At 73.3% G+C, this 57,246-nt stretch carries 46 protein-coding genes and 1 pseudogene (2 of these 47 only partly in view); 20 read left to right on the plus strand and 27 right to left on the minus strand.

Annotation, left to right across the window (positions count from 1 at the left end):
- The 8 genes from ACIBNE_RS19985 to iolC all read right to left on the minus strand — a co-directional run.
- Positions 1-636 carry the 5' portion of a helix-turn-helix domain-containing protein gene (locus ACIBNE_RS19985; protein WP_399274230.1) on the minus strand. The gene continues 222 nt to the left of window position 1, outside the view, so only the first 636 of its 858 coding nucleotides appear in the window; the start codon lies at positions 634-636; the stop codon falls past the left edge of the window.
- Positions 620-1,156: a DUF6879 family protein gene (locus ACIBNE_RS19990; RefSeq protein ID WP_399273296.1), complete on the minus strand. Its 537-nt coding sequence runs from the start codon at positions 1,154-1,156 to the stop codon at positions 620-622. Before ACIBNE_RS19990 ends, ACIBNE_RS19985 begins: the two co-directional genes overlap by 17 nt.
- Positions 1,137-1,358 carry a hypothetical protein gene (locus tag ACIBNE_RS19995; protein ID WP_399273298.1) on the minus strand — a complete coding sequence of 74 codons (222 nt, stop codon included), beginning with the start codon at positions 1,356-1,358 and terminating at the stop codon, positions 1,137-1,139. The genes ACIBNE_RS19990 and ACIBNE_RS19995 overlap by 20 nt, the downstream gene beginning before the upstream one ends.
- 154 nt (positions 1,359-1,512) lie before the next feature.
- Positions 1,513-3,015 carry a CoA-acylating methylmalonate-semialdehyde dehydrogenase gene (locus ACIBNE_RS20000; protein ID WP_399273300.1) on the minus strand — a complete coding sequence of 501 codons (1,503 nt, stop codon included), beginning with the start codon at positions 3,013-3,015 and terminating at the stop codon, positions 1,513-1,515.
- Between the two features lie 15 nt (positions 3,016-3,030).
- Complete coding sequence (iolD, locus tag ACIBNE_RS20005; protein ID WP_399273301.1) at positions 3,031-4,896, minus strand: 3D-(3,5/4)-trihydroxycyclohexane-1,2-dione acylhydrolase (decyclizing); 1,866 nt, start codon at positions 4,894-4,896, stop codon at positions 3,031-3,033.
- Complete coding sequence (iolB, locus tag ACIBNE_RS20010; protein ID WP_399273303.1) at positions 4,893-5,762, minus strand: 5-deoxy-glucuronate isomerase; 870 nt, start codon at positions 5,760-5,762, stop codon at positions 4,893-4,895. Before iolB ends, iolD begins: the two co-directional genes overlap by 4 nt.
- A 23-nt stretch (positions 5,763-5,785) precedes the next feature.
- Positions 5,786-6,679 (minus strand): deoxyribose-phosphate aldolase, encoded by an 894-nt coding sequence (locus ACIBNE_RS20015; RefSeq protein ID WP_399273304.1) that lies wholly within the window; start codon positions 6,677-6,679, stop codon positions 5,786-5,788.
- A 229-nt stretch (positions 6,680-6,908) separates the two neighbouring features.
- Entirely contained in the window at positions 6,909-7,952 is a 1,044-nt protein-coding gene (gene iolC, locus ACIBNE_RS20020; protein ID WP_399273306.1) for a 5-dehydro-2-deoxygluconokinase, read from the minus strand.
- Positions 7,953-8,052: 100 nt separating this feature from the next.
- Between iolC and ACIBNE_RS20025 the strand changes: the two genes are divergently transcribed.
- The 7 genes from ACIBNE_RS20025 to ACIBNE_RS20055 all read left to right on the plus strand — a co-directional run bounded on the left by ACIBNE_RS20025 (position 8,053) and on the right by ACIBNE_RS20055 (position 14,962).
- Complete coding sequence (locus ACIBNE_RS20025; RefSeq protein WP_399273308.1) at positions 8,053-8,955, plus strand: sugar phosphate isomerase/epimerase family protein; 903 nt, start codon at positions 8,053-8,055, stop codon at positions 8,953-8,955.
- A gap of 4 nt (positions 8,956-8,959) precedes the next feature.
- On the plus strand, positions 8,960-9,982 hold the full coding sequence (locus ACIBNE_RS20030; RefSeq protein WP_399273311.1) for a Gfo/Idh/MocA family protein: 1,023 nt from the start codon (positions 8,960-8,962) through the stop codon (positions 9,980-9,982).
- Positions 9,983-10,247: 265 nt separating this feature from the next.
- Positions 10,248-10,445: a helix-turn-helix transcriptional regulator gene (locus tag ACIBNE_RS20035; protein ID WP_399273313.1), complete on the plus strand. Its 198-nt coding sequence runs from the start codon at positions 10,248-10,250 to the stop codon at positions 10,443-10,445.
- A gap of 96 nt (positions 10,446-10,541) precedes the next feature.
- A complete protein-coding gene (locus ACIBNE_RS20040; protein ID WP_399273314.1) occupies positions 10,542-11,120 on the plus strand; it encodes a GNAT family N-acetyltransferase in 579 nt (192 codons plus the stop codon).
- A gap of 92 nt (positions 11,121-11,212) precedes the next feature.
- On the plus strand, positions 11,213-12,139 hold the full coding sequence (locus ACIBNE_RS20045) for a PrsW family intramembrane metalloprotease (protein WP_399273316.1): 927 nt from the start codon (positions 11,213-11,215) through the stop codon (positions 12,137-12,139).
- A 133-nt stretch (positions 12,140-12,272) separates the two neighbouring features.
- On the plus strand, positions 12,273-12,590 hold the full coding sequence (locus ACIBNE_RS20050) for a heavy-metal-associated domain-containing protein (RefSeq protein WP_399273317.1): 318 nt from the start codon (positions 12,273-12,275) through the stop codon (positions 12,588-12,590).
- Positions 12,591-12,754: 164 nt separating this feature from the next.
- Positions 12,755-14,962 carry a heavy metal translocating P-type ATPase gene (locus ACIBNE_RS20055; RefSeq protein ID WP_399274231.1) on the plus strand — a complete coding sequence of 736 codons (2,208 nt, stop codon included), beginning with the start codon at positions 12,755-12,757 and terminating at the stop codon, positions 14,960-14,962.
- 565 nt (positions 14,963-15,527) lie between these two features.
- On the opposite strand, the gene ACIBNE_RS20060 is transcribed toward ACIBNE_RS20055, so the two are convergent.
- Positions 15,528-16,826, minus strand: coding sequence for a citrate synthase (locus ACIBNE_RS20060; RefSeq protein ID WP_399273318.1), 1,299 nt, complete (start codon positions 16,824-16,826; stop codon positions 15,528-15,530).
- Positions 16,827-16,993: 167 nt separating this feature from the next.
- Entirely contained in the window at positions 16,994-19,282 is a 2,289-nt protein-coding gene (locus ACIBNE_RS20065) for an ATP-dependent RecD-like DNA helicase (RefSeq protein ID WP_399273319.1), read from the minus strand.
- A gap of 335 nt (positions 19,283-19,617) precedes the next feature.
- Between ACIBNE_RS20065 and ACIBNE_RS20070 the strand changes: the two genes are divergently transcribed.
- Entirely contained in the window at positions 19,618-20,130 is a 513-nt protein-coding gene (locus ACIBNE_RS20070; protein WP_399273321.1) for a DUF937 domain-containing protein, read from the plus strand.
- Between the two features lie 134 nt (positions 20,131-20,264).
- Here ACIBNE_RS20070 and ACIBNE_RS20075 read toward each other — a convergent pair whose 3' ends face one another.
- Genes ACIBNE_RS20075 through ACIBNE_RS20085 form a run of 3 tightly spaced genes read right to left on the minus strand, consistent with a single transcriptional unit; the run spans position 20,265 to position 23,367 of the window.
- Complete coding sequence (locus ACIBNE_RS20075) at positions 20,265-21,080, minus strand: sugar phosphate isomerase/epimerase family protein (RefSeq protein WP_399273322.1); 816 nt, start codon at positions 21,078-21,080, stop codon at positions 20,265-20,267.
- Positions 21,077-22,219 (minus strand): dihydrodipicolinate synthase family protein, encoded by a 1,143-nt coding sequence (locus tag ACIBNE_RS20080; RefSeq protein ID WP_399273324.1) that lies wholly within the window; start codon positions 22,217-22,219, stop codon positions 21,077-21,079. Before ACIBNE_RS20080 ends, ACIBNE_RS20075 begins: the two co-directional genes overlap by 4 nt.
- Positions 22,216-23,367, minus strand: coding sequence for a Gfo/Idh/MocA family protein (locus tag ACIBNE_RS20085; RefSeq protein WP_399273326.1), 1,152 nt, complete (start codon positions 23,365-23,367; stop codon positions 22,216-22,218). The genes ACIBNE_RS20080 and ACIBNE_RS20085 overlap by 4 nt, the downstream gene beginning before the upstream one ends.
- A gap of 120 nt (positions 23,368-23,487) precedes the next feature.
- Here ACIBNE_RS20085 and ACIBNE_RS20090 point away from each other — a divergent pair, with 120 nt between their 5' ends.
- Positions 23,488-24,627, plus strand: coding sequence for a LacI family DNA-binding transcriptional regulator (locus tag ACIBNE_RS20090; RefSeq protein ID WP_399273327.1), 1,140 nt, complete (start codon positions 23,488-23,490; stop codon positions 24,625-24,627).
- 141 nt (positions 24,628-24,768) lie between these two features.
- Here the strand turns inward: ACIBNE_RS20090 and ACIBNE_RS20095 are convergent, their stop codons facing one another.
- On the minus strand, positions 24,769-25,224 hold the full coding sequence (locus tag ACIBNE_RS20095; RefSeq protein ID WP_399273329.1) for a nuclear transport factor 2 family protein: 456 nt from the start codon (positions 25,222-25,224) through the stop codon (positions 24,769-24,771).
- A 425-nt stretch (positions 25,225-25,649) separates the two neighbouring features.
- The gene (locus ACIBNE_RS20100) at positions 25,650-26,195 is read right to left on the minus strand and encodes a MarR family transcriptional regulator (protein WP_399273331.1); all 546 of its coding nucleotides are present in this window, start codon (positions 26,193-26,195) and stop codon (positions 25,650-25,652) included.
- Positions 26,196-26,302: 107 nt separating this feature from the next.
- On the opposite strand from ACIBNE_RS20100, the pseudogene ACIBNE_RS20105 reads away from it, so the two are divergent.
- Together ACIBNE_RS20105 and ACIBNE_RS20110 are read left to right on the plus strand one after the other, a co-directional pair.
- Positions 26,303-26,515: pseudogene (locus tag ACIBNE_RS20105) on the plus strand (GNAT family N-acetyltransferase); the annotation flags it as partial.
- Positions 26,516-26,587: 72 nt separating this feature from the next.
- On the plus strand, positions 26,588-27,382 hold the full coding sequence (locus ACIBNE_RS20110; RefSeq protein WP_399274233.1) for a sugar phosphate isomerase/epimerase family protein: 795 nt from the start codon (positions 26,588-26,590) through the stop codon (positions 27,380-27,382).
- 121 nt (positions 27,383-27,503) lie between these two features.
- On the opposite strand, the gene ACIBNE_RS20115 is transcribed toward ACIBNE_RS20110, so the two are convergent.
- On the minus strand, positions 27,504-28,445 hold the full coding sequence (locus ACIBNE_RS20115) for an EamA family transporter (protein WP_399273333.1): 942 nt from the start codon (positions 28,443-28,445) through the stop codon (positions 27,504-27,506).
- Between the two features lie 89 nt (positions 28,446-28,534).
- Here ACIBNE_RS20115 and ACIBNE_RS20120 point away from each other — a divergent pair, with 89 nt between their 5' ends.
- The 3 genes from ACIBNE_RS20120 to ACIBNE_RS20130 all read left to right on the plus strand — a co-directional run bounded on the left by ACIBNE_RS20120 (position 28,535) and on the right by ACIBNE_RS20130 (position 32,615).
- Positions 28,535-29,449 (plus strand): LysR substrate-binding domain-containing protein, encoded by a 915-nt coding sequence (locus ACIBNE_RS20120; protein WP_399274234.1) that lies wholly within the window; start codon positions 28,535-28,537, stop codon positions 29,447-29,449.
- 599 nt (positions 29,450-30,048) lie between these two features.
- Positions 30,049-31,887, plus strand: a complete 1,839-nt coding sequence (locus ACIBNE_RS20125; RefSeq protein ID WP_399273335.1) for a glycoside hydrolase family 3 protein — start codon at positions 30,049-30,051, stop codon at positions 31,885-31,887.
- 134 nt (positions 31,888-32,021) lie between these two features.
- On the plus strand, positions 32,022-32,615 hold the full coding sequence (locus tag ACIBNE_RS20130; RefSeq protein ID WP_399273337.1) for a hypothetical protein: 594 nt from the start codon (positions 32,022-32,024) through the stop codon (positions 32,613-32,615).
- 39 nt (positions 32,616-32,654) lie between these two features.
- On the opposite strand, the gene ACIBNE_RS20135 is transcribed toward ACIBNE_RS20130, so the two are convergent.
- The 5 genes from ACIBNE_RS20135 to ACIBNE_RS20155 all read right to left on the minus strand — a co-directional run bounded on the left by ACIBNE_RS20135 (position 32,655) and on the right by ACIBNE_RS20155 (position 40,748).
- Positions 32,655-34,112: an aminopeptidase gene (locus ACIBNE_RS20135; protein ID WP_399273339.1), complete on the minus strand. Its 1,458-nt coding sequence runs from the start codon at positions 34,110-34,112 to the stop codon at positions 32,655-32,657.
- A gap of 101 nt (positions 34,113-34,213) precedes the next feature.
- On the minus strand, positions 34,214-34,597 hold the full coding sequence (locus ACIBNE_RS20140; protein ID WP_399273341.1) for a hypothetical protein: 384 nt from the start codon (positions 34,595-34,597) through the stop codon (positions 34,214-34,216).
- 133 nt (positions 34,598-34,730) lie between these two features.
- On the minus strand, positions 34,731-38,519 hold the full coding sequence (locus tag ACIBNE_RS20145; RefSeq protein ID WP_399273343.1) for an ABC transporter ATP-binding protein: 3,789 nt from the start codon (positions 38,517-38,519) through the stop codon (positions 34,731-34,733).
- 103 nt (positions 38,520-38,622) lie between these two features.
- Complete coding sequence (locus ACIBNE_RS20150) at positions 38,623-39,588, minus strand: serine hydrolase (protein WP_399273345.1); 966 nt, start codon at positions 39,586-39,588, stop codon at positions 38,623-38,625.
- Positions 39,589-39,677: 89 nt separating this feature from the next.
- The gene (locus tag ACIBNE_RS20155; RefSeq protein ID WP_399273347.1) at positions 39,678-40,748 is read right to left on the minus strand and encodes an esterase-like activity of phytase family protein; all 1,071 of its coding nucleotides are present in this window, start codon (positions 40,746-40,748) and stop codon (positions 39,678-39,680) included.
- A 336-nt stretch (positions 40,749-41,084) separates the two neighbouring features.
- Between ACIBNE_RS20155 and ACIBNE_RS20160 the strand changes: the two genes are divergently transcribed.
- Positions 41,085-41,561: a MarR family transcriptional regulator gene (locus ACIBNE_RS20160; RefSeq protein WP_399273349.1), complete on the plus strand. Its 477-nt coding sequence runs from the start codon at positions 41,085-41,087 to the stop codon at positions 41,559-41,561.
- Positions 41,562-41,577: 16 nt separating this feature from the next.
- Here the strand turns inward: ACIBNE_RS20160 and ACIBNE_RS20165 are convergent, their stop codons facing one another.
- The 3 genes from ACIBNE_RS20165 to speB form a co-directional block, all read right to left on the minus strand.
- On the minus strand, positions 41,578-45,159 hold the full coding sequence (locus ACIBNE_RS20165; protein WP_399273351.1) for an NB-ARC domain-containing protein: 3,582 nt from the start codon (positions 45,157-45,159) through the stop codon (positions 41,578-41,580).
- A gap of 137 nt (positions 45,160-45,296) precedes the next feature.
- On the minus strand, positions 45,297-46,982 hold the full coding sequence (locus ACIBNE_RS20170; RefSeq protein WP_399273353.1) for a thiamine pyrophosphate-binding protein: 1,686 nt from the start codon (positions 46,980-46,982) through the stop codon (positions 45,297-45,299).
- 70 nt (positions 46,983-47,052) lie between these two features.
- Positions 47,053-48,024, minus strand: a complete 972-nt coding sequence (speB, locus tag ACIBNE_RS20175) for an agmatinase (protein ID WP_399273355.1) — start codon at positions 48,022-48,024, stop codon at positions 47,053-47,055.
- Between the two features lie 107 nt (positions 48,025-48,131).
- Between speB and ACIBNE_RS20180 the strand changes: the two genes are divergently transcribed.
- The 3 genes from ACIBNE_RS20180 to ACIBNE_RS20190 all read left to right on the plus strand — a co-directional run bounded on the left by ACIBNE_RS20180 (position 48,132) and on the right by ACIBNE_RS20190 (position 51,923).
- Positions 48,132-49,766 carry a PucR family transcriptional regulator ligand-binding domain-containing protein gene (locus ACIBNE_RS20180; RefSeq protein ID WP_399273357.1) on the plus strand — a complete coding sequence of 545 codons (1,635 nt, stop codon included), beginning with the start codon at positions 48,132-48,134 and terminating at the stop codon, positions 49,764-49,766.
- 122 nt (positions 49,767-49,888) lie between these two features.
- Complete coding sequence (locus ACIBNE_RS20185; RefSeq protein ID WP_399273359.1) at positions 49,889-51,046, plus strand: acyl-CoA dehydrogenase family protein; 1,158 nt, start codon at positions 49,889-49,891, stop codon at positions 51,044-51,046.
- 10 nt (positions 51,047-51,056) lie between these two features.
- On the plus strand, positions 51,057-51,923 hold the full coding sequence (locus ACIBNE_RS20190; protein ID WP_399273361.1) for an acyl-CoA thioesterase: 867 nt from the start codon (positions 51,057-51,059) through the stop codon (positions 51,921-51,923).
- 207 nt (positions 51,924-52,130) lie between these two features.
- On the opposite strand, the gene ACIBNE_RS20195 is transcribed toward ACIBNE_RS20190, so the two are convergent.
- The 3 genes from ACIBNE_RS20195 to ACIBNE_RS20205 form a co-directional block, all read right to left on the minus strand.
- Positions 52,131-52,916: a phosphatase gene (locus ACIBNE_RS20195; RefSeq protein WP_399273363.1), complete on the minus strand. Its 786-nt coding sequence runs from the start codon at positions 52,914-52,916 to the stop codon at positions 52,131-52,133.
- Between the two features lie 90 nt (positions 52,917-53,006).
- The gene (locus tag ACIBNE_RS20200; RefSeq protein ID WP_399273365.1) at positions 53,007-53,594 is read right to left on the minus strand and encodes a TetR/AcrR family transcriptional regulator; all 588 of its coding nucleotides are present in this window, start codon (positions 53,592-53,594) and stop codon (positions 53,007-53,009) included.
- Positions 53,595-53,616: 22 nt separating this feature from the next.
- The gene (locus ACIBNE_RS20205; protein WP_399273367.1) at positions 53,617-54,852 is read right to left on the minus strand and encodes a DUF418 domain-containing protein; all 1,236 of its coding nucleotides are present in this window, start codon (positions 54,850-54,852) and stop codon (positions 53,617-53,619) included.
- A gap of 201 nt (positions 54,853-55,053) precedes the next feature.
- Here ACIBNE_RS20205 and ACIBNE_RS20210 point away from each other — a divergent pair, with 201 nt between their 5' ends.
- Together ACIBNE_RS20210 and ACIBNE_RS20215 are read left to right on the plus strand one after the other, a co-directional pair.
- The gene (locus ACIBNE_RS20210) at positions 55,054-56,670 is read left to right on the plus strand and encodes a carboxyl transferase domain-containing protein (RefSeq protein WP_399273369.1); all 1,617 of its coding nucleotides are present in this window, start codon (positions 55,054-55,056) and stop codon (positions 56,668-56,670) included.
- Positions 56,671-56,678: 8 nt separating this feature from the next.
- Positions 56,679-57,246: the start of an acetyl-CoA carboxylase biotin carboxylase subunit gene (locus tag ACIBNE_RS20215; RefSeq protein ID WP_399273371.1), read on the plus strand. Its footprint extends 1,397 nt past the window's final position; 568 of the gene's 1,965 nt are visible here — the first part of the coding sequence; the start codon lies at positions 56,679-56,681; the stop codon falls past the right edge of the window.

Here is a 57,246-nt window from a genome sequence, read left to right on the forward strand (position 1 = left end):
CTGCGGAATGATGCCGAGCTGAACATTCGCCTTCTCGTTCACCTCGGCCATATGCGCGCACTGCGCGGCCATGACCTCAGGTGCCGCACGCTGCCACCTGACAGCCTGCTCGGTCATCAGGAAGAAGAACGAGCGGGACGCGTCATCCAAGAGCCTCTGCCGCTCCATGCGTGCGTTGACGGCCCTAATCACGTCACGTGCGGGGTCGCCGTCGACGGTGGGCGACAGGGTGGCTACCGCATAGTCCCAAACGTGCAGCAGGCCAGTAGGGATCGCAGGCAGGAAGTACCGCATCACCCGCGACGAGGATTCGAGAGCCTTCAGCTCGGCTTGTTTGTGATGGAGCCCGAACCGCGCGTACGCGCGCCAAGAGGCGTAGTCGACATTAGCTCTGCGGGCGAGCCGAAGCATCTCTTCCGAAACTTCGACCGGCACATCTAGGGCTTTGAGGATGCGTTCAACATCGAGGACGGTCGGCAACGCCCGTCCGGTCTCAATGCGGCTGATCTTTGTCTGACTCATGTTGCAGCGAAGCGCGAGGCGTTCGCCGCTCAAACCAGCAGCGCGGCGGAGGCTTCGAAGAGCCCCCGCCAAATCTCTACGCTCCTGCGCTTGTGTCTCAGGTTCGATAGGCACCGAATGGGACTGCGCTTTCAAGTGCCAGGTCCCGCCAGGCAAGATATTTGCCGATGTCGGGGTTCTGGATCAGTTCGCGGTTTATCTGCGTCCCGTCGGAACGGTAGTTCAGGTGGACCACAGTGGTCTCGTCGAAGAGCCAGAAATCCTGCTCAGGGATTCCTGAATTCGGCCTCTCGGTCACATCCACTATCTGGTAGCCCTCTCCGGCCGAGACGTTGCCGGGGATGCACCACTCGAAGAGGTAGCGGCTGTAGTCCGTGAGCGGACGACGCACGATCTTGGCCCGCGTCATCCTGCGCCCGGCCGTGGCGTGGTCGCGGATCAGGTCGTGCCACTGGACGTTGAAGCCCTCCGGCATCTGCTCACCCGCGAGGAACCCGCGAACCGTCTCAGCCTCGGCAGGCATGGTGTAGGTCTGGTGGACCTCCAGACGGAAAGCGGAGCGCTTGAAGTCCCGGAAGTACGACTGCCACTCGTCGCCGTCCAGGTAGATCGGGCTAGAGCCAGCCTCGGGCACGCGCGGCCTCCTTCAGGATCTCTTCGGGGATGAGTACGACCGACTCGCCCTCGGGCGTCTGGTGCACCACGTCGTAGCCCTGAATCGCCAACATCGCGGGGTCCGGCGTCTCGTACACGGTCGGGCAATCACCATTCCCGCACCGATCGTCTTCGTCGCCGCTCCTGCACGGCCCGCCAGCGATCACGCGCAGTTCGTCCACTGAGACCCCCTCCGGTCCGTGTGAGCAGCAAGCTACGGAGCGTCCTGCCCTCGCCACAAGAGCGGCGAGCGTCTAGTCACGTACTCGCATAGACCGGCTGGTGCGAGTAAGGCCCCGCCGGCCGAAGCCAGCGGGGCCCCTTCGCCGTTGCGCGTCAGTGGTTGCGCGGGAAGCCCAGGTCCACGCCTGCGGGGGCGTCGGCCGGGTCGGGCCAGCGGGTCGTGGTGACCTTGCCGCGCGTGTAGAAGTGGATGCCGTCGTTGCCGTAGATGTGGTGGTCGCCGAAGAGCGAGTCCTTCCAGCCACCGAAGGAGTGGTAGCCCACCGGCACCGGGATCGGCACGTTGATGCCGACCATGCCCGCCTCGACCTCCAGGTTGAAGCGGCGCGCCGCGCCGCCGTCCCGGGTGAAGATCGCGGTGCCGTTGCCGAACGGCGAGGCGTTGATGAGGGCCAGGCCCTCCTCGTACGACTCCACGCGCAGCACGCACAGCACCGGGCCGAAGATCTCGTCGCGGTACGCGTCGGAGTCCGTGGAGACCTCGTCCAGCAGCGAGAGGCCGATCCAGTGGCCGTTCTCGTGGCCCTCGACGGTGTAGCCGGTGCCGTCGAGCACGACCTTCGCGCCCTGGGCGGCGGCGCCCGTGACGTAGGAGGCGACCTTGTCGCGGTGGGCGGCGGTGATCAGCGGGCCCATCTCGGACGCCGGGTCGTTGCCGGGGCCGATCTTGATGGCCCGCGCGCGCTCGGCGATCTTCTCGACCAGCGCGTCGCCGGCCGAACCGACCGCCACGACGGCCGAGATGGCCATGCAGCGCTCGCCCGCGGAGCCGTACGCCGCCGAGACCGCCGCGTCGGCCGCCGCGTCCAGGTCGGCGTCCGGCAGGACCAGCATGTGGTTCTTGGCGCCGCCCAGCGCCTGCACGCGCTTGCCGTTGGCGGAGGCGGTGGTGTGGATGTAGCGGGCGATGGGGGTGGAGCCCACGAAGGAGACCGCCGCCACGTCCGGGTGCGCCAGGAGCGCGTCGACCGCGACCTTGTCGCCGTGCACGACGTTCAGCACGCCGTCCGGCAGACCGGCCTCCGCGGCCAGCTCCGCCAGCCGCACGGCCGCCGACGGGTCCTTCTCGCTGGGCTTGAGCACGAAGGTGTTGCCGCAGGCGACGGCCAGCGGGAACATCCACATCGGCACCATCGCGGGGAAGTTGAACGGCGTGATGCCCGCGACGACGCCCAGCGGCTGCCGGATCGAGGAGACGTCCACGCGGTTGGAGACCTGCGTGGACAGCTCGCCCTTGAGCTGCGTGGTGATCCCGCAGGCCAGCTCGACGATCTCCAGGCCGCGGGCGACCTCGCCCAGCGCGTCGGAGTGCACCTTGCCGTGCTCGGCGGTGATCAGCTCGGCGATCTCGTCGCGGTGGGCGTCCAGCAGCGCGCGGTACTTGAACAGCACGGCGGTGCGGGCGGCCAGCGAGGAGGTGCCCCAGGTCGCGTACGCGGCCCTGGCGGCGGCGACGGCGGCGCCGACCTCCTCGGTGGAGGCGAGCGCGACGCGCGTGGTGACCTCGCCCGTCGCCGGGTCCGTCACCGGGCCCCAGTTGCCGGACGCGCCCTCGACGGTCTTCCCGCCGATCCAGTGGTTGACGGTCTTCGTCATGACGTACGTGCTCCTCTACAGGTGGCGGCGCCGGGCAGTGACGTGCCGGTCGTACTCTGCGCGGGCCTCGACCGCAGGCGAGCGGGTCGCGGTCTCGGCCACCGGAACATCCCACCACGCCTGCGCGGGGGGCGCGCCCGACACTGTGTCTGCCGTTTCGGTCTCCGTGTAGACACCTGTGGGAACGGTCGACTCACGTGCGACGGCCAACGCTTCCCGCAGGTCACGCACGGTTTTCGCGCGCAGCATCCGCATCCCGAGCGAGGCCGCGTTGGCGGCCAGGTCGACGGGCAGCGGGTCCCCGCCGTGCGTCCGGTAGGCGGTGCCCAGCCGCTCGGCGCCGACCGACTCGGAGAGCCCGCCGATGGACGCGTACCCGTGGTTCTGGACGATCACCACCTTGATGGGGATCCCCTCGCGGACGGCGGTGACGATCTCGGTGGGGTTCATCAGGTACGTCCCGTCGCCGACGAGCGCCCAGACGGGGCGGCCGGGGGCGGCGAGCGCCACGCCGATGGCGGCGGGGATCTCGTAGCCCATGCAGGAGTACCCGTACTCGACGTGGTACTGGTCGCGGGAGCGCGGGCGCCACAGTTTGTGCAGGTCGCCGGGGAGCGAACCGGCCGCGTTGATCAGGATGTCGTCCCCGGTGACCAAGGTGTCGAGTGCGCCGAGCACCTGGGCCTGGGTGGGGCGCGCGGAGTCGTCGGCCGGGGTGAAGGCGGCACTCACCCGGTGCTCCCAGGCCTCCTTGCCGTCGGTGTACTCCGTCGCGTACGAGGCCTCGACGCGCACCCCTTCGAGGGCGTCGGCGAGCGCTTCGAGGCCGGTCCTGGCGTCGGCGACGAGCGGCAGTCCCGCGAGCTTGGCGGCGTCGGCGGGGGCGACGTTGAGGTTGACGAAGCGGACGCCGGGGTGCTGGAAGAGGGTGGCGGACGCGGTGGTGAAGTCGGTCCAGCGGGTGCCGACGCCGAGCACCACGTCGGCGGTGCGGGCCAGTGCGTCGGCGGTCGCGGTGCCGGTGTGGCCGATGCCGCCGACGTCGGCCGGGTGGCCGTGGGGCAGCGCGCCCTTGCCCGCCTGGGTGGCGGCGACCGGGATGCCGCTCGCGTCGGCCAGCGCCCGCAGCGCGTTCTCCGCGCCGCTGTAGCGCACCCCGCCGCCCGCCACGATCAGCGGGCGCCGCGCGGTGCGCAGCGCGGCGGCCGCGTCCGCGAGTTCGGCCGGGTCGGGCGCGGGGCGGCGCACCCGCCAGACGCGCTCCCTGAAGAACTCCTCGGGCCAGTCGTACGCCTCCGCCTGCACGTCCTGCGGCAGCGCGAGGGTCACCGCGCCGGTGTCGACGGGGTCGGTGAGCACGCGCAGCGCGGCGAGCGCGGCGGGGATCAGCTGCTCGGGGCGGGTGATCCGGTCGAAGTACTTCGACACGGGGCGCAGTGCGTCGTTGACCGACACGTCGCCCGCGCCGGGCACTTCGAGCTGCTGGAGCACCGGGTCGGCGGGCCTGCCCGCGAAGACGTCGCCGGGCAGCAGCAGGACGGGGAGGCGGTTGACGGTGGCGAGCGCGGCGCCGGTGACGAGGTTGGTGGCGCCGGGCCCGATGGAGGTGGTGACGGCGTGCGCGGACAGCCGCTCGCTCTGCCGGGCGTAGCCGACGGCGGCGTGCACCATGGCCTGTTCGTTGCGGCCCTGGAGGTAGGGCATCTCGTCGGCGTGCTCGACGAGGGCCTGGCCGATCCCGGCGACGTTGCCGTGCCCGAAGATGCCCCAGGTCGCGGTGATCAGGCGGCGGCGCTCGCCGTCGCGCTCGGTGAACTGCCGGGCGAGGAAGGCGATCAGGGCCTGCGCGGTGGTGAGGCGCCGGGCCTTGCCCGTGCTCACCGCGCCTCCCCCGCCCCGTACAGCGGAAGGCGCGGATCGACGTCCTGTCCGGCCCACGCCTCCCGGATCCAGCCGTGCTCGGGGTGGTCGCGGATCAGCCACTCGCGCTCGGCGCCCGGCCCGGCCATGACGTTGAGGTAGTACATGGCGCGGCCGGGCGGGGCGATGGAGGGTCCGTGCCAGCCGTCGGGCACGAGCACCGCGTCGCCCGTGGTGACCTCGGCGACGACGTCCGTGCCGCCGTCGCGGGACGGCGAGACGCGGTGGTAGCCGAGCCCGTCGCCCTCGACCTCGAAGTAGTAGATCTCCTCCAGCTCGGACTCGGCGCCCGGCTCGTGCTCGTCGTGCTTGTGCGGCGGGTAGGAGGACCAGTTGCCGCCCGGGGTCAGCACCTCGACCGCGATGAGGCGGTCGCACGCGAAGGAGTCGGCCGCGGCGAAGTTGTTGACCTGGCGCGAGCAGGTGCCCGCGCCGCGCAGCTCGACGGGTACCTCCGGCGCGGGGCCGTAGCGAGCGGGGAGTCGTCGCTCGCACTTCGCTCCTGCCAAAGCGAAGCGGCCTCCCGCGCCGGAGGCGATCTGGGCGTGGGCGTCCCGGGGGAGGTAGACGAAGTCGGTGACGTCCGTGAAGGGGCTCGGCCTGCCCTGGAGTTCGAAGAACTCCCCCTCTACGTGCACCGTACAACCACCTCCCAGGGGCAACACGATCCACTCGCTGTCGCCCGTGGCGAACGAGTGGGACTCGCCGGGGGCGAGGTCGAGCACGCGCAGGGCGCAGTGCGTCCAGCCCGCGCGCTTGGGGTCGACGTCCAGGGCGTACGGTCCGCTGCGGGCGGTGCCCGCGGGCAGATGGCGCTGCTGTTCCATGCCTGATCCTCCTGCTGCTTCCACTAGAGCAGCCCGACGGCGGTGTCGACGGCGGCCACGACGTCGCCGTCGGGCGGGTAGAGCAACGAGCGCCCCACCACTAGACCCTGAACCGTCGGCAGCCGCAGGGACTTCCGCCACTTCTCGTACACCGCGTCCTGGTCGGCCCCCACCTCGCCGCCGAGCAGCACGGCGGGCAGCGTCGAGGCTTCCAGGGCCCGCGCCATGTCGTCGGGGTCCTCGGTGACGGGGACCTTGAGCCAGGTGTACGCGGAGGTGCCGGCGAGCCCGGACGCGATGCCGATCGAGCGGGCGACGGCGTCGGCCGACAGGTCGGTGCGCAGCCGCCCGCCCCCGTCCCTGCGGCAGACGAACGGCTCGACGAGGACCGGGAGGCGGGCGGCGGCCATCGCGTCGATGACGCGCGCGGCGGAGTGCAGGGTCTCCAGGGAGCCCGGGTCGTCGTAGTCGATGCGCAGCAGGAGCTTGCCCGCGTCGAAGCCGAGGCGCGCGAGGTCCTGGGCGCGGTACCCGGTGAACCGGTCGTCCAGCTCGAAGGCGGCCCCGGCGAGGCCGCCGCGGTTCATCGACCCGAGGGCGAGGCGCCCTTCGAGCGCGCCGAGGAGGAGCAGGTCCTCCAGGATGTCGGCGGTGGCGAGGACGCCGTCCACGCCTGGGCGCTCCAGCGCGAGGCAGAGCCGCTCCAGGAGGTCGGCCCGGTTGGCCATGGCGAGCCGCCGGTCCCCCACGGCGAGGGCGCCGCGGCCCGGGTGGTCGGCGGCGAGCACGAGGAGGCGGCCCCGGTCGCCGAGGAAGGGGCGCCGCGCGCGCCGGGCGGCGGCGTCGGCGATGGCCTCGGGCTGCCGGGCCCGGATCCCCACGAGGTCGCTGACGCTCCGGGCGAGGGCGGCGCTCACGGGGCGCCCCGCAGAGGGGAAGGTGCGGTGCCGTGCGGGTGCGGCCCGGTGGCCGGTCGCCCGCGCAGTTCCCCGCGCCCCTGACGGGGCGCCTGTGGCTGACGGGGACGGTACGGCGGACCACCTGGGGGCGCGGGGAACCGCGCGAGGGTGGGGCGGATGCCGCACGTACCCACGCACCCCGAGCGGGCTCGCCACCCGCGTACCCACCCACCCCGAGCGGGCGCGCTCACCGCCCCGCCCCCCGCTCCGCGGGCACCCGCCCGGTCTCCAGAAGCTCCGCGACCTCGGAAGCGCAAGGCATCGCCGAGGAACACGCCAACCGCGAAGCGACGATCGCCCCCGCCGCGTTCGCGTACCGCATCACCCGCTCCAGCCCCCACCCCGCCACCAGCCCCCTGCACAGCGCCCCGCCGAACGCGTCCCCCGCGCCGAGCCCGTTGACCACCGGCACCTCGAGCGGCGGCACCTCCACCACCGTGCCGTCCCGGTGCGCGGCGAGCACCCCGCGCGGCCCCTGCTTGACGACGGCCAGCTCCACGCCCGCCGCGAGCAACGCCCGCGCCGCGGCGCGCGGTTCGCGCTCCCCGGTGGCCACCTCGCACTCGTCGAGGTTCCCGACGGCGACGCTCGCGTGGGCCAGGGCCTCCCGGTAGAAGGGCGCCGCGGCCCCGGCGGCCGTCTCCCCCGAACCTTCCGCCCCCCAGAACATCGGCCGCCAGTCCAGGTCGAAGACCGTGTGCCGCGCCCGCCCCCGCGCCGCGAGCGCCGCCAGCGTCGCCGTGCGGCTCGGTTCGACGCACAGCCCCGTCCCCGTCATCCAGAAGACCCGCGCAGCCCGGACCTCCGCGAGGTCCAACTCCTCGGCGCGGATCTCCAGATCCGGCGCCCCGGCGTGCCGGTAGAAGTAGAGCGGGAAGTCGTCGGGCGGGAAGATCTCGCAGAACGTCACGGGCGTCGGCAGCGCGGCCACCTCGCCGACCCACCGCGCGTCCACCCCGAACTCCCCGAGCGCGCCGCGCAGGTACGCCCCGAAGGGGTCCGCCCCGGTCCGCGTGATGACCGCGCTGCGCAGTCCGAGCCGCGCCGCGCCGACCGCGACGTTCGACGGCGAACCCCCCAGGAATTTCCCGAACGTTTCCACGCGCGCGAGCGGGACGCCGACTTGCCGCGGGTAAATGTCCACACCGATCCGGCCCATCGTGATGACGTCGTACGGCTGGTCGTACGGCCGTGTGGTCACCTCGGGCGACTGCGGCTCCGGCTGCGGCATGCCCCAGGTCTAACCCCCTCCTCCCCCTCTGTCAACATTTTGTCCTTACATTCGGACCTGTCCTTGACACCCCTCTCCCGCGCCGGGAAAGCTGACGCGCATGAGCGCCGTCTCCTCCCGCATCCGGATCGGCTCGGCCCCCGACTCCTGGGGGGTCTGGTTCCCCGACGACCCGCGCCAAGTGCCCTGGCGGCGCTTCCTCGACGAGGTCGCGGACGCCGGGTACGCGTGGATCGAGCTGGGCCCATACGGCTACCTGCCGACCGACCCCGCGCGCCTCGTGGACGAGACCGCGTCGCGCGGCCTCGCGGTCTCCGCCGGCACCGTCTTCACCGGCCTGCACCGCGGCCCCGCCGTCTGGGACGAGACCTGGGAGCACGTCGCGCGGGTCGCGGAGCTGACCCGGGCCATGGGCGCCGACCACCTCGTCGTGATCCCGGCGTTCTGGCGCGACGACAAGACGGGCGAGGTGCTGGAGGACCCGGTCCTCACGCCGGAGCAATGGCGCGATCTGACCGTCCAGACCGAGCGCCTGGGCCGCGGACTGCGGGACGCGTACGGGCTGCGCGCGGTCCTCCACCCGCACGCGGACACCCACGTCGACACCGAGGAGAACGTCGCGCGCCTCCTCGACGCGACCGATCCGGACCTCGTCTCGCTCTGCCTGGACACCGGCCACTACGCGTACTGCGGCGGCGACAGCGTCAAGCTCATCGAGACGTACGGCGAGCGCATCGGCTACCTCCACCTCAAGCAGGTCGACCCGGCCGTCCTCGCGCAGGTCCGCGCGGAGCGGCTGCCGTTCGGCCCGGCGGTGGCGCGCGGCGTGATGTGCGAACCGCCGACGGGGGTGCCCGCGCTTGAGCCGGTCCTGGCGGCGGCGTCCGCGCTGGACGTCGACCTGTTCGCGATCGTCGAGCAGGACATGTACCCCTGCGAGCCCGACCGCCCGCTGCCGGTGGCCCGCCGCACCCGCCACTACCTGCGCGGCTGCGGGGTCTGAGCGGATGAGCCTGGGCATAGCGGTCATCGGCACCGGGAAGATGGGCGCCGACCACGTCCGCCGGATCCACCGCACCACCAGCGGCGCGCACGTCGCGGCGGTCGCCGACCCGGACGAGGCGCGCGCGAAGGAGGCGGCCGCCGGGATCGACTGCGCCGTCCACACCGACCCGGCCGCCGCCCTGTCGGCGCCCGGCGTGGACGCCGTCCTGGTCGCCTCGCCCGGCCCGGCCCACGAGGCGACCCTGCTGGCCGCCTTCGACCGGGGCCTGCCCGTCCTGTGCGAGAAGCCGCTGACGCCGGACGCGGCGGGCGCGGCGCGGATCGTGGCGGCGGAGCAGCGGCTGGGCCGCCGCCTGGTGCAGGTCGGCTTCATGCGGCGGTACGACTCCGAGTACGTACGGCTCAAGGCCCTGCTGGACGGCGGCTCGCTGGGCCGCCCGCTGATGCTGCACTGCCGCCACCGCAACGCCTCGTCGCCGTCGTTCTTCACCACCGAGATGCTGGTGAACGACTCGGTGGTGCACGAGGTGGACGCCACGCGCTGGCTGCTCGGCCAGGAGATCACCGCGGTCACGGTGCTGCGCCCGGCCCCGTCCTCGTACGCGCCGCCCGCGCTCGCCGACCCCCAGCTGGTCCTCTTCGAGACGGACGGCGGGGCGGTCGTGGACGTGGAGATCTTCGTGAACTGCGGCTTCGGCTACCAGGTGCGCTGCGAGGCGGTGTGCGAGCGGGGCAGCGCGGAGATCGGCACGGGGCAGGAGCACGCGCTGACCGTCCAGTCGGCGGTGGACGGCCGCGGCCGCAGGGGCGGGGAGATCCCGCCGGACTACGTGGTCCGCTTCGCCGACGCGTACGACCGCCAGGTCCAGGCGTGGGTCGACGCGACGCACGAGGGCCGGGTGGAGGGGCCCGGCGCGTGGGACGGGTACGCGGCTGCGGCGGTCTCGGAGGCGGGGGTGCGGGCGCAGCGGACGGGTGAGCGGGTCCCGGTGCTCCTGCGGGAGCGTCCCGCGCTGTACGCCTGAGGCGGGGCGGGCGGGGCGGGGCAGGGGGGAATTGCGCGACCAGCCCACCCCCGTACCGATATGCCGCTTACGTCACAGCAGTTACCCCGGTGTCACACATATCGCCATTACGCGGGTCTTCCGTCACAGGCGCACCACAGCCCCGCCCATACCGTCACTCTGCGTCGTTCACCGGGCACAGGCTTCAGTGATCGCCAACGCCGCGCCACGGCTCCCCCGACGGCCCCCAGGCCGCCGCCGCGGCGCAGGCAGGGAGGTGCCACAGATGACGGACAGCAAGCTCTGGTCGTACAAGGAGATCGCGGCCCACATCCGCGTGCAGCCGGACACCGTCCGCTCCTACCGCAAGCACGGTCTGCTGCCGCCGCCGGACCACGTGGAGAGCGGGAAGCCGTACTGGCACGCGGACACCATCCGCAGCTGGGTGGCCAGGCGTCCCGGCAACAGGAGCCGCAGGGAGTAGGGAGACCGGGGGGCCCGCGCCGGAAGGCGCGGGCCCCCCGGCGTCCCCCGGAAACCCCGTTGAGCCGACCGCCCCCGCCCACCGAAAATCGCCCCCATGCCCACCACCTTCGCGACCAAGCCCACCCTGACCGGCGACAAGGTGCTCCTGCGGCCCTTCACCGAGGCCGACACCCCCGCGATGGCGGAGATCCTCGCGGACCCGGAGGTCCTGAAGTTCACCGGCAGCGCGCACGAAGGCCCGCTCCCCTACGAGCACCTGCGCGACTGGTACGCCACCCGTTCCGCCCAGACCGACCGCCTCGACCTCGGCATCGTCGACCGGGCGAGCGGCGCCCTCGTCGGCGAGACGGTGCTCAACGAGTGGGACGCGCACAACCGCAGCGCCTCGTTCCGCATCCTCATCGGCCCCGCGGGCCGCGACCGCGGGCTCGGCTCGGAGACGGTGCGGCTGACCGTCGCGTACGGCATCGAGGAGCTCCGCCTCAACCGCGTCTCGCTGCACGTCTACAACTTCAACCCGCGCGCGATCCGGGCCTACGAGAAGGCCGGTTTCGTCGCCGAGGGCGTCGAGCGCGAGTCGCTGCTGTACGAGGGCGAGTGGATGGACGCCACGAACATGGCGGTGCTCGCCCGGGACTGGAACCGGGACGGGGCGCGGCGCGCCCGGACGTAGCGAATGCCGCATATCGCACATTCGGCATAGGCTCTGCTCGGACTCCGTCTCCGTCCGGAGCGCGGCGCAGCGCCGTGCCGAAGGGACCGCACATGCACCAGCCCCCCGCCCCTCCCGCCGAGCCGCCGGCTCCCCCGCAGGCCCGGCCGGGGCTGTGGCGGCGCTGCCTGTGGGGCGGGCTCGCCCTGTGGGTACTGACGGCCGTCGTGACGTACGCGACCAAGAACACCACCCTCCTGCCGACGCTGATCCTGCTCGGCTCCTTCCTCGTCCCCTCGGTCTTCGTCCTGTGGGCGTACGAGCGCCACGGCCGCGACCTCGGGGTGAACCTGATCCTGGGCGCCTTCCTGACCGGCGGCGTGCTGGGCGTGCTGGGCGCGTCGGTGATGGAGTACTACCTCCTGCACCCCTCGCTCTGGATGTTCGTGGGCGTGGGCCTCATCGAGGAGGCCGTGAAGCTGGCGGCGCTGATGTTCGTCGTGCGCCGCCACGCCCGGATCCACGGCGTGCGGGCGGGCCTGGTGCTCGGTGCGACGGTCGGCTTCGGCTTCGCGGCGTTCGAGAGCGCGGGGTACGCCTTCAACGCGGCGGTCACGATGGAGGGCATCGACCTGCGCGCGCTGCTGGAGACGGAGATCCTGCGCGGGGTGCTCGCGCCGTTCGGGCACGGCCTGTGGACGGCGATCGCGGGCAGCGTGCTCCTGGCGTACCGCAGGCCCGACGGGCGCTTCAGGTTCGCCGGGCCCGTGGTCGGCGCCTACCTCGGCGTCGCCGTGCTGCACGCGCTCTGGGACTCCATGCACGGCATCGCGATCTGGCTGGTCGCCCGGCTCACCACCACCGACCTGGACCGCCAGCTCTTCGCCCAGGGCTACATCCCCGAGCCGACGGACCAGCAGCAGCACCTCTTCACGCTGTTCTCCGTGGGCGGCCTCGTCGTCATCACCCTGCTGGCCATCGGCTGGCTGCGGGGTCTCGTGCGCGGCGCGCGGGGAGGGAGTGGCGCACATACCCCCTAGGGGTATACAGTTCTGTTCAGCGGGGCACCCGGGACGGCAACGGTACGGGCCGGGGCACCCCGTGCCACCGCACCGCGCACTCCGCGCGGCGCCCAGATCGCGCACCGCACCGAGCCCCAACGAGGAGATCGCCATGACCACCACCGAAGAGAAGACCGAGCTCCCCCAGGCCACCGGCTCCTGCTGCACGCCCAGCGGCTCCTGCCACACCGACGCGGCCGACACCGCCCAGGCGGGCGACGTCACCACGGTCTACCGGGTGTCGGGCATGACCTGCGGCCACTGCGAGGGCGCGGTCTCCGAGGAGATCTCGCAGATCGCGGGCGTCGGCTCGGTGAAGGCCGTGGCGTCCACCGGCCTGGTGACCGTGGTCTCCGCGGCCCCGCTGGACGAGGCCGCGGTGCGCGCCGCCGTCGACGAGGCGGGCTACGAGCTCACGGGCCTGGCGTAACGCCGCCGGACGCCTTGCCGGGCCGCGCGCGCAGCCGTACGGGCTCCGCGGGCCGCCTCCGGGGCCGTACGGGACCAGCTCGCATACTGGTCGCGTACGGCCCCGCACCTGTTCCTGGAGTCCCGAACGTGGAAACCACCCGGGTCGAACTCACCATCGGTGGGATGACCTGCGCCTCCTGCGCCGCGCGCGTGGAGAAGAAGCTCAACCGCATGGACGGCGTCACGGCGACCGTCAACTACGCCACGGAGAAGGCGAGCGTCTCGTACCCCGAGGGGGTAACGGTCGGGGACCTGATCACCACCGTCGAGAAGACCGGGTACACGGCGGAGGAGCCCCCGCCGCCCCCGCCGCCGGAGCCGGAGCCGCTTGCGGAGGCCGTCGCGGACGGTCCCGCCGACGAACGCGCCGACGAACGCGCAGGGGAGCCCGCCGACGCCCTGCTCACCCGGCTCAAGGTGAGCGTCGCACTCGCGCTGCCCGTCGTGCTGCTCGCCATGGTCCCCGCCCTCCAGTTCGACAACTGGCAGTGGCTCTCGCTCACCCTCGCCTCCCCCGTCGTCGTCTGGGGCGGGCTGCCCTTCCACCGCGCCGCCCGGAAGAACGCCCGGCACGGCGCCGCCACCATGGACACGCTGGTCTCGCTGGGCACACTCGCCGCGTACGGCTGGTCGCTGTGGGCGCTGTTCCTGGGCGACGCGGGCACGACCGGCATGCGCCACGGCTTCGACCCCGCCGTCTCCCGGGGCGACGCCGCGTCCACGATCTACCTGGAGGTCGCCGCCGGGGTCGTCACCTTCATCCTGCTCGGCCGCTGGCTGGAGGCGCGCGCCAAACGGAAGTCGGGCGCCGCCCTGCGCGCCCTGCTCGAACTGGGCGCCAAGGACGTGGCGGTGCTGCGCGGGAACACCGAGGTGCGGATCCCGATCGGGGCGCTGCGCACGGGCGACCGCTTCGTGGTGCGGCCCGGCGAGAAGATCGCCACCGACGGCACGGTGACCGAGGGCTCATCCGCCGTCGACGCCTCCATGCTGACCGGCGAGTCCGTGCCGGTGGACATCGGCCCCGGGGACGCCGTGACGGGCGCGACGCTCAACACGTCCGGGCGCCTGGTCGTCGAGGCGACCAGGGTCGGCGCCGACACCCAGCTCTCCCGCATGGCACGGCTGGTCGAGGAGGCACAGAGCGGCAAGGCGCGGGTGCAGCGGCTCGCGGACCGGGTGTCCGCGGTGTTCGTCCCCGTCGTGCTGCTCATCGCGCTCGGCACGCTGCTCGGCTGGCTCGCCGCGACCGGCGACACGGCAGCCGCGTTCACGGCCGCCGTCGCCGTACTGATCATCGCCTGCCCCTGCGCCCTGGGCCTCGCCACGCCGACCGCGCTCATGGTCGGCACCGGGCGCGGCGCCCAGCTCGGCATCCTGATCAAGGGACCCGAGGTGCTGGAGACCACCCGCCGCGTCGACACGATCGTCCTGGACAAGACCGGCACCGTCACCACGGGCCGCATGGCGCTCCACGGCGCGTACGCCACCGGGGGCACCGACGAGCGGGAGCTGCTGCGCCTGGCCGGGGCGCTGGAGCACGCGTCCGAGCATCCGATCGCGAAGGCCGTCGCGGCGGGCGCCGCCGGGCGCGTCGGGGAGCTGCCGGTGCCCGAGCACTTCGAGAACGTCCCCGGGCTCGGGGTGCGCGGCACGGTCGAGGGGCACGAGGTGCTGGTGGGGCGGCCCCGGCTGCTCGTGGAAGCGGGCGTCGCACCGCCCCCGGAGCACGTGGACGCGGCCCGTACGGCGGTCGTCGTCGCCTGGGACGGGGTCGCGCGCGGCACGCTCACCGTCGCCGACGCGGTGAAGGACACCAGCGCGGAGGCCGTCGCCCGGCTGCGCGCGCTCGGTCTGACGCCGGTGCTGCTGACCGGCGACGACAAGGCGGTGGCGGAGGCGGTCGCGGCGGAGGTCGGGATCGACGAGGTGATCGCCGAGGTCATGCCCGAGGACAAGGTGTCCGTGGTCAAGCGCCTCCAGTCCGAGGGCCGTTCGGTCGCGATGGTCGGCGACGGCGTCAACGACGCGGCGGCCCTGGCCCAGGCCGACCTGGGGCTCGCGATGGGCACGGGCACGGACGCGGCGATCGAGGCGGGCGACCTCACGCTGGTCGGCGGTGACCTGCGGGTGGCGGCGGACGCGATCCGGCTCTCGCGGCGGACCCTCGCCACGATCAAGGGCAACCTCTGCTGGGCGTTCGGCTACAACGTCGCCGCGCTGCCGCTGGCCGCCGCGGGGCTCCTGAACCCGATGATCGCGGGTGCGGCGATGGCCTTCTCCTCGGTCTTCGTGGTGACGAACAGCCTGCGGCTGCGGTCGTTCCGCTGAGGCGTCCGCCGGGGAGTCCGCCGGGAAGTCCGCTGAGCGGTTTTGTGGATTCCGGTGGGCGGTCTCCACGAGATGCACAAGACCTTCACAAAGAGATCTAGATCACAGAGTTTTAGGGGTAACCATCCGGGGGGTTGGCGAGTCTAAGTGGGCGATGCCACGGACGTCTTGGGGGACGTCCATGTGGACGCCTATGGGGGGCGTCCCAGGCAAGCGTTGGCCGGGGCACGTGCACCGGGGAGCTTTGAGCGGCCCTCCCGTGCGTACGTACCCCGGCGGACCGCACCCAGACGCCCGGCCGGATCCCGTGGGGGGAATCCGCTCCGGGAAAAGGGAAGCGCCCCGCTTCGCCAACCCGTGGGGGGATTGGCAGCGGGGCGCTTCTCACTTGAGCGCCCGGCAGCCGGGACGGCGCCTTCGGGCGGCGGTCCTTTCAGGCGGCGGTCCTTTCAGGGGCGCGGGGAACCGCGCGAGAGTGGGGCACACGCCGCGCGAGAACGAACACGCCCCCCGTCGCGGCGTGCGACGAGAGGCGTGAGGTGAGGACCGCGGCCCCGTGAGGAACCTAGCGGCCCTCGACCGGAACGAAGTCGCGCAGGACCTCGCCCGTGTAGATCTGCCGCGGGCGGCCGATGCGGGAACCCGGCTCCTTGATCATCTCGTGCCACTGGGCGATCCAGCCCGGCAGCCGGCCCAGCGCGAAGAGGACCGTGAACATCTCGGTCGGGAAGCCCATCGCGCGGTAGATCAGACCCGTGTAGAAGTCCACGTTCGGGTACAGGTTCCGCGAGACGAAGTACTCGTCGGAGAGCGCGTGCTCCTCCAGCTTGAGCGCGATGTCCAGCAGCTCGTCGGACTTGCCGAGCGCGGACAGCACGTCGTGCGCCGCCGCCTTGATGATCTTGGCGCGCGGGTCGAAGGACTTGTACACCCGGTGGCCGAAGCCCATCAGGCGGACGCCGTCCTCCTTGTTCTTCACCTTGCGGATGAAGGAGTCGACGTCGCCGCCGTTGGCCTGGATGCCCTCCAGCATCTCCAGGACGGACTGGTTGGCGCCGCCGTGCAGCGGGCCCCAGAGCGCCGAGATGCCGGCCGAGATCGACGCGAACATGTTGGCCTGCGACGAGCCCACGAGGCGGACCGTCGAGGTCGAACAGTTCTGCTCGTGGTCGGCGTGCAGGATGAGGAGCTTGTCGAGCGCCGAGACGACGACCGGGTCCAGCTCGTACTCCTGCGCGGGGACCGAGAAGGTCATGCGCAGGAAGTTCTCCACGTACCCGAGGTCGTTGCGCGGGTACACGAACGGGTGACCGATTGACTTCTTGTAGGCGTACGCCGCGATCGTCGGGAGCTTGGCGAGCAGCCGGATCGTCGAGAGGTGCCGCTGCTGCTCGTCGAAGGGGTTGTGGCTGTCCTGGTAGAACGTGGACAGCGCGGAGACCACCGAGGACAGCATGGCCATCGGGTGGGCGTCGCGCGGGAAGCCGTCGAAGAAGCGCTTGACGTCCTCGTGCAGCAGCGTGTGCTGGGTGATCTCGTTCCGGAAGGTCGAGAGCTCGTCGACCTTGGGCAGTTCACCGTTGATCAGCAGGTACGCCACCTCAAGGAAGGTGGAGCGCTCCGCGAGCTGCTCGATGGGGTAGCCGCGGTAGCGCAGGATGCCCTGCTCGCCGTCGAGGTAGGTGATGGCGGATTTATAGGCGGCGGTGTTGCCGTATCCGCTGTCGAGGGTCACCAGCCCGGTCTGTGCGCGGAGCTTCCCGATGTCGAAGCCCTTGTCGCCGACGGTGCTGTCGATCACCGGGTAGGTGTACTCGCCATCGCCGAACCGCAGTACTACAGCGTTGTTCGCGTTCTCGCTCACGTCATCCCTCACCGACGTAGTGCCTCTTCTTCGAGGTGCCCTGACTGTCTCTACCATCCCCCATTTGGCTCAGCAGAGTGCACTCGGGGTCGGCCATTAGGCCCATTCGCGGCACTGAGTGCCGCGAACCTGAACATCCTGCCCCCTTCGCCCCGGTTCCGAAAGTCCTAGGTGACGTTTCCCACTGGACCTGACCCGGACAGCCGGTAGTCCAGTGCGGTAAAGCGCCTGCCCGCGGACACCGTGCGCACCGCCTGGCCTATGGCCCTGCGCGACCCGACCAGCACGACCAGCTTCTTGGCCCGGGTCACCGCGGTGTAGAGCAGGTTCCGCTGGAGCATCATCCACGCCCCGGTGGTGACGGGGATCACCACCGCCGGGTACTCGCTGCCCTGCGAACGGTGGATCGTCACGGCGTACGCGTGGGACAGCTCGTCCAGCTCGTCGAAGTCGTACCCGACCTCCTCGTCCTCGTCGGTCAGCACCGTGAGGCGCTGGTCCTCCAGGCTGAGCGAGGTGACGACGCCGACCGTGCCGTTGAAGACGCCGTTGGCGCCCTTCTCGTAGTTGTTGCGGATCTGCGTGACCTTGTCGCCCACCCGGAACACCCGTCCGCCGAACCGCTTTTCGGGCACGTCGGGCCTGGCCGGGGTGATCGCCTGCTGGAGCAGGCCGTTGAGGGTCCCGGCACCCGCGGGCCCCCGGTGCATCGGGGCCAGCACCTGGACGTCCCTGCGCGGGTCGAGGCCGAACTTGGCGGGAATGCGCCGCGCCGCGACGTCCACGGTCAGCCGCCCGGCATCCTCCGTCTCGTCCTCCACGAAGTGGAAGAAGTCCGAGAGGCCCCGGGTGAGCGGCGGAACGCCCGAATTGATCCGGTGGGCGTTGGTCACCACGCCCGACTGCTGGGCCTGCCGGAAGATCCTGGTGAGGCGTACGGCGGGCACCGGACCGCCCGGCGCGAGCAGGTCGCGCAGCACCTCGCCCGCGCCCACGCTCGGCAGCTGGTCCACATCACCCACGAGGAGGAGATGGGCACCGGGTGCCACCGCCTTGACGAGCTTGTTGGCGAGCAGCAGGTCGAGCATCGACGCCTCGTCGACCACGACCAGGTCGGCGTCGAGCGGCCGGTCCCTGTCGTACGCCGCGTCTCCGCCGGGCTTCAGTTCGAGCAGCCGGTGCACCGTGGACGCCTCGGCCCCGGTCAGCTCGGCCAGCCGCTTGGCCGCCCGGCCCGTGGGCGCCGCGAGGACGACCTTGGCCTGCTTGGCGCGGGCCAGCTCCACGACGGAGCGGACCGTGAAGGACTTGCCGCAGCCGGGGCCGCCGGTCAGCACCGCGACCTTCTCGGTGAGCGCGAGGCGCACCGCCTGCTCCTGCTCGGGCGCGAGGTCGGCGCCCGTGCGCCCCGTCAGCCAGCCGAGCGCCTTGGGCCAGTCCACGTCCGCGAACCACGGCATGCGGTCCTCTTCGGCCCGCAGCAGCCGTCTGACCTGTCCGGCGAGCGAGAGCTCCGCGCGGTGGAAGGGCACCAGGTAGATGCCGGTGATCGGCTCGCCGCCGTCCGGTCCCGGGACCCGCTCGCGCACCACCCCTTCCTCTTCCTGCGCCAGCTCGGCGAGGCAGTCGATGACGAGGCCCGTGTCGACCTGGAGGAGCTTCACCGAATCGCTGATCAGCCGCTCCTCGGGGAGGAAGCAGTGCCCCTGGTCGGCGGACTGCGACAGGGCGTACTGGAGGCCCGCCTTGACCCGGTCCGGGCTGTCGTGCGGAATGCCGACGGCCTGGGCGATCCGGTCGGCGGTGAGGAAGCCGATGCCCCAGACGTCGGCGGCCAGGCGGTACGGCTGGTCCCTCACGACGGAGATCGAGTCGTCCCCGTACTTCTTGTAGATCCGCACCGCGATGGAGGTGGAGACCCCGACCGTCTGGAGGAAGACCATGACCTCCTTGATCGCCTTCTGCTCCTCCCATGCCTCGGCGATCTTCTTGGTCCGCTTGGGGCCGAGGCCCGGGACCTCGATCAGGCGCCCCGGCTCCTCCTCGATGATCTGGAGGGTGTCCAGGCCGAAGTGCTGCGTGATGCGGTCGGCGAAGACCGGGCCGATGCCCTTGACCAGGCCGGATCCGAGGTATCTGCGGATGCCTTGGATCGTGGCGGGCAGGAGGGTCGTGTAGTTCTCGACCGTGAACTGTCTGCCGTACTGCGGGTGCGAGCCCCAGCGGCCCTCCATGCGCAGCGACTCGCCCGGCTGGGCGCCGAGGAGGGAGCCGACGACGGTGAGCAGGTCGCCCGAGCCGCGGCCGGTGTCGACGCGGGCCACGGTGTAGCCCGTCTCCTCGTTGGCGTAGGTGATCCGCTCCAGGACGCCTTCGAGTACGGCTTTCGTCGGGGGCTGGGGAGTGTGTGCTGCTTGCGGTGGCACGGTCGACTGCGCCTGCTTCTGCTGGGGCATGCGGACGACGCTACCGCTCGGGTCGGACAGCGCGGCGGGCCTGTGGACAACTGCGGGACTGTGGACAACTCCAGGGCACGACCGGGCCGCCACCGCTCGAACGGCCACAACACGGCCACAACCAACAGGGGCCCGGTCCGCAGACCGGGCCCCACGCGCTCCCCCCTCCAGCGTCACGGCCCCCGATATCCCCCCGGATCCCCTCCCCGAAGGCCCTGACACCAAGTAGGACCCACGTCACCCCCAGAGGGTTGTACGGATGCGGGCAGTTATTTTTCCGGAGTTCCCGGGTCCTCAAAATGCCGACATAACGGGACGGAAGTAGCTTCTAAAGCATGAGCGATCAGCCGAACGACCAGTCATTCGAGCAGGACGTCCTCGACGAGCTCGGCGACGAGAAGCTCCAGGAGATCGCCGGACTGCTGGGTACGGACACGGCGGGCGCGCAGGCGATGGTCGGCACGACCGTCTCGGCACTCCAGGGCGGGGACGTCCAGGAGGTGGCGGAGGCGGCGGACGCGGCGGAGGGCGCGGCTGGGGCGGCGGACGCGGCGCCCTCCGGGGGCGGGCTGCAAGGAGTGGCCGCGCTCGGCGGACTCGGAGGGCTGCTCGGGGGCGGGATGGCCGCGGGCGTGTTCAGCAAGGTCTCGAAGCCGGTCGCGGCGGCGGTCGCCAAGAAGACGGGCCTGCCGGCGCCGACGGTCGCCAAGGCGTTGGACGTACTGCTGCCGGTACTGCTCGCGGTCTTCACGAAACGAGCGGCGGCGGGCAAGGGAAGCGGAAGCGGGAAGGGCGGGGGGCTCGGCGGGCTGCTGGGCGGGCTGTTGGGCGGCGGGGGCCCGAAGTAGGGGCGCCGGGGCCCGTGCGGGACGGCCCCGTTCGGCACGGACCGCGAGACCGCGTCGATGTGCGGCTCCACCGCGCGCGCCAACGATCGGGCACGCGCGCAACGTGCCCGCCCACCCCCGGCGGGCCCGCCCCCCTACCCCAGCACCTCCCCGTACCGGGCGATCACCTCTCCCAGGACCTCCGCACCGTCCCTCGCCCACAGCCCTTCGTTGAAGATCTCGACCTCGATCCAGCGCCCCGCGTACCCCGCCGCGTCCGACGCCGCCACGAGGCCCTTGAAGTCGACGCAGCCGTCGCCCAGTTGGCCGCGGCCGAGGAGGACCCCCGCCGGGAGCGGGGTGATCCAGTCCGCGAGCTGGAGCGCGTGGATGCGCGCGCCCGCCCCCGCGCGGGCGATCTCCGCGGCGGCCCGCTCGTCCCACCACACGTGGTACGTGTCGACCACCACCCCCACCTCCTCCGCGGGGAACCGCTCCGCGATGTCCAGCGCCTGGCCCAGCGTGGACACCACGCACCGGTCGGAGGCGAACATCGGGTGCAGCGGCTCGACCGCGAGCCGCACGCCGCACGCGCGCGCGTGGGGCGCGAGTTCCCCCAGCGCCTCCGCCACCCGCTCCCGCGCACCCGCCAGGTCCCGGCTGCCCTCGGGCAGTCCGCCCGAGACCAGGACCAGCGTGTCCGTGCCGAGCGCCGCCGCCTCATCGACCGCCGCGCGGTTGTCGGACAGCCAGCCGTCGGCCGTGAAGAAGCCGCCCCGGCACAGGCTGGTGACGGTGAGGCCGGCGTCCCGCACCAGGCGGGCCGTGCGCTCCACGCCGTACTCCTGGACCGGGCCGCGCCACAGGCCGACCCCGCCGACGCCCGCCCGCGCGCAGCCCTCGACCAGCTCGGGCAGCGACCACTGCTTGATCGTCTCCTGGTTGAGGCTCAACCGGGCGAGCGCGCTCACTGCGCCACCCCGTGCACCGTCAGCAGCGCCCTCATCCGGTGTTCCGCGAGCCCGGGATCGGGGAACAGGCCCAGCCCGTCCGCCAGTTCGTACGCCCGCGCGAGGTGCGGCAGCGAGCGCGCCGACTGGAGCCCGCCCACCATCGTGAAGTGCTCCTGGTGCCCGGCGAGCCACGCCAGCAGCACCACTCCGGTCTTGTAGTAGCGGGTCGGGGAAGCGAAGAGGTGGCGGGACAACTCGACGGTGGGGTCGAGGAGTTCACGGAATCCCGCCGCGTCCCCCTCGTCCAGCTTCCGCACCGCGCGCGCCGCCAGCGGGCCCAGCGGGTCGAAGACGCCGAGCAGGGCGTGGCTGAAGCCCTGCGCGTCGCCCGCGATCAGCTCTGGGTAGTGGAAGTCGTCACCGGTGTAGCAGCGCACGCCCTTCGGCAGGCGCCGCCGCAGCGCGACCTCGCGGTCCGCGTCCAGGAGCGAGACCTTGATGCCGTCGACCTTGTCGGGGTGCGCGGCGATGACGTCGAGGAAGACCTCGGTGGCCTCGTCCAGGTCGGACGAGCCCCAGTACCCTTCGAGCGCGGGGTCGAACATCGGGCCGAGCCAGTGCAGCACGACCGGTTCGGCCGCCTGGCGCAGGAGCCCGCCGTACGTCTCGCGGTAGTCGTCGGGCGTCTTCGCCGCGCCCGCCAGCGCCCTGGACGCCATCAGGATCGCCTGCGCGCCGACCGACTCGACGAGGGCGAGCTGCTCCTCGTACGCCTCACGGATCGTCAGGAGGTCAACGGGGCCCGCCAGTTGGTCCGTGCCGACGCCGCACGCGATACTGCCGCCCACCGCCTTCGCCTCGGCGGCCGAGCGGCGGATCAGCTCGGCGGCGCCCGCCCAGTCCAGGCCCATGCCGCGCTGCGCGGTGTCCATCGCCTCGGCCACGCCCAGGCCGTGCGACCACAGGTGGCGGCGGAAGGCGAGCGTGGCGTCCCAGTCGACGGCCGCGGGGGCGTCGGGCGTGACGTCGGCGTGCGGGTCGGCGACGACGTGCGCCGCCGCGAAGACCGTACGGGAGGCCAGTGCGGGCCCGCCCGGCGGCAGCGCCAGGGGTTCGGCGCGCGGGGTGTGCGCGCGGCCGTCGGGGAGGCGGATCACAGCGAGACCTCCGGCACGTCGAGGCGGCGGCCCTCGGCCGACGACCTCAGCCCCAGCTCGGCGAGTTGGACGCCGCGCGCGCCCGCGAGGAGGTCCCAGGCGTACGGCGCGTCGGCGTAGACGTGCGCGAGGAACAGCTCCCACTGCGCCTTGAAGCCGTTGTCGTACTCGCCGTTGTCCGGGATCTCCTGCCACTGCTCGCGGAAGCGCTCGGTCGCCGGGAGGTCCGGGTTCCAGACCGGCTTGGGCGTCGCGGAGCGGTGCTGCACGCGGCAGTTGCGCAGGCCCGCGACGGCCGAGCCGTGCGTGCCGTCGACCTGGAACTCGACGAGCTCGTCGCGGTTGACGCGCACCGCCCAGGAGGAGTTGATCTGGGCGACCGCGCCGCCCTCCAGCTGGAAGACGCCGTACGCCGCGTCGTCGGCGGTCGCCGTGTAGGGCTTGCCCCGCTCGTCCCAGCGGCGCGGGACGTGCGTGGTGGCGAGCGCCTGGACGCTGGTCACCCGGCCGAACAGCTCGTGGAGCACGTACTCCCAGTGCGGGAACATGTCGACGACGATGCCGCCGCCGTCCTCGGCGCGGTAGTTCCAGCTCGGGCGCTGGGCCTCCTGCCAGTCGCCCTCGAAGACCCAGTAGCCGAACTCGCCCCGTACGGACAGGATCTCACCGAAGAAGCCGCCGTCGATCAGCCGCTTCAGCTTGCGCAGTCCCGGCAGGAAGATCTTGTCCTGGACGACGCCGTGCTTGATGCCCGCGTCGCGGGCGAGCCCGGCCAGCTCCAGGGCCTCGGCCAGGCCGGTGGCGGTGGGCTTCTCGGTGTAGACGTGCTTGCCCGCCGCTATCGCCTTCTTCAGCGCCGCCACGCGGGCCGAGGTGACCTGCGCGTCGAAGTAGATCTCGACGGTCGGGTCCGCGAGCACCGCGTCGAGGTCGGTGGACCACTCGGTGAGGCCGTGCCGCTCGGCCAGCTCCCGCAGCGCGTGCTCGCGGCGGCCCACCAGCACCGGCTCGGGCCACAGCGACTCGCCGTCGCCCAGGTCGAGTCCGCCCTGCTCGCGGATGGCGAGGAGCGAACGCACCAGGTGCTGCCGGTACCCCATGCGCCCGGTCACGCCGTTCATGGCGATCCGCACTGTCCTGCGTGTCACGAAGTTCCCTCCATGGTGCCCGATATGGCCGTAGCAAGCGCTTTCTATCGCAGATGACGCTAGCCTGCGGGCAGCCCCCCGTACAAGGGCCGGGCCCGATCTCCCCTCACGGAGGAAGCGATGACAGTCACCCTGGCGGACGTGGCGGCCCGCGCCCGGGTGTCCCCGGCCACCGTCTCGCGCGTCCTGAACGGCAACTACCCGGTCGCCGCGGCCACTCGGGAACGGGTGCTCAAGGCCGTCGACGAGCTGGACTACGTGCTGAACGGCCCCGCGAGTTCGCTCGCCGCCGCGACCTCCGACCTCGTCGGCATCCTGGTCAACGACATCGCCGACCCGTTCTTCGGGATCATGGCGAGCGCGGCACAGTCGCAGATAGGGGGCACCGGAGGGCGCGCGGGCGGCGAGAAGCTGGCGGTCGTCTGCAACACCGGCGGCTCGCCCGAGCGGGAACTGACCTACCTCACGCTGCTCCAGCGCCAGCGCGCCGCGGCCGTCGTCCTCACCGGCGGCGCGCTGGAGGACGAGGAGCACAGCGCGGCGATGGCGACGAAGCTCGCGCGGCTCGCGGAGGCGGGGACGCGGGTGGTGCTGTGCGGGCGGCCGATGCCGGCGGCGTGGGCGGGCGGCGGGGGCGGCGGCCCTGCCGGGGGCGGCGCCTCCGGGGGTGGTCCCGGCTTCGGGGGTGGCCCCGGTCCTGGCGAGGGGCCCGTGTCCGCGGCCCTCACCTTCGACAACTTCGGCGGCGGGCGGCGGCTCACCGAACACCTGCTCAGCCTCGGCCACCGGAAGATCGGTTACGTCGCCGGGCCGGCCGACCGCACCACCACCCGCCACCGCCTGGAGGGCCACCGCGCGGCGCTCGCCGCGGCGGGGGTGCTCGACGAGCAGGATCCGCTGACCGTGCACGGGCCGTACACCCGCGGCTCCGGGTACGAGGCGACGGGCGAACTCCTGCGCCGCACGCCCGACCTGACGGCCGTCGTGGCGGCGAACGACACCGTCGCGCTGGGCGCGTGCGCGGCGCTGCGCGATGCGGGGCTGCGGATTCCCGAGGACATCTCGGTGGCCGGGTTCGACGATCTGCCGTTCGCGGTGGACGCGGTGCCCGCGCTGACGACGGTACGGCTGCCGCTGCACGAGGCGGGGGCGCGGGCGGGGCGCCTCGCGACGGGCAAGGAGGCGGCGCCGCCCGGGGGGATCGCGACGATCGGGGCGGAGTTGATGGTGCGGGGGTCCACCGCACCGCCGCCTCGGTAGGGGCGGGGCCCTCTGGCCCCGGGGCGGGGGGCGGCCCCTCTGGCCCCCGGGGCGGGCATCGCCCGTGCATGTCCCCGCTGCCTCGGGGGTGCCGTTGATGGACCGCATACGGTGAAGTGGCTGTGACCAGTGCCGTCGACCTCAGTCCGTCGGTGTCGGTGTCGGCACGGCGCAGGCGTCGGCGATAGCCCGCGTGTCCCAGTAGAACGGACGCACCTCGGTGATCCGCCCGTCCTTGACCGTGATCGCTTGCAGAATGGGGAAGCTGATCGCACGGCCGGTCGCGCGAGCGCGAGCACGGACCTGTGTGAGCACGACCGCAGTCTCGCCGGTGGCCAGGAACTCCTGCTCCACCATCTCGAACGACTCCCACACCTCTCCCATCATGAGGAAGAACTGCGTCATGCCGCTGTGCCCACGCCAAGTGCCCCCGTAGGGCAGGGCATCTGCTTGGTGCAGCTCGACATCCGGCGCGAAGAAGGGGGCGAGGAGGTCGAACGAAGCCTCGCCAGGGCCTCCCGCCGCCAGGTACTCCGCCTCAGCGGCATACATGCCGCTGAGAACTGTTGCCGACTCCGTGGTGAATGACATCGTCATGCCGCCAGCATGGGGACCACAGCGGGACCTCGCTGGCGGCAATCAGACACCGTTGTCCGCACGGCCGACACTTCCGCAACAGGCCCTGGCGGGGCGCACACGCGGCGGGGCCGCACATCCGACACACCCCCCACAGGCGGGCCCGCCCCTCCGCGTCGGCGGCACTCGCCCCCGGCGGGGTTTCGGGAAGGGGTGGGGTGGGGGATGTGCCCAGGCCCCGGCACGGGGCCGTCGCCCTCCCACGAGGGCCGTGTCCTCCGGTCCGGCCCCCGTTCCCCCGGGGTGGGGGTCGTAGGGATGCTCCCCGCAGGGGCACGAGGCTGTACCGATGTGCGGCTCCGCCGCGTGGGCGCAAAAAGCGGCACCCCGAGGCAACGGGGTCATCGACAGGTGACGCCCACCCCCTGTGCGCAGAAGACGCCCACCTACCGCCCCGCCACATTCGCGATCATCCGTCGCAACACCCTGAGCGCCGCCACGTACTCCTCCTCCCCCACCCCCTCGTGCACCACCGCTCGCACCTCCGCCGCCAGCCCCCGCAGCCTCACCCTCGCCGCCTCGCCCTCCTCCGTCAGGTGCAGAGCCCCCTCTCCACCCGACCCCGACCCCGGTCCTGACCCCGACCCCGACCCCGGTCCCTCCGCCCGGAGCCAGCCCCTGTGCAGGAGTTGGTCGATCACTCGCGCCGTCTCCCGCGCGTCCGTCAGGGACGCCAGCCGCGCCCCCACCTCCGCACGCCCCGGCGCACCCGCACCCGCGCCCGCTCCCGCCCCGCCGTTCACGGCGTTGAGCACCCAGTACTGCGGCTGCGTCACATCGACCTTGGCCATCTCGTCGCGCAGACAGCGGGTCACCGCCTCGTGCGCCAGCCCGCTCCAGTACCCGATCGGCTGGCTCGACAGCATCTCGTCGGTGGCCCCGGGGTCCGCGGGGGCCTGGTCGACGAGCTTCTTCCGGTTCGCGTCGTTCATGATCGCGACACTATCTGAGTACACCGTACGCAACTCATCCACCCCCGCCCCGTGCGGCCCCACCCCCGGCGACCTCGGCTGGATCGTGCAGCGCCACGGCGGACTCGGGCGACCGGCTCGTGCGCGCGGTCGTGGAGTTCGCGCGCGGCGCGGGCCACCGCGAGCTGGCGCTGCGGACGAACGACGTCCTGGACGCCGCCCGCAGGATCTACCAGCGGCACGGCTTCGCGCTGGTCGCCGAGAAACCGCACCGCTCGTACGGCGCCGATCTCGTCGGGGAGGACTGGCGCCTCGACCCGACCGGCGCGGCGGACGAATAGAACGGGCGGACCCGGTTAGGTCTGAACAGGTCCGCACAGCAGCGAATGAGCGATTCGGTAGGGGTGCACACAGTGAAGTACGCGTTCTCGACCCTCGGCGTCCCCGGCCTGCCCGTCCCCGACGTGGTCCGCCTCGCCGTCGAGCACGGCTACGACGGCGTCGAACTGCGCGCCCACCCCGAGGAGCCCGTCCACCCGGGCCTCGGGATTCCCGAACGCACCGCCGTGGCGGAGGAGTTCGCGCGCGGCGGCATCGCGGTCCTGGGGCTCGCGGGGTACGTGCGGATCGCGGCGGACGGCGAGGACGCGCCGGTCCTGGCCGAGTTGGACGCCCTGCTGCGGCTCGCCCGGGACCTCGGCGCGCCGTACGTCCGGGTCTTTCCCGGCGGCGGCGACCAGGACCGGGACGCCGCCGACGCCACGGCGGCCCGCAGGCTGGCCGCCGCCGCACCGGTCGCGGCGGACCTGGGCGTACGGATCCTGCTGGAGACCCACGACTCGCACCGCACGGGCGCGGCGGCGGCCCGCGTCCTGGGCCCCGTGGGCCACGGCTCGGTGGGCGCGCTCTGGGACGTGCTGCACACCTGGCTGGGCGGCGACGACCCCGAGTCCGCGCACGCCGTGCTCGCCCCGCACCTGGGATACGTACAGGTGAAGGACGTGGCGTCGGCCGACGACCTCACCCCGCTCCCGCTCGGTGCGGGCGCGCTGCCGCTCGCGCGGTGCCTGGCGCCGCTGGACGGGGAGGCGTGGGTCTGCTGGGAGTACGAGAAGCGCTGGTACCCGCAGGCGGCGGACCTCCCGCCGCTGCTCTCGGCGGGCCGGGCGTTCCTGGCGGAGGCGGAGGTGGCTGCGAAGGGCGCCTGAGCACCGCCGGGCGGGCGGCTCGAACAGTCGACCGGTTGGCAGTGAGCGCTTTCTGTAAAGCGCCGCGCGGGAGGGTGCGCGCCGAGGCGCGGGCGGGCGCCGCCGCGCGGGCGCGCGTGCCTCAGCGCGCGCCCGCCCGCCCGAGATCGCGGGCCTCCCGCCCGGCGGCGCTCTCCGTCTCCCGCTCCACGGTGCTCCCCGCGTCCCTCCCCCGGCGGCCCATCGACGTCACCGCGACCCCGCCCACCAGCAGCGCCGCCGCGCACCAGCGCAAGGGGCTCACCGACTCGTCCAGGAACAGGGCCGCCGACGACATCCCGAAGACCGGCACCAGCAGGGTGAACGGCGCCACCGACGAAGCCGGGTGGCGGCTCAGCAGGAAGCCCCAGGCACCGAAGCCGAGCACCGTGCTGACCCAGGCGACGAACAGCAGCGCGCCCACCCCCGTCCAGTCCAGCGACGCCAGCGCCGCCCGGTCGCGGTCCCAGCCCTCGAAGAGCAGCGAGAGCGCGAACAGCGGCAGTACGGGCACGGTCGACGCCCAGACCATGAAGTTCAGCGCGTCGGGCGGGGCGGCCTTGCGGGTCAGCACGTTGGACACGCCCCACGCGGCGGCCGCCGCGATCACCAGGACGAAGCCGAGCAGCGGGCCGCCCGCGCCCTCGTCGACCGCCGCGACGCCGATCCCGGCGAAGGCGACGGCCATGCCCAACAGCCTCGTCCTGCCCGGACGTTCACCGAGCACCGCCATCGCGATCAGGGCGGTGAACACGGCCTGGATCTGGAGGACGAGCGAGGAGAGGCCCGCGCCCATCCCCTGGTCCATCCCGATGAACAGCAGTCCGAACTTCGCCACGCCCAGCGCGATCCCCACCCCCACCAGCCACTTCCACGCGACCGTCGGCCTGCCCACCAGGAAGACGGCGGGCAGCGCGGCGGCGAGGAAGCGCAGGGCCGAGAAGAGCAGCGGCGGGAAGTGGTCCAGGCCGACCTCGATGACGACGAAGTTGACGCCCCAGAGGGCGGCGACGAGAGCCGCGAGGGCGGCGTGGAGTGGGCGCATGGGACGAGGATCACCGGACGGGAGCGTGTAGCACCAGCGCGGATTCCTGCATGATTGGATTTAGCGTTGCTACTGAATGGGAGATGTCCGTGCTCGATCTGGGGCGCCTGCGGGCCCTGCACGCGGTCTCCGTCCACGGCTCGGTCGCCGCGGCGGCCGCCGCGCTCGGCTACACGCCGTCCGCCGTCTCGCAGCAGATCACCAAGCTGGAGCGGGAGACGCGCACGACGCTGCTGGAGCGGCGCGGGCGGGGCGTCGCGCTCACCGAGGACGCGCGCCACCTCGCCGCTACGGCACGGGAGTTGCTGGCGATCGTCGAGAACGCGGAGACGACGCTGGAACAGCGCAGGGGGCGGCCGGCGGGGCTGCTGTCGATCGGGGCGTTCGCCTCCGCCGCGCGGGGGCTGCTGCCCGGGGCGCTGGCGGAGCTGGCGCGGGAGCATCCCGAGGTGGACGCGCGGCTCACCGAGGTCGATCCGCACCTGTCGGTCGACCTCGTCGCCAAGGGCGTGCTCGACCTGGCGGTCGCCCACGACTGGGACATCGCGCCGCTGCCCGCGCCCGAGGGGGTGGAGCAGGCGGTGATCGGTGAGGACCGGTGCGATCTACTGGTGCCCGAAGGGCATCGCCTCGCGGGCGCCCGCGACGTGCGGCGCGCGGAGCTGGCGACGGAGCGGTGGATCTGCCAGCCGCCCGGCACGGTGTGCCACGACTGGCTGATGCGGACGCTGCGGGAGGCGGGGTACGAGCCGGACATCCGGCACCTCGCGGAGGAGAACCACACCCAACTCGCGCTCGTCGCCGCGGGGTTGGGGATCGCGATGATTCCGCGCCTCGGGCGGGGCGCGCTGCCGCCCGGGGTGGTGGAGGTGCGGCTCGATCCGGTGCCGGTGCGGAGGCTGTACGCGGTGTGGCGGGTGGGGGCGGCGCGGCGGCCCGCGATCGTGGAGGCGGTACGGGTGCTCCAGACGCGGTACGCGGGGCGGGACGCGGGGCGCCCTTGAGGGCGCGGCCTTGCGGGGCGGGGCGCCGGCCCGCCGCGCGGGGGCATTGCCCCGGGGCGCGGGGGCATTGCCCCGGGGCGCGGGGTTTTCGCCTGCGGCGGGCAAGTCCCCCACCCGCCCCTTCCCGAAACCCTGCCGGGGGCTGGGCCCGCTTCGCGGGGTGGGTGGGTTCGCGGGTGACGAGCCGCTCGGGGTGGGTGGGGCATGCGCGACGTGTGCCCCACTCTCGCGCAGTTCCCCGCGCCCCTTCGGGGCACTCCTCGGGCTCGCGCCCATGCGGCGGAGCCGCACATCCGCCCCCGCGTGGAACCGGGAACCGGACGCCGCCCCGGGCCGTCCAACCCCCGTGCTGCCGGAGAGTCACCGCAGCGCGGTGCTTGTCGGCCCTCGCTGCTGGCTGCGACCGCTGACTCCCCTCTCCAACCGCCTGCGGCCAGCAGCACACCGCCACCGGCGCGCCCCCTCCACATGCGCCGGTGGCGGTGCAAACCCTTGACCGGGCAATAACTTTCCGGATAGCCATGACTGCTTGGAAGTTTCCTTCACCCCCAACTCCCCGGTTGGGTCTTCCTCGTTGAGCAGGGCCGGAAGGAGTTCCCGTGCATCACCACCGCACCTCCACTTCCACCTCCACCTCCACCTCCAGACGAACCGTCCTCACCGTCGGCGCCGCCGCCGTGGTGGCCGCCACCGTCGCCACCGCCACCCCCGCGAGCGCCGCGAGCGGCGCCGGTGACCGCCGACTCAAGCGCCTGATCTCCCGCATGTCCCTCGAAGAGAAGGTCGGGCAGCTCTTCGTCATGCGGGTCTACGGCCACTCGGCCACCGCCCCCGACCAGGCCGACGTCGACGCCAACCTCAAGGAGATCGGCGTCCGCACCGCCGCCGAGCTGATCGCCAAGTACCACGTCGGCGGCATCATCTACTTCGCCTGGGCGCACAACACCCGCGACCCGCACCAGATCGCCGACCTCTCCAACGGCATCCAGCGGGCGGGCCTCGCCCGGTCCACCCCGCTCCCCCTCCTCATATCCACCGACCAGGAGCACGGCATCGTCTGCCGCGTCGGCGAGCCCGCCACGCTGATGCCCGGCGCGATGGCGCTCGGCGCGGGCGGCTCGCGCTCCGACGCCCGCAGCGCCGCGCGCATCGCGGGCGCCGAGCTGGCCGCGCTCGGCATCCGGCAGAACTACGCCCCCGTCGCCGACGTGAACGTCAACCCGGCCAACCCCGTGATCGGCGTCCGCTCCTTCGGGGCCGACCCGCAGGCCGTGGCCGGACTGGTCGCCGCGCAGGTCAAGGGGTACCAGAGCAGCGGCATCGCCGCGACGTCCAAGCACTTCCCCGGGCACGGCGACACCGAGGACGACAGCCACAACAAACTGCCGTACATCAGGCACACCCTGGAGCAGTGGCACGCCCTCGACGCCCCGCCCTTCAGGGCGGCCGTCGCCGCGGGCATCGACTCGATCATGACCGCGCACATCGTCGTCCCCGCGCTGGACGCCGCCGAGGACCCGGCGACGCTCTCGCGCCCCATCCTCACCGGCATCCTCCGCGAGGAGCTGGGCTACGACGGCGTCGTCGTCACGGACTCGCTCGGCATGGAGGGCGTGCGCACCAAGTACGGCGACGACCGCGTCCCGGTCCTGGCCCTCAAGGCGGGCGTGGACCAGCTCCTCAACCCGCCGAAGCTGGACGTGGCGTGGAACGCCGTGCTGAAGGCGGTCAGGGACGGCGAACTGACCGAGGCCCGGCTCGACGAATCGATCCTGCGGATCTTCCGCCTCAAGGCGAAGCTCGGCCTCTTCCGGGACCCGTACGTCACCCACCGCGGCGTCGACCGCACGGTCGGCACCCGCTCCCACCTGGCCGCCGCCGACCGCATCGCCGAGGGGACCACCACGCTCCTCACCAACCCCGACCGCTTCCTGCCGCTCTCGCGCCGCACGCACCGCGGCGTGCTGGTGGTCGGCGCCGACCCGGCGTCCCCCTCGGGCACCACGGGACCGCCGACCGCCACCCTGGCCTCCGCCTTCACCGAACTGGGCTACACCGCCACGGCGTTGTCCACCGGCACCGCGCCGACCCGCGCGAAGATCGACGAGGCGGTGGCCGCGGCGCGCGGCAAGGACGTGGTGGTCGTGGGCACGTACAACGTCTCGGCCGCGAGCAGTCAGCGCACGCTCGTGCGGGAGTTGGCCGCCACCGGCGTCCCGGTCGTCGCCGTCGCGATCCGCAATCCGTACGACATCGCCCAACTCGCGGACGTCAAGGCGTCGTTGGCGACGTACTCCTGGACCGACGTCGAACTGCGCGCCGCCGTCCGGGTGATCGCGGGGCGCGCGCGTCCCGAGGGGCGGCTGCCCGTGCCCGTGCAGCGCGCGGACGACCCGACGCGGGTGCTGTACCCGGTGGGACACGGCCTCTCGTACTAGCCGTCGGCGCGAGGGCGTACGGACGGCTACGCCCGCGCACCCGTACGCCACCCCCAAAGGGCGCAAAGCCCCCTGTCCGTCTGGCGCGGCCCCGGATCGCGGGCCACGCTGGACGGACGGCTCCGGGGGGTCGCATGCGCAGAGGACGTGCCGCGGGAGTGCTGGTCGCCGTACTGCTCACGACCGCCCTCGCCGACGCCTGCCGGCGGGAGCCCGCGAGCGGTTCGGACGCCCTGGGGTCCGGCGCCCGGCCCACCGCACCCGGCTACGGGGTGCGGTTCCTGGGGCTCGGGGACTGCAGTTCGCGCGGGCCGGACGTGGGCGAGGTGCCGTGCACCAGCGAGCGGGCGGTGGCGCGGGTGATCGCCCGCCACCAGGGCCGCCCGCCGCCGTCGGGGCCCGTCTGCCCGGACCGCACCGACTTCGTGCTGCACATCTCGCAGACGGGTGCGGCGACCGGCAGGAGCTACGCCTGCATGCGCAACCTGGAGCCGCCGCACCCGGGCGACCCCGGGCGGGGCGGCGGCCCGCACACCGTCGTCGGGGACTGCGTCGCCCACGCGGGCGCGGGCCAGGTGCGGGAGACCGCCTGCGACGGCTCGGGCGAGCGGCGCCCGCAGTTCCGGGTGGAGTCGGCGGTGCGCCGCCGCGCGCAGTGCCCGCCGACCACGGACCTGTACGTGGAGCTGGGCGGCGTCCGCCCGGTCGGGTGCGCCCACCGGGTGTGAACCACCCGGTGGGCGCGGCCCGTTCGGTCGGTCAGCGGCTCAGAAGCGGATGCGCTTCTCGCGCTCGACCTCGCGCCTGTCCAGGCGCTTGTCGAACCGCGCCAGCGGCTCGGCCTGCTGCACGGCGGCCGGGGAGAGCCCCGCCCACGCCAGGATCCTGGCCGTGGCCTTCGCCTTCTCGGCCGGGACGAGGCCCGCGACGTCGGCGCCGTGGTTGGCACCGGGCGCCGTCATGACGTAGCTGTCCCTGGCGCCCTTGCCGAGGCGGAACGGCTCGGCGCCCCACGGGTCGTTCTCGCCGTAGACGAAGAGCATCCGGTCGGCGCGGTGGCGGACCCAGGAGTCGACCGAGGGCATGACCCACGGCTTGAACTTCATCGGGATCGAGCGGGGCACGAAGTTGCGCGGCGGCTGGTAGCCGTACCGGCTCAGGTCCTTGAGGTGCGGCTGCTTGATGTCGGGCGAGCCCAGCTCGGTGCCCGCCTGGTAGTAGTACGCCGTGTAGCCCGCGAGGCTCTGGTCGGTGTAGGCGGACCAGCCGATGACGCGGTCGACGTAGGCGTACACCTGGTCGTCGGTCGCGGTGGCCGCCACCGGCACCCGGGCGCAGGCGGTGGCGGCGTCCTGGTACTGCCAGAAGCCCCAGGCCAGGTCCATGACGACGGCCTCGTACGACTTGTCGAGCGTGCCGACGGTGTCGAAGGTGTAGCCGCTGTCGGCGGCCCAGGCGGCGAACTTCTTCTGCAGCGGCGCCCGGCGGACCAGGGCCTCGCGCTGGATCGCGTTGACCTTGTCGCGGCACTCCTTGGGGCCGACGTTCGCCAGGAAGCGGTCGTAGGCGGAGTCCTCGCGGTCGACGACGTCGTTGGGCGCGACGTAGGCGACGATGCCGTTCATGTCGTTCGGGTAGTGGCGCTCGTAGTACGTGGCGGTCATGCCGCCCTTGGAGGCGCCGGTCGCGAGCCACTTCTTGGGGTAGATGCCCTTGAGCGCGCGGTAGATGCGGTGCTGGTCGGTGGCCGCCTGCCAGATGTCAAGCTTCGACCAGTCGGCCGGCTCGGGGCGGGAGGGGGTGAAGAAGCGGTACTCGATGGAGACCTGGTTGCCGTCGACGATCTGCGTCGGCTCCTCGCGCCACGGCGAGTCGTAGAGGTCGTAGCCGGAGCTGAAGAAGACCGTGGGACGGCTGGAGTCCTTGTGCAGCACGCTGATGCGCTGCTGGAAGGTGCCCTTGCCCGGGTGCCGGTGGTCGATCGGCTGGGTGTAGTTCAGGACGAAGAAGCGGTAGCCGTCGTACGGCTTCTCCTCGATGAGGCTCATGCCGGGTACGGCCAGGAGCCTGTCCTTGATGTCCGTACCTGCCGTACGGCCCTTGTTCGCCTCGCTGTTGCTGCCGGTCCTGCTCTCCGGCTCCGCGGCGGTGGCCGCGGCTCCCGACACGCTCACTGTGCCTATGAGCACGACGAGCGAGAGCAGCCATCTGAGCGCCTTGCGCATGCACCCTCCCCTTGGTTCACGGTGGACGCCGCGAACCTAACGGGATCGACACGTCCACCGCCAGACCCACGTGCGGGCAAGAAGCGCTCGGGCCCCGGCCCTCAGCAGAGGATCCACCCCGTGGTGCGGCCCTGGCCCGCCACGCTCCCCGTCGCGCGCACGCACCGGTTGAGCGCGTACACGGTCACGGGACCGGCCTGCTGGGTGTAGCGCCCCACGTCCTTGGCGGGCCGTCCGCCGCGCCCCTGGAGCGTCACGGCCATCGCGCGGCGCGCGCCGGGCGCCTTGGCGACGGTCACCGCGCAGGCGTGGCTGCGGGTCTTGTAGACGCGCAGCTCGCCCGTGGCGAACCTCGCGGTCTTCACCAGCCGCCCGCCGCACCCGGAAGCGGCCTCGGCCCGGGGCGCGCCCGGTCCGAGCAGCACGGCCGCCGCGGTGAGTGCCGCCAGGGCGACGGTGAGGACGAGGCCCCTCCTGATCCCCACGTGACCGAACACCCGATCCCCTCCCGGAAGCTTCTGTCGCGAACGTGTGTAGTACGTGTATACGTGCGTACGACGCACTGGGGGCCACCGGGGTTGCGTTCCGCCCCGCACCCGCCGCCCCGCACCCGCCGTCTCACACCCGCTCGGCCGCGTCCTCGTCGGCGCCCGCCCCGATGAAGGTCCGCCACAGCGCCGCGTACCGTCCGTCGAGCGCCAGCAACTCCTCGTGCGTGCCCTCCTCGGCGATCCGGCCGCGGTCCATGACGACCATCCGGTCCGCACGGGCCGCGGTCGTCAGCCGGTGCGCCACCACCAGGGTCGTGCGGCGCCCGGTGAGCCGGTCGGTCGCCTGGTTGACCTGCGCCTCGGTGGCCAGGTCCAGGGCGGCGGTCGCCTCGTCGAGCAGCAGCACGTCGGGGTCGACCAGCTCGGCGCGGGCCAGCGCGATCAGCTGGCGCTGCCCCGCGGAGAGGTTGCGGCCGCGCTCGGCGACCTCGTGGAGGTAGCCGCCGTCGAGCGTGGCGATCATCTCGTGCGCGCCGACGGCCCGCGCCGCGGCCTCGACCTGGGCGTCGGTGGCGTCCTGGCGGCCGTAGGCGATCGCGTCGCGGACGGTGCCCGCGAAGAGGTACGCCTCCTGCGGGACGACGCCCAGGCGGTGCCGGTACGCGGTGAGGTCCAGCGCCCTGAGGTCCGTGCCGTCGACGGTGACCCGCCCCGACGTCGGGTCGTAGAACCGGGCGACCAGCTTGACCAGCGTGGACTTGCCCGCGCCCGTCTCGCCGACGAAGGCCACGGTCTGCCCGGCGGGGATGCTCAGCGAGACCCCGCTCAGCGCCTCCTCCTTCGCGTCGCCCGCCCCGTACGCGAAGGTGACGTCCTCGAAGGCGATGTCCCCGCGCAGCGACAGCACGTCCAGCGGCTCGTCGGCCTCGGCCGTGGTGGTCGGCTCGCGCAGCAGGTCCTGGATGCGGCGCAGCGAGACCGTGGCCTGCTGGTAGCCGTCGAAGACCTGGGAGAGCTGCTGCACGGGGGCGAAGAACAGGTCGATGTAGAGGAGGTACGCCACCAGCGCGCCGGTCGTCAGGGTGCCCGCCTCCACCCGGCCCGCGCCGACGATCAGCACGGCGGCGGCCGCGACGGACGACAGGAGCTGGACGAACGGGAAGTACACCGAGATCAGCCACTGGCCGCGCACCCGCGCCTCGCGGTAGTGCGCGCTGTTCGCGGCGAACCGCTCGGCGCCCGCGCGCTCGCGCCGGAACGCCTGGACGATCCGCAGGCCGGAGACGGACTCCTGGAGGTCGGCGTTGACGGCCGAGATGCGGTCGCGCGCCAGCTCGTACGCCTTGACGCTCGACCTGCGGAAGAAGTACGTGCCGACGGCGAGCAGCGGCAGCGTCGCGAAGACCACCAGCGCCAGCTGGAGGTCGATGACCAGCAGCGCCACCATGATCCCGAAGAAGGTGACGACGGAGACGAACGCGGTGACCAGGCCGGTCTGGAGGAACGTGGAGAGCGCGTCCACGTCCGTGGTCATCCGGGTCATGATCCTGCCGGTCAGCTCGCGCTCGTAGTAGTCGAGGCCGAGCCGCTGGAGCTGCGCGAAGATCTTGAGTCGCAGCGTGTACAGGACCCGCTCGCCGGTGCGGCCCGTCACGCGGGTCTCGCCGGTCTGCGCGGCCCACTGCACGAGGACGGTCAGCAGCGCGAGCCCGGACGCCGCCCAGACCGCGCCGAGCGCGAGCCGGGTGACTCCCTCGTCGATGCCGTGCCTGATGAGGACCGGCAGCAGCAGCCCGGCGCCCGCGTCGACGGCGACCAGCGCCAGGCTGGCCAGCAGCGGCAGCCCGAAGCCGCGCAGCAGCGCCCGCAGCCCGTAGTCGTGCTCGGGGCGCACGGCGCGGGCCTCGTCGACGCCCGGGGTGTCCGTGGCGGGCGGCAGCGCCTCGACCTGGGCGAGCAGCTCGGGGGTCGCGCCGGGCGCCGCGGTGCCCCCGGCCGGGTGGGCCGCGGTCTCCTCGCGGACCCACAGGCGGGGCGTGAGGCCGCGCTCGGCGTCGAACTCCGCGTCCAGCTCGTCCCGTACGGAGTGGTCGTCGGCGGGCGCGGCGACGGGCGTCGCGCGGCCCGGGGACACGCCGCCCAGCTCGCCCGGGTCGGTGAGCAGCCGCCGGTAGAGGGCGGAGCGCTCCTCAAGCTCCTCGTGGGTGCCGATGTCGGACAGGCGCCCGCCGTCGAGGACGGCGATGCGGTCGGCGAGGCCGAGGGTGGAGCGGCGGTGCGCGATCAGGAGGGTCGTGCGGCCCGCCATGACCTGACCGAGCGCCTCGTGGATCTCGTGCTCGACGCGGGCGTCCACGGCGGAGGTGGCGTCGTCGAGGAGGAGCAGCCTGGGGTCGGCGAGGATGGCGCGGGCGAGCGCGATGCGCTGGCGCTGGCCGCCGGAGAGGGTCAGGCCGTGCTCGCCGACGGTCGTGTCGTAGCCGTCGGGCAGCTCGGCGATGAAGCGGTCGGCCTGTGCGGCGCGGGCCGCCTCGCGTATCTGCTCGTCGGTGGCGCCGGGGACGGCGTACGCGATGTTGGCGCGGATCGTGTCGGAGAACAGGAAGCTGTCCTCGGGGACCATGCCGATCGCGGCGCGCAGCGAGTCGAGCGTCAGCTCGCGCACGTCCCGCCCGCCGACGAGGACCGCGCCGCGCGTGACGTCGTAGAAGCGCGGCAGCAGCAGCGAGACGGTGGACTTGCCGCTGCCCGAGGCGCCGACGACGGCGACGGTCTCGCCGGGCTCGATGGTGAGCGAGAAGCCGTCGAGGACCGGGCGGCCGTCCGCGTACGCGAAGGAGACGTCGTCGAACTCGACGGTCGCGGGCGCGTCGGCGGGCAGCTCCTTGGTGCCGTCCGCGAGGGACGGCTCGGTGTCGATCAGCTCCATGACGCGCTCGACGCCCGCGCGGGCCTGCTGGCCGACGGTGAGGACGATGGCGAGCATCCGGACGGGGCCGACGAGCTGCGCGAGGTACGTGGAGAAGGCGACGAACGTGCCCAGCGTGATCTCGCCCTTGGTGGCCAGCCAGCCGCCGAGCGCCAGCATCGCGACCTGGCCGAGCGCGGGCACGGTCTGGAGGGCGGGGGTGTAGCGGGAGTTCAGCCTGATGGTGCGCAGCCGCCCGGCGAAGAGCCTGCGCCCCGCGTCGCGCAGCTTGCCGGTCTCCTGCTCCTCCTGCCCGAAGCCCTTGACGACGCGGACGCCGGACACGGACCCGTCCACGACGCCCGCGACGTCGGCGGCCTGCGCCTGGGCGTACCAGGTGGCGGGGTGCAGCCGGGCGCGGCTGCGCTTGGCGATGAACCAGAGGGCGGGGGCGACGGCGAGGGCGACGAGGGTCAGCGGCAGCGAGAGCCACGCCATGACGGCCAGCGAGATGACGAAGAGCAGGAAGTTCCCGATGGTCATCGGGAGCATGAAGAGCAGGCTCTGGATCAGCTGGAGGTCGCTGGTGGCGCGGCCGACGACCTGCCCCGTCGACAGCTCGTCCTGGCGGCGCCCGTCCAGTTTGGTGATCGTCCCGTACATGTCGGTACGGAGGTCGTGCTGGACGTCGAGCGCGAGGCGGCCGCCGTAGTAGCGGCGCACGTAGGTGAGGACGTAGACGACGACGGCCGCGGCCACGAGGAGGCCGGTCCAGACGGCGAGCGAGCGGGTGCCGTCCCCGATGACGTCGTCGATGACGACCTTGGTGATGAGGGGGACGACGGCCATGACGGCCATGCCCGCGAGGGAGGAGCCGAGGGCGAGGACCACGTTGAGGCGGTAGCGCCAGGCGTAGCCGGAGAGGCGGCGGGCCCAGCCCCGCGGTGCCGCCTGGGCCGGCGGCCCCTGGTCCGCCGTCGCCCCCTGTTGAGCCCCCGTCGCCGCCACTGGTGCCTCCCGATCGTCTTGCTCTGCCGGAAGGCACCAACGCGACAGGCTGCGGATTTCATCCCGCCGCAACAATTCCCGGTGCGGCCCGCCCCTCGGCGGGCTACGGAACGGGGTGGGTCTCCGGCACCGGCACGGTCGCCTCCTGCGGGGCGGCGGGCGGGACGAAGGCGGGGGCGCTGAGGCGGGCGGCGCCGGCCGGATTGAGGTCCTTGTGGACCGCCTTGGCCACGGCCTGGATGGTGTTCACGCCGTCGGTCATGGTGCGGTTGCCGTGCGTGAGGACCGTGATCGTGTAGTCGCGGCCGCCGCCGTTGAAGGCGCCGATGCTGTGGACGCGCCAGCCGTTGGTGGCGCGCTGGAGCCAGCCGTTCTTGACGTGGATCCTGGTGCCGGACGGGGCGCCCGCGGGGGTGCCCCAGCGCTGGGCGGCCACGACGGTGTTCATCAGCTTGAGGGCGTAGGCCCGGCTGGCGTCGGTGAGGACCGTGTTCTTGACGGTCAGGTGCCACAGCAGCTTCTGCTGGTCGCGGGCGTTGATCTGGGTGAGGCCCCAGTAGCCGCCGGAGCCCGGGACGGTCGCGGTCATGCCCGCGGCCCGCAGGAAACCGTTGACCTTGGTGACGCCGAGCTGGCGCCACAGGGTGCTGGTGGCGGTGTTGTCGGACTTGGTGATCATGTCCTTGGTGAGCTTCTGCTCGGTCGCCGTCAGGGCGCGGCGGGTCTTCTGCGCGTCCCACAGGAGCGTGCCGAGCACGGTCGACTTCACGACGCTCGCGGAGTCGAACTTGCTGTCGGGGCGCAGGGTGCAGCTGGTCTTGGTGACCCGGTCGTTCACCACGATCGCCACGGTCCCGGCGCGGCCGCGCAGCGCGGCGGCGATGTCGGTCTTGAGCTTGGCCGCGAGGCCGGTCTTCTGCGAGGTGCAGACGAGGGACTGCGTGGCGGCGGCCGCGGGCGCGGCGGTGACGCCGGTGCCGACGCCGAGGCCGACGGGAGCGAGCACGCCGACGGCTATGGCAGCCGCGAGCGCACCGCGCGCACGGCGCGGGCGACTGGGGTGCGTCATGGAGGCTTCCTTCTGTTTCTGCGGTCAGGGGCGCGCCCCCCGGCGCACCCGCCTCACATGACTCCCGAACATCCGAAAGGTTGTACGGATCAGTGGCGCTGTGGCAAGCGCACGCGGAACTGGTACAGACGCGTGATCTGGGCGGCGCTCTGGTTGTCGTCGCTGACGAGCACGACCCGGATCCGGCCGCCGGGGGCCCGCCCGGTCACGGCCATGCCCTCGATGTTGTCGAGCAGCGGATTGGGCTGGGGCTGGCGGGCGGGGGCGCCGAGGGACGGGCAGTCGGCGAGGTCCGTGAGGAGGGTCTTGGCGACGAAGCGGCGGTGGGGGTCGGTTGCGGCGAGGGTCTGTACGCCACTGACGTCCTCGGCGCGGCGGGTGTCGGCGGCGTACAGCCGGACGGTGTTGCCGTACCCGGCGGTGAAGCCGCGCTCCAGGACGAGGAGGCGGCCGTCGGGGAGCGCGGTGGTCTCGCTGACGCCGAGGCCGGGGTCGGGGCGGTAGGCGTACTGGGCGGACAGCGCGAAGTTCCCGTGGGGGCCCTTGACCTTGCGCCAGGTTTGGAGGCGTACGACCCCGGTGTCGCCGGAGAGCGGCGCCTCCATCGCGGCGAGGAGGCCGCGGCCGTGGTGGGTGAGGGTCAGCCCCTCGAAGGTGGCGTTGCGGGTCGCCCGCCCCTCGGGGGCGACGCGGAGCGCGGCGGGGACGGGGAGGGAGCCGAGGAGCGTGCCGTCGGGGGCGTAGCGCCGGACGGACGGCTCGGTCTCGGACGCGACGAGGCGGGTCCCGTCGCGCTCGACGGCGAGCCCTTCGGAGTCGAGGTCGAGGCCGGCTTCGTCGGCGAGGCGGATGACGGTACGGGGGGTGTGCGTGCGCCCGTCGAGCGCGAAGAGCTGCGACCGGTCGGAGAGCGCGAGGAGGGCGCCGGTGCGGGGGTCGGGGGCGAGGGCGGAGAGGTTCCCGACGAAGGTGCCGCCGAGGTCGGTCTTGTCGAAACGGTCGGAGTACGCGTCTATGGAGACGCGCGGGGAGCAGGGGTGGGCGGGGTGGGCGGAGGCGGGGTGGGCGCGGGCTGAGGTGGCCCCGGCGGGAGCGGCCGTGCAGGCGGCCACCGCGAGGGACGCGGTGAGGGCGGCGAGGAGGGTACGCGGACGAGGCATGGCGTTCACGCTAGGCGGGGAAGGGTGGCGCGGGGGTGCCTTCGGGGTGAACGGTTTTTCGCCTGCGGGCCGGTGGGTGGCTGGTCGCGCAGTTCCCCGCGCCCCTGGGTGGATGGGGTGATCCGGTCACGGGAGCGATTGCCCGGGGGCCGGGGTACCCATAACGCCCCCGGTGCGAACGGGCCCCGATAGGGGCGCGGGGAACTGCGCGAGGGTGGGGCACACGCGCAACGTGCCCTCGACCCCCGAGCGGGCAATTTGATCTCAAGCGCACTTGAGGTTTTACGGTCCTCGCATGCCCCGCACCCGCGGGCTCCGCACCAGGAGGAGCACGACATGACGACCACCCAGCAGATGTCCGACGCCCAGCTGGCCGGACAGCCCGCCGCGTACTGGACGGGCCTCGCCTACGAGGCGCTCATCGCGTTCACCCGGGCCCGGCAGGCCGAGAAGGGCTACACCCAGCCCCAGCTCTGGCTGCTGCGCAACCTCTCGGAAAACGACATCTCGCCCGACGGCCGGGGAATGACCGTGCCCGAACTCCAGGAGGCGATGGCCTCCTACATCCGCCCCGAGGACGACCTGGCGGCGGAGGCGGACGTACTCCTGGAGCGCGGCTGGCTGAGCCGGGACGACGAGGACCGGCTGTGGCTCACCGAGGAGGGGGAAAGGACCCGCGTCGAACTCAGGCGCAACACCCCCGCGATCCGGGCCGCCCTCCACGAGGGCATCGACGACGCGGACTACGTCACCACGCTGAAGGTGCTCCAGCGACTGATCCGCAACGCGGGCGGCGGTGCGCCGAAGGTCTGAACGGCCCCGTCCGTGCCTACGCGGGCGGTGGAGGCAGGAAGGTGAAGCCGTGCAGGCCGCGCGTGCTGCACGCGACCAGGCCGAGATCGTCTCCGGCGGTCCAGGCGCAGGCGAGCAGCGATGCCTCCGTACGCATCAGCGTCACGCGGGCGCACGTCTCCCTGTGCCAGATCTCGATGGTCCGCGGTGGACTCACGACGGCCAGCCACTCCCCGTCCGGGGAGACGGCGATGCTCTTCACCGGGCCGGAAACGGCACGGAAGGTTCCCGTGACGGTGCCCCGGGGCACGTCCCGTACGCAGACGGTCCCGTGCGCGTCCCCGCTGACGAGCCACGTGCCGTCCGGGGCGATCGCCGTGCTCGTCACCGCGGCCTGGTGGCGGGCGATCCCGCGCGGCTTTCGCGACGCGACGTCCCAGAGCTTGACCTGTCCGTCCGCGCCGCCCGTCACGATCCAGGCGCCGTCCGGCGCCGAGGCGGCGGCGGTCACCTTCCCCCGGTGGCCGCGCAGGGCCCCTGACGTGTCCTCGGATACGGGCGACCAGAACACGACCCTGCCGTCCGCCGTCCCGGCGACGACCGTGTGGCCGGGCGTCACCGCGACGGCGGTGATCGTCGCTTCGTACCACTGGTACCGGCACAGCCGCGCCCCCGACCGGTCGAACAACCGCACGTGGGCGGTGCCGTTGCCCTGGGTCGTCCAGGTCCCCTCCTCGCACACGGCGAGGAGCGCGCCGTCCGGGGACAGCGCCGCGAACGGTTCGTAGTCGCGGTGGAAGGGCGAGTTCCGGTCGTAGAGCGGCAGCTCCGTCGCCCCGTCGGCGTCCGGCTCCGCGGAGAGCCTCCGCTCCGTCAGGTTCCCCACCACGCTGATGACGGCGAGCCGCTCACCGCACGCGGACACGGCGGCGCTGCGGGCGGCCCGCGGAAACGCGACCCTGCCGCCGGAGGGCTGCGGGGTGCGCGATCCCTCGTCCCGCAGGTCCCACGTCCTGACCGTCCCGTCCGTCCCCGCGGTCATGAACCAGGAGCCCGAGCGGGCGAAGGCCACGTCGTTCACCGCACCCAGGTGTCCGATCGCGGCGAGCCTGGGACCGCTGCCGACGGCCCGGACGTGCGTCGCGCCGGTGGGCAGCGCGATGGCGACGAGGGCGCCGTCGTCGGAGACCGCGAGAGCCGTCACGGGCCCGGTCCTCACGAGGCGGAACGCGTCGCTGGTCCTCAGTGCCGGTATCGCGCGATGGGTGGGGCGGCGCACCAGGAACAGCCCGTCGCTCGTGGACAGGACGAACCCGCGGCCGCGGGCCACGGCGACGGGGCCGACCGAGACGTCGGTGGTGGAGACGGGCGTGCCGCGCCGGAACGTGGCGCTGTTCCAGCGCACCACCTCGGCCTCGCAGGTGGAGAAGAAGTGGGAGCCGTCGGGGTGGAAGGAGAGCCCCACGACCGGCCCCACGTGGTGCTTGAGCTTCGCGGTGCACGAGCCGTCGTCCGGGTTCCAGGCCCTGAGGGTGCGGTCCGCGCTGCCGGTGACCAGCAGACCGTCGTCGGGGGAGAGCGCGAGGGCGGTCACCGCCTTGTCGTGGCCCGAGAAGGTCGCCGCGCACGTCCAGGTCGCCGTCTCCCACTTCTTCGCGGTCCGGTCCGCGCTCCCCGTCACCAGCCACGTGCCGTCCGACGACACCGAGACGGCGACCACCCGGTCGGTGTGTGCCCGCACCGTGGCCAGCCGGCTCCAGGTGCGCGTCTCCCACACGTGGAGGCTGCCGTCCGCGCAGCCGCCGACCAGCCACGCGTCGTCGGGGGCCACGGCGACCGCGGTCACCGGGCCGGGGTGGACCAGCGAGCTGCGCAGCAGGCCGTCGACCATGTCCGGTGGCTCCCACCGCTGGGCCAGCCCCGGTCCCGTCAGGCCGTCGGCCAGCGCGGCGACCTGGCCGTCCCAGACCGAGTGGTGTCCGAGCCTGCTGTAAAGGACGTGCTTCAGCGCGTGCTCGGGGGTGGTGGGCGTGAGCAGGTGCGCGACGCGGGACAGCTCCCGGACGCGCCGGGCCGCCGCGCGGGTGCCCAGCCGGGCGAGGTCGCTGTACGGCGCCACCGGGCCGCGCTGGTACAGCCGCCGTTCGATCCACCGCAGGTCCTGGGCGACCGTGGCGGCCAGTTCGGCACGGCCGGCGGCGATCAGATGGGCGATCAGGTGATCGAGCACGTAGCCGTGCGGTGTCTCCCACCAGCTCGTCGTGGGAGAGGGGTCGCCCGCCACCAGCGGTCCGGCCGGTGCCAGGTCCCGGGCCATCGCGTGCGTGAGCTTGTCGTGCACGAGGCCCAGTTGCCCGTCGGCCAGCTGTCGCTGCAAGTAGTCGCGGACGACGTCGTGCAGCGAGACGGATCCGCCGTCCTCGCTGTGCAGCGTGATCAGGGACAGGTTCGCCAGCGTGCGGATCAGCTCGCGGGAGCGGCTCCCGCCGTGCTCCCCGTGCCAGAGGCGCGCGACCAGGGCGACCGGGACGCATTCGTCTTCGGCGAACACGCCCAGTTCGACGAAGCGCCGCGTGTCCTCGGGGGTGAGCAGGCGCGTGGCGGCCTCCACGGTCGCCCGGACGGCCTTGCGCCGCTCCTTGGGGTCGTCGACGTCGAGCGGGACCCTCGGGTCGACGCCGACCGGGCCGTGGGCCCGCAGCAGTTCCAGCACCTCGCGCGCCGCGTCCGCCGGGTCGGCCCCCGTCTCCAGGTCGGCGGCGACGAGGCGGTTGGCCAGGCGGAGCAGGAGGGGCCAGCCTCCCGTCACGGCGAGGATCAGCTCGGTCGTGGCCCGGGGCAGCTCGGGGAGCCCCCAGGTCAGCACCGCGCGGGCCTGGTCGTCGGACATGGCGTCGACCCGGACCTGGCGGGCGTCGCCCGGCAGGGCCTTGGGGACGCGGGTCGTCACCAGGCGCACGACGTCGCGCCCGCCGTGCAGGAACGGCTCCAGCTGTTCCCGTTCCCAGATGTCGTCCAGCACCAGCAGGGTCCGCGGCTGCTGGTCCAGGAGCCGGCCCAGGTGGGCCCCGGCCAGGCCCGGGTCGTCGAACGCGGTGGCGTCCCCGGTGATGAACCTGGTGACCTCGGCGACCTTGGCGGCCAGGGCCTCGCGGCTGCGCACCTCGCGGCCGATCGTCACGACGAAGATCCGTCCCCTGAACCGCCTGCGGACCCTGGGGTCCGCGCACGCCATCTCGGCCAGGGTCGTCTTCCCGAACCCGCCGGCTCCCCGCAGCGCGGTGGTGATGCCGATGGTCCCCCGGGTCCGCCGGCACAGCGCCTTGATCACGTCGAGGGACTCCGAGCGCGCGACCACCCACTCCGGCACGGGGGGCACCGCGGGCACCGACAGGCCGGTCGGGGTCCACCGGCTCGTCAGCCGCTGGAGCAGCAGGCTCAACAGCACCCCGGCCACGGTGAGCACCGCTCCCGAGGCCCAGGGGTGTTCCCTCAGCACGTCCAGCGGCCCCGGCCAACGCTCGTACGAGGATGCCTGGTTGGTCGCCAGGCCCAGCAGCGCGGCCAGCGCCGCGCCGGTCACGGCCAGGGCCGCCAACCCCGTTGCCCGCAGCGTCACTGCTCTCAACCGCACCCCCCGATGCCGCTCCTCAGCATGGGGGACGACCCGGCGCACCGGGGAGTTCCCCTCCGGTCACACCGCTTCCGCGGGCGACCCCGTGCCCGGGGCCGCCGCGGCCCGTCGGCGGCCCGTCCTCAGTCCAGGTGCGTCGCCGCGAACATGCGGGGCCTCGCCGGGAGCACCACGACCGAAGGGCCCGGTTCCGTCAGGGACTTCGCCAGGTCGGCGGCGAGCGCCTGCGGGGTCGTGCGCCGCGCGGGCACGCCGAAGGACTCCGCGAGCGCGACGAAGTCCGGGCGGGCCAGCTCGGTGCCGGTCGGTTCGCCGAACGCGTCCGTCATGTACTCGCGCAGGATGCCGTAGCCGCCGTCGTCGACGATCAGCCAGGTGACCGGCAGGTCGTGCTGGCGGGCCGTCGCCAGTTCCGCGATCGAGTACATCGCGCCGCCGTCGCCGGAGACCGCGAGCACCGGCGTCGAAGGGTCGGCCGCCGCCGCGCCGAGCGCCGAGGGGTAGGCGTAGCCGAGGCCGCCCGCGCCCTGCGCGGAGTGCATGGTGTTGGGGCGGCGCGGGTCGAAGGCGGACCACGCCCAGTACCCGAGGACCGTCATGTCCCAGAAGCTCGGGGACGCGTCGGGCAGCGCCTCGCGGATCGCGGACAGCAGGCCCTGTTCCAGGGTCAGGTCCTGGGCGTCGATGCGCTCGCGGACCCGGGCCAGGAGGGTCCGTACGCGCTCGGGGGCCGTGTCGTCCCGGCGGGGCGCGGCCGTTTCGAGGAGGGCCGTCAGCGCCAGGCGCGCGTCCGCGTGGATGCCGAGCGCCGGGTGGTTGGACTCCAGCTTGCCCGCGTCCGCCTCGATCTGGATGATCCGGCCGCGCGGCGCGAACGTGTGGTAGTTCGAGGAGAGTTCGCCCAGGCCCGAGCCGACGACGAGGAGGACGTCGGCGTCCGCCAGGAAGTCCGTGGTGTGGCGGTCCTCCAGCCAGGACTGGAGGGACAGCGGGTGCTCCCAGGGGAACGCGCCCTTGCCGCCGAAGGTCGTGACGACCGGCGCGTCCAGCAGCTCGGCCAGCGCCCGCAGCTTCCCGCTCGCGTCGGCGCGGACCACGCCGCCGCCCGCGACGATCGCCGGGCGCTCGGCGGTGGAGAGCCAGTGCGCGGCCAGGGCGGTCAGTTCGGGGCGGGGCGGGAGGTCGTGCGGGAGCGCGTCGGGGGCCGTGACGACCGGGACGATCGTCTGCGCGTTCAGCACGTCCGCCGGGATCTCCACCCAGACCGGGCCGTGCGGGGCGGTCAGCGCCGACTCCCAGGCCGCCGCGATCGCGGACGGGATCTGGGACTGCGTACGGACGGTGTGCACGGACTTCACGATGTCGCGCACGGACGCCTGCTGGTCGCGCAGTTCGTGCAGGTAGCCGTGGCGCCCGCCGCCGAGCCCGGCGGCGGGGACCTGGCTGGCGATCACCAGGACCGGCGCGGAGGCCGACGCGGCCTCCTGGAGCGCGGCCAGCGAGGTGAGCGCGCCGGGGCCGGTGGACAGCAGGAGCGGGGCGGCCTCGCCGGTGATCCGGCCGTACGCGTCCGCCGCGAAGCCCGCGTTGTTCTCGACCCGCAGGCCGACGTAGGCGAGCGGGGAGCGGCGGACCGCGTCGAACAGGCCCAGCGCGTGCTGGCCCGGCAGCCCGAAGACGGTGGTCGCGCCGAGCCCGGTCAGGGTCTCCACGACGAGGTCGCCGCCGGTGCGTCCGGGCGGCGGATTGAGCGCGGCCTCGGTCTGCCGGGCGGTGGGCCGCAGCACAAGGTCGTGGTCGTGCGTCATGGACGTACCCCTTCTGAACCGGGAGTGGGACTCGTGGGCCGCGCTCCGCGCCGAGCGCGGCCCCGCGCGCCTACGCCTCGCGCGCCGCGGCGATCTGCCGGGACATGATCGTGGTCAGCTCGTACGCCGTGTGCGACGCGGCCACCGCGGTGATCTCCGCGTGGTCGTACGCCGGGGCGACCTCCACGACGTCGGCGGAGACCAGGTTGCAGGAGGACAGCCCGCGCAGGATCTCCAGGAGCTCGCGCGAGGTCATGCCGCCCGCCTCGGGGGTGCCGGTGCCGGGCGCGTGCGCCGGGTCGAGGCAGTCGATGTCGATGGAGATGTAGAGCGGGCGGTCCCCGATGCGCTGGCGCAGCTGGTCGGCGACCTCGTCGGCGCCGCGCCGGTAGACGTCGGCGGACGTGACGATGCCGAAGCCCATCTTCTCGTCGTCGGTCAGGTCCTTCTTGCTGTACAGCGGGCCGCGGATGCCGACGTGGGAGAGCGCGGAGGTGTCGAGGATGCCCTCCTCGACGGCCCGGCGGAACGGCGTGCCGTGCGTGTACTCGGCGCCGAAGTAGGTGTCCCACGTGTCGAGGTGCGCGTCGAAGTGGAGCAGCGCGACCGGGCCGTGCTTCTTGGCGACCGAGCGCAGCAGCGGCAGCGCGATGGTGTGGTCGCCGCCGAGCGTCATCATGCGGGCGCCGGAGCCGAGCAGGTCGTCGGCGGCGGCCTCGATCGTCTCGACGGCCTCGTTGATGTTGAACGGGTTCGCGGCGATGTCGCCCGCGTCGGCGACCTGCGCGAGGGCGAACGGCGAGGCGTCCTGCGCGGGGTTGTACGGGCGCAGCAGGCGGGAGGCCTCGCGGATGGCGTTGCCGCCGAAGCGGGCGCCGGGGCGGTAGGAGACGCCGGTGTCGAAGGGCACGCCGACGACGGCGACGTCGGCGGTGCCGACCTCGTCGAGGCGGGGCAGCCTGGCGAACGTGGCGGGGCCCGCGTAGCGCGGGACGCCCGAGGAGTCGATGGGGCCGCGCGGCGTCGTCGCTTCGCTGCTCATGGGTGCCTTCTTTCCGCTCTGCTCTGCCTGTCCGCTCGACCGTAGGGGCCGGGCGGGCGCGAATGAAGTGTACGTTTCATCCACTGTTGACGAACCGGATGGATGAAATGTCCACCAACGAAATCACCGATGGACCCATGGGGGATTCCGGTCCGGCCGGGCCTGCCGCCCGCCCCGGGCCGCCCACCCCGCCCGTGCCGCTCTCCGCGCTCCTGCCCGTCGGCCGGGGCGGCGGCAGCGGTCTCGGGCTGCGGCTGCTGACCGGGGACCGGGACACCGCCGTGCACTGGGTGCACACCTCCGAGATGGCCGATCCCTACCCGTACCTCCTGGGCGGCGAACTGCTGCTGACGGCGGGCGTGCAGCTGACCGATCCGGAGCGGTACGTGGCGCGCGTCGCCGAGGCGGGCGCCGCCGCGCTGGGCTTCGGCGTCACGCCGGTGTACGACACGGTGCCGGACGCGCTGCTCGCGGCGTGCGTACGGCACGGTCTTCCGCTCGTCGAGGTCGCGCCCGGTACGCCGTTCACGGCCGTCGCCCGCGCGGTGTGGCGGCTCATGGCCGAGGCGCGCCACCGCGAGCTGCGCCGGGTCACCCGTGCGCAGCAGGCGCTCGCCGCCGCGGCCGCCCGCCCCGACCCGGTCCCCGCGGTGCTGCGGACGCTGGCTTCGCGCCTGGACGGGCGGGCGGTCCTGTTCGCCGGGGACGGGGCGCCGTTGCACGCGGCGGGCCGCCTCCCCTCGGACGCGACGGACAGCGCGGAGAGTGCCCTCGGCGCGCTCGCCGGGATCGTACGGACGGGCCCCGCGTCGGCCACGGACACGGCGCCGGGCGCCCATCTGGCGGCGTACGCGCTGACGGGCGCGGAGCCGGGGGGCGACGGCTCTCCCACGGGACCGCCCGCGGGCTCCACCGCCCCGCCCTTCGTCCTGGGCGTCGCGACCCCCGCGCGCGAACCGGGCGACCGTACCGTCGCCGGGATCGCCGCCGTCCTGCTCACCCTGCTGACCGCCCCGCACAGGGGCGCCGACCCGGCCCACCGCTCCGCCGCGCTCGTACGCCTCCTGCTGGGCGCCGCCCCCGGGGAGGCCGCCGGACTGCTGGGCGCCGCGCCCTGGCGGGTGGTGCACGCGCGCGGCGGCGACGGCACGCCCTTCGCGGCGCCCGCGCTGGGCGCGGCACTGGGCAGCACGCTGGTGGACGGGGGAGGCGGCGAGGACGGCACCGTACGGATCCTGTTGCCGACCCCCGGCGGGTCCCCCGTTCCCGCGCTCGCCCCGCAGCCGGGCTGGACCCTCGGCGTCAGCGCCCCCGTCGACCCCGCCGCCCCCACGGCTCCCACCGGCCCTGCCGCCCTGGCCGCCGCCGACGCGCAGGCGGCCCGCGCCCTGCGCCGCGCCGAGGCCACCCGCGTCCCCCTCGTCCAGCACCGCGAGGCGGGCCTGACGGGCCTCGTCGCCCCCGACGAGGCCGCCGCGCACGCCCGTACCGCCCTGGCCCCGCTCGCCGACGCGCCGCCCGCGCTCGCCGACACGCTCCGCACCTGGCTGTCCCTGCACGGCAGCTGGGACCGCACGGCGACCGCGCTCGCCGTGCATCGCAACACCGTCCGCCAGCGCGTCGCGCGCTGCGCCGCGCTCCTGGAGGCGGACCTGGACGACCCGGACGTGCGGATGGAGCTCTGGTTCGCGCTCCGCTGGCTGCCGGGTGCGACGGATGGGACAGCGGTGGCGTCCCGATGAGGGATGTCCGACTCTGGACAGGTCGAGTGACCCCCGGGTAACTTCGTGTCGAACGACCCTGAGCAAGCGCTTAGACAAGTCGACCAGCCAACTCGACCCAGTCGAAGAAGGAGGGCGGGCCCGTGCGCCGGACCGTTTTCAACGAGGACCACGAGGCGTTCCGGGAGACCATCCGCGCCTTCATCGAGGCCGAGGTCGTCCCGGTCTACGACGAGTGGTTCGCCGCGGGCCAGGCCCCGCGCGACTTCTACTACAAGCTCGCCGAGCTGGGCGTCTTCGGCATCCGCGTCGAGGAGGAGTTCGGCGGCGCGGGCATCGACTCGTACAAGTTCGAGGCCGTGATGTACGAGGAGACGTCCCGCGCGGGCGTCCACTTCGGCGGCTCCGGCGTCCACGTGCTGCTCGGCCTGCCGTACATCAAGATGCTCGCCACCGACGAGCAGAAGAAGCGCTACCTGCCGAAGTTCGTCTCCGGCGAGGAGATGTGGGCGCTCGCCATGACCGAGCCGGGCACCGGCTCCGACGTCGCGGGCATGAAGACCACCGCGAAGCTCTCCGAGGACGGCACGCACTACGTCCTCAACGGCTCCAAGACCTTCATCACCGGCGGCGTGCACGCCGACAAGGTGATCGTCTGCGCCCGCACCGCCGCGCCCACCGCCGAGGACCGCCGCCACGGCATCTCGCTCTTCGCCGTGGACACCAAGTCCGACGGCTACTCGATCGGCCGCAAGCTCGACAAGCTCGGCCTCAAGACGTCCGACACCGCCGAGCTGGCGTTCGTCGACGTGAAGGTGCCGGTCGAGGACCTGCTGGGCGAGGAGAACAAGGGCTTCTACTACCTCGGCCACAACCTCGCGTCCGAGCGCTGGGGCATCGCGTTCGGCGCGTACGCGCAGGCCAAGGCGGCCGTGCGGTTCGCCAAGGAGTACGTCCAGGAGCGCACGGTCTTCGGCAAGCCCGTCGCGCACTTCCAGAACACCAAGTTCGAGCTGGCCGCCTGCCAGGCCGAGGTGGACGCCGCCGAGGCCGTCGCCGACCGCACGCTGGAGGCCCTGGACGCGGGCGAGCTGACCCCGGCCGAGGCCGCGTCGGCCAAGCTGTTCTGCACCGAGGTCGCGCACCGCGTGATCGACCGCTGCCTCCAGCTGCACGGCGGCTACGGCTTCATGAACGAGTACCCGATCGCCCGCCTGTACGCGGACAACCGGGTCAACCGCATCTACGGCGGCACCAGCGAGGTCATGAAGATGATCATCGCGAAGGACATGGGTCTCTGATCCCCCACTCATGACCAAGGCGCTCGATTCCCTGCTCGATCTGCTCGACCTTGAGCGGATCGAGCAGGACGTCTTCCGTGGCGTGAGCCGGTCCGCGCTCGTCCCGCGCGTCTTCGGCGGCCAGGTGGCGGCGCAGGCGCTCGTCGCCGCCGGCCGCACGGTCCCGGCGGACCGCCACGCCCACTCCCTGCACGCGTACTTCCTGCGCGCGGGCGACCCGGGCGCGCCCATCGTCTACACCGTGGACCGCATCCGCGACGGCCGCTCCTTCACCACGCGCCGGATCGTCGCGGTCCAGCACGGGCAGCCGATCTTCCACCTCTCGGCCTCCTTCCAGACGTACGAGGAGGGCCTGGAGCACCAGACGGAGATGCCGCGGGCGCCGGACCCCGAGACGCTGCCGACGGCGGCCGAGATGCTGCCCCGCCACCTCCCCGCCGACGTGGCCGAGCGCCTGATCGCGGCGCGCGGCGCGGTGGACCTGCGGTACGCCGAGGCGCCGCCCTGGGGCAGCGTGGGGCGGCCGCGCGAGCCGCGCTCCCAGGTCTGGTTCCGCACGAACGGCAAGCTGGCCGACGATCCGCTGCTGCACGTCTGCCTCGCCACGTACGTCTCCGACATGACGCTGCTCGACTCGGTGCTCCTCGCGCACGGGCGCGGCGGCTGGGCGGTCGGGGACGTGGTCGGCGCGTCGCTGGACCACGCGATGTGGTTCCACCGCCCCTTCAGGGCCGACGAATGGCTCCTGTACGACCAGGAGTCGCCCTCGGCATCCGGCGGCCGCGGCCTGGGCCAGGCCCGCATCTACACCCGCGACGGACGCCTCGCGATCTCGGTGATCCAGGAGGGCGTCGTGCGCGTGCCGCGCGGATCGTGACGCCCCGCCCCTTCCCGAAACCCTGCCGGGGGCGTTCAAAGACTGCGCAGTTCCCCGCGCCCCTTTTAGGGGCGCGGGGAACTGCGCAAAACGGGGGCTGGGGCAGCGCCCCAGTTTCGGGAAGGGGCGGGTAGGGGAACGCCCGCCGCAGGCGAAAGCCGGCGCCCCCGTGCAACGGGGTCAGGACGATGACCGCCCCGCCCCCGCTCACGCCCCTGCGAGGCCCGCCGCGGCCAGCAGGTACGCCGTCATCGGCTCGTAGTACCGGGGATCGATCACGTGGTCGTCCAGCGGCACCGCCACCTGCACGGTCCCCTCCGCCTCCCCCACGAACAGCGCGGGATCGTTGCAGTCCGCGTACCCGACCGAGTCGATGCCGCGCTGCCCCGCCCGCCCCGCCCACCCGTGGTCCGCGACCACGAGGTCGGGCAGCGCGGAGCCCTCCCGCAGCAGCCCGTCCAGGATCGCGTTCATCGGCTCGGGCGAGTGCGTGTGCCACAGCGTCGCGCCCCGCTCGAAGAGCGCGACGTCGGCGAACTGCACCACGTACCCCTCGTCGGCGACGAGCCCGCCGGGAATCCGCACCACGTCGCAGCCCGCGGCCCGCAGCCCCGCAGCGACCCTGCTGTGCGCGTCGATCAGCGAGCCGGGGTGACCGGTCGCGAAGAGCACCCGCTCCCGGCCCGCCGCGGCCTTGCGCAGCCGCGCGGCCATCCGGTCGAGGCCGTCGACGGTCAGTTCGGGGTCGATGGTGTCCTGGCCGACCCGGTGCTCCGGGTCGTCGCTCACCCCGCATCTCTCGGCCATCACGGCGAGCACGTCCTGCTCGTCGGTCCAGCGGTCGCCGAGTTCGAGACCCAGCCAGTAGTGGCGGTCGCCGTTGGCGAGCTTGCGGTAGTGGGAGAGGTTGTTGTCGCGCGGCGTGGCGACGTCTCCGGCGATACGGGTGCGTACGAGGTGGTCGACGAGGGCGGCACGGCTGGGTATCGGCATGCGCCCATTGTGCCGTCAGGGATGCGGAGCGTGCCGGGTGAGTCCGCGCACAGATCCGGCCACCGGGACGTGCGGGGAGCCCGGCCCCGCTCAGTTCCCCAGCGCCGCGAACGCCCCGTGCGCGAGGCGCCGCAGCAGTGCCTCCGTCGCCGCCCGGCCCGGCAGCCCGCTGCCGTACGAGCCGAGGTGCGGGGTCGAGTTCAGCAGGCCGAACACGGCGTGGACGGCGGCCCGCGCCTCCGCCTCGGCGACGCCCGGGTGCAGTTCGCGCACGACGCCGACCCACAGCTCCACGTACTCCCGCTGGAGCCGCCGCACCCGCTTGCGGTCCGCGTCCCGCAGCCGGTCAAGCTCGCGGTCGTGGAGGGTGATGAGCGGGCGGTCGTCCAGGGCGAAGTCGATGTGGCCGTCGATGAGCGCGGCGAGCACCGCCGCGGGTCCCTCGCCGGTCGTCCGGCGCCGGCCGCCTTCGAGCAGCCGCTCGCTGATGCCCACCAGCAGTTCGGCGAGCATCGCGTCCTTGCCGGGGAAGTGGCGGTAGAGGCCGGGGCCGCTGATGCCGACCGCGGCCCCTATCTCGTCCACGCCCACCCCGTGGAAGCCGCGCTCGGCGAAGAGGCGGGCGGCCTCCTTGAGGATCTGTTCGCGGCGCGTGGGCGCGGCGGTCCTGGTGCTCATGGAGCCATCCTAGACGGCCCGGTTAGCGCTCGTTAACCTCCCGCGCGTCCCCGGCGCGCTCCCCCAGGTGCGTCAGCCCCCGCAGCAGCCGCTCCACCGGGCCCGTGCGGAAGCGGGCCAGGAACCCGCCGCTCACGGCGAGCTGCCCCGCGTACAGCAGCAGCGCCAGGCCCACCGGGACGGCGACGCCCAGCTTCCCGTACAGCCCGAGGCCGTAGCCGGTGAAGACCAGCGCCATCACGAGCGACTGCGTGAGGTAGTGGGTGAGCGCGAGGCGTCCGGCGGAGGCGAGCACGGCGCCCGCGCGCTCCCCGCGCGGGGAGCGCAGCCACAGCAGCAGCCCGCAGGCGTACGCGGCGGTGAGCGCGGGGGCCGCGACGATCCCGACCGCCCCGGCGAGCAGTTCCCACCGGCCGGGCAGCGGGCCCACGGTGCCCGCGGCGGAGAAGACCGCGAACGGCAGGCCGACGCAGAGTCCGGCGAGCGCGGTGCGGCGCAGCGCGGGGCGCCCGACCGCGGTGATCCAGCCGCGCTTGCCCGCCGCCAGGCCCGCGAGGAAGGCCGCGACCACGAAACCGGCCATGAACAGGGCGGCGGCCGCGGCCAGCGGCAGGGTGTCGAGGTTGGCGCCGACCACGTCCCCGAACCCGCCCCGGTACGCGGCGGTGTACCGGGCGGCCTCCGCCTCCGACGCGCCGTCCGGCTCGCCGTCGAGGTAGCCGAACGCCCCGACGAGCAGCATCAGCGCGCCGAGCGCGCCCCACACCCACAGGGCGGCGCGCAGCGCCTTCCCCGGGGCCGCGCGGCGCGCGGCGAGGAGGATCGGGCCCAGGAGTGCGTACGAGGTGAGGATGTCGCCGATGTAGAGGAAGACGGCGTGCAGCACGCCGAGGACGAGCAGGCCCAGCAGTCGGCGCAGGGTGCGCGGGGCGACGCGGGCCCCGGCGCGCGCCGCGGCGGCGCTCTGGAGGGTGAAGCTGTAGCCGAAGAGGAACGAGAAGAGCAGGTAGAACTTGCTCTGGGCGAGGCAGGTCACGAGCCAGAGCGCCGCGGTGTCGGCGCCCCCTTCCGGCCGGCCGCCGACGAGCCCCGCGGGTCCGGACATGGTCAGGACGTTCACCAGCAGGATCCCGCCGAGCGCGAAGCCGCGCAGGGCGTCGACCTCCGCGATCCTGCGGACACCGCCGGGAGCGGCAGGGCGCTGCCCAGGTACGGCGCGTTCCTCGCCCTCCTCGCGGGCGGCACGGTGCTGCGTCATCTCTTCCGGTCCCCCCGTTCGCGGTCGCACGTGCGACGGTCACCGATCCTCACAGATCGCCGCGGCGGCCGTGTCCTACGAAAGGACCTGGCCGCTGTACGCGAAAGTCGACCCTGGACAGGTGCGTTAGCGCTCGTTAACCTGACGTCGGGGCGTTAACGCTCACTAACAGCATGGGCAAGGGCAAGGGGGCTCTTCACGATGCAGCAGGCACCGGTGCTGACCGGCGCGGCCGATCCCGCGTCCGAGTCCTGGCGGGCCAACGAGGCGGCGCACCGCGCCCTCGTCGACGACCTGCGCGCCCGTCTCGCGACGGCTCGCCGGGGCGGCGGCGAGAAGGCCCGCGCCCGGCACACCGCGCGCGGCAAGCTGCTGCCGCGCGACCGCGTGGACACCCTCCTCGACCCGGGCTCGCCCTTCCTCGAACTGGCCCCGCTCGCCGCGACCGGGCTCTACGACGACCAGGCACCGGCCGCCGGAGTGATCGCGGGCATCGGCCGGGTCAGCGGGCGCGAGTGCGTGGTCGTCGCCAACGACGCGACGGTCAAGGGCGGCACGTACTACCCGATGACGGTCAAGAAGCACCTGCGCGCCCAGGAAGTGGCGCTGGAGAACCGGCTGCCCTGCATCTACCTGGTCGACTCGGGCGGCGCCTTCCTGCCCAAGCAGGACGAGGTCTTCCCCGACCGGGAGCACTTCGGGCGGATCTTCTACAACCAGGCCCGGATGTCCGGCGCCGGCATCCCGCAGATCGCGGCGGTGCTCGGCTCGTGCACGGCGGGCGGCGCGTACGTGCCCGCGATGAGCGACGAGGCCGTGATCGTACGGAACCAGGGCACGATCTTCCTGGGCGGCCCGCCCCTGGTGAAGGCCGCCACCGGCGAGGTCGTCACGGCCGAGGAGCTGGGCGGCGGCGAGGTCCACTCGCGGACCTCGGGCGTCACCGACCACCTCGCGGAGGACGACGCGCACGCGCTGCGCATCGTGCGGAACATCGCCGCCACGCTCCCCGGCCGCGGCCCGCTCCCCTGGTCCGTGCGGACGCCCGAGGAGCCCGAGGTCGATCCCGCGGGGCTGTACGGCGCGGTGCCGGTGGACTCCCGTACGCCCTACGACGTGCGCGAGGTCATCGCGCGGATCGTCGACGGGTCGCGGTTCGCGGAGTTCAAGGCGGAGTTCGGGCAGACGCTGGTCACCGGCTTCGCGCACCTCCACGGCCACCCGGTCGGGATCGTCGCCAACAACGGCATCCTGTTCGCCGAGTCCGCCCAGAAGGGCGCGCACTTCATCGAGCTGTGCGACCAGCGCGGCATCCCGCTGGTGTTCCTCCAGAACATCTCCGGCTTCATGGTCGGCCGGGACTACGAGGCGGGCGGCATCGCCAAGCACGGCGCGAAGATGGTGACGGCCGTGGCCTGCACCCGCGTGCCGAAGCTGACCGTCGTCATCGGCGGCTCCTACGGCGCGGGCAACTACTCGATGTGCGGCCGGGCCTACTCCCCCCGCTTCCTGTGGATGTGGCCGGGCGCCAAGATCTCCGTCATGGGCGGCGAGCAGGCCGCGTCCGTGCTGGCCACGGTCAAGCGCGACCAGTTGGAGGCGCGCGGCGAGGCCTGGTCCGCCGAGGACGAGGACGCCTTCAAGGCCCCGGTCCGCGAGCAGTACGAGGAGCAGGGGAACGCGTACTACGCGACGGCCCGGCTCTGGGACGACGGCGTGATCGACCCCATGGAGACCCGGCAGGTCCTGGGACTCGCCCTGACCGCCTGTGCCAACGCGCCCCTGGGTGACCCCCAGTTCGGCGTCTTCCGGATGTGAGGGAGTCCATGTTCGACACCGTTCTGGTGGCCAACCGAGGCGAGATCGCGGTCCGGGTCATCCGCACGCTGCGGCAGCTGGGGGTGCGCTCGGTCGCCGTCTTCAGCGACGCCGACGCCGACGCGCGGCACGTGCGGGAGGCCGACACGGCCGTGCGCATCGGCCCCGCGCCGTCCGCCGAGAGCTACCTGTCCGTCGAGCGGATCCTGGAGGCGGCGGCGAAGTCCGGCGCGCGGGCCGTCCACCCCGGGTACGGCTTCCTCGCCGAGAACGCGGCCTTCGCCGAGGCGTGCGAGCGGGCGGGCCTGGTCTTCATCGGCCCCCCGGCGTCCGCGATCTCGCTCATGGGCGACAAGATCCGGGCCAAGGAGACGGTCAGGAAGGCCGGGGTGCCGGTCGTGCCCGGCTCGTCGGGCTCCGGGCTGACCGACGCCGAACTGGCCGACTCGGCGCGGGAGATCGGCATGCCCGTGCTGCTCAAGCCGAGCGCGGGCGGCGGCGGCAAGGGCATGCGCCTGGTCCGCGAGGAGGCCGCGCTGGCCGAGGAGATCGCGGCGGCCAGGCGCGAGGCCCGGG

Source organism: Streptomyces sp. NPDC050504, from assembly GCF_044458065.1.
Classification (GTDB): domain Bacteria; phylum Actinomycetota; class Actinomycetes; order Streptomycetales; family Streptomycetaceae; genus Streptomyces.

Coding starts and splice junctions, on each gene's coding strand:
- ACIBNE_RS20135 (WP_399273339.1), bottom strand. CDS start 34,112: ATGCGCAAGGCGCTCAGATGGCTGCTCTCGCTCGTCGTGCTCATAGGC.
- ACIBNE_RS20180 (WP_399273357.1), top strand. CDS start 48,132: ATGTCCACCAACGAAATCACCGATGGACCCATGGGGGATTCCGGTCCG.
- ACIBNE_RS20160 (WP_399273349.1), top strand. CDS start 41,085: ATGACGACCACCCAGCAGATGTCCGACGCCCAGCTGGCCGGACAGCCC.
- ACIBNE_RS20025 (WP_399273308.1), top strand. CDS start 8,053: ATGAGCGCCGTCTCCTCCCGCATCCGGATCGGCTCGGCCCCCGACTCC.
- ACIBNE_RS20050 (WP_399273317.1), top strand. CDS start 12,273: ATGACCACCACCGAAGAGAAGACCGAGCTCCCCCAGGCCACCGGCTCC.
- speB (WP_399273355.1), bottom strand. CDS start 48,024: ATGAGCAGCGAAGCGACGACGCCGCGCGGCCCCATCGACTCCTCGGGC.
- ACIBNE_RS20030 (WP_399273311.1), top strand. CDS start 8,960: ATGAGCCTGGGCATAGCGGTCATCGGCACCGGGAAGATGGGCGCCGAC.
- ACIBNE_RS20065 (WP_399273319.1), bottom strand. CDS start 19,282: ATGCCCCAGCAGAAGCAGGCGCAGTCGACCGTGCCACCGCAAGCAGCA.
- ACIBNE_RS20190 (WP_399273361.1), top strand. CDS start 51,057: ATGACCAAGGCGCTCGATTCCCTGCTCGATCTGCTCGACCTTGAGCGG.
- ACIBNE_RS20115 (WP_399273333.1), bottom strand. CDS start 28,445: ATGCGCCCACTCCACGCCGCCCTCGCGGCTCTCGTCGCCGCCCTCTGG.
- ACIBNE_RS20155 (WP_399273347.1), bottom strand. CDS start 40,748: ATGCCTCGTCCGCGTACCCTCCTCGCCGCCCTCACCGCGTCCCTCGCG.
- iolC (WP_399273306.1), bottom strand. CDS start 7,952: ATGCCGCAGCCGGAGCCGCAGTCGCCCGAGGTGACCACACGGCCGTAC.
- ACIBNE_RS20130 (WP_399273337.1), top strand. CDS start 32,022: ATGCGCAGAGGACGTGCCGCGGGAGTGCTGGTCGCCGTACTGCTCACG.
- ACIBNE_RS20170 (WP_399273353.1), bottom strand. CDS start 46,982: ATGACGCACGACCACGACCTTGTGCTGCGGCCCACCGCCCGGCAGACC.
- ACIBNE_RS20195 (WP_399273363.1), bottom strand. CDS start 52,916: ATGCCGATACCCAGCCGTGCCGCCCTCGTCGACCACCTCGTACGCACC.
- ACIBNE_RS20090 (WP_399273327.1), top strand. CDS start 23,488: ATGACAGTCACCCTGGCGGACGTGGCGGCCCGCGCCCGGGTGTCCCCG.
- ACIBNE_RS20045 (WP_399273316.1), top strand. CDS start 11,213: ATGCACCAGCCCCCCGCCCCTCCCGCCGAGCCGCCGGCTCCCCCGCAG.
- ACIBNE_RS20200 (WP_399273365.1), bottom strand. CDS start 53,594: ATGAGCACCAGGACCGCCGCGCCCACGCGCCGCGAACAGATCCTCAAG.
- ACIBNE_RS20040 (WP_399273314.1), top strand. CDS start 10,542: ATGCCCACCACCTTCGCGACCAAGCCCACCCTGACCGGCGACAAGGTG.
- ACIBNE_RS20210 (WP_399273369.1), top strand. CDS start 55,054: ATGCAGCAGGCACCGGTGCTGACCGGCGCGGCCGATCCCGCGTCCGAG.
- ACIBNE_RS20150 (WP_399273345.1), bottom strand. CDS start 39,588: ATGACGCACCCCAGTCGCCCGCGCCGTGCGCGCGGTGCGCTCGCGGCT.
- ACIBNE_RS20070 (WP_399273321.1), top strand. CDS start 19,618: ATGAGCGATCAGCCGAACGACCAGTCATTCGAGCAGGACGTCCTCGAC.
- ACIBNE_RS20205 (WP_399273367.1), bottom strand. CDS start 54,852: ATGACGCAGCACCGTGCCGCCCGCGAGGAGGGCGAGGAACGCGCCGTA.
- ACIBNE_RS20000 (WP_399273300.1), bottom strand. CDS start 3,015: ATGACGAAGACCGTCAACCACTGGATCGGCGGGAAGACCGTCGAGGGC.
- iolB (WP_399273303.1), bottom strand. CDS start 5,762: ATGGAACAGCAGCGCCATCTGCCCGCGGGCACCGCCCGCAGCGGACCG.
- ACIBNE_RS20095 (WP_399273329.1), bottom strand. CDS start 25,224: ATGACGATGTCATTCACCACGGAGTCGGCAACAGTTCTCAGCGGCATG.
- ACIBNE_RS20035 (WP_399273313.1), top strand. CDS start 10,248: ATGACGGACAGCAAGCTCTGGTCGTACAAGGAGATCGCGGCCCACATC.
- ACIBNE_RS20055 (WP_399274231.1), top strand. CDS start 12,755: ATGACCTGCGCCTCCTGCGCCGCGCGCGTGGAGAAGAAGCTCAACCGC.
- ACIBNE_RS20100 (WP_399273331.1), bottom strand. CDS start 26,195: ATGAACGACGCGAACCGGAAGAAGCTCGTCGACCAGGCCCCCGCGGAC.